Raw genomic sequence first — 54918 nt, forward strand, 5'->3', positions numbered from 1 at the left:
CGCCCAGCGCCAGGCCTTGCAGCAGACGCAGGGTAATCAGGATGACCGGGGCGGCGACACCGATGGTCGCGTAGCCGGGCAGCAGACCAACGATCGCCGTCGACACGCCCATGATCACGATGGTGATCAGAAACGTATGTTTGCGTCCGATCATGTCACCCAAGCGTCCGAAGACGATGGCGCCGAACGGCCGCACCGCAAACCCGGCGGCGAAGGCCAGCAGGGCAAAGATGAAGGCGGTGGTTTCGTTGACGCCGGCGAAGAAGTGTTTGGCGATGATTGCCGCCAGTGAGCCGTAGAGGTAAAAGTCGTACCACTCGAAAACCGTGCCCAGCGAAGAAGCGAAGATGACCTTGCGCTCCTCCCTGGTGATGCCGCCGCTGCGGGGCGGTGTGCCGGTGGATGCTGTGTCGATTGTGGCCATGGGTGTTCTCCGTCGTGCTTATTGTTGTAGGCCGGAGTCCCCCGTTACTGCCTGTCGCACTCTGGCCCGTTGGCATCTTCCGCCGTTGCGCTAGCGTGAAGCTTGCACAGTCTGACCGCCTCGCAGGGCTGCAAGGTTTCCTGAAGCATAATCAGCTTTTGCCAGATATCCACTCGGCCTACGCTTTGACCCAGCGCTGCCGGCTCCAGGCACTCAACCAGTCGACCAGAAACACCAGCAGCAGCATCGCCAGAATCACCGTGCTGGCCTGCGCTTCCTGGAACAGGCTCAAACTGACATAGAGCATCTGGCCCAGACCGCCAGCGCCGACAAAACCCAGCACGCTGGCCATGCGGATATTGTTCTCCCAGCGATACAGGCAGTAGGCGAGCAATTGCGGCGCGAGGTTCGGCAGGGTGCCGTAGCAGAACGCGACAATCGGATTGCCGCCCTGCAGGCGGATTGCCTCGGCCGGTTGCGGCGGCGTGTTTTCCAGCGCTTCGGCGAACAACCGACCGAGCACGCCAGTGGTGTGCAGGGCGAGGGCGAGGGTACCTGCGTTCGGTCCAAGGCCGGCGGCAAGCACCATCAGCGCCGCCCAGACCAGCTCCGGAATCGCGCGCAAGCCATTGAGCAGCAGGCGCGCTGCACTTTGCAGCGGCCAGCCGAAACGCCCGGCGGCGGGCAGCGCCAGCACAATGCCGAACACCGCCGCGAGCAGGGTGCCCAGGGCCGACATGGCCAGGGTTTCCAGCGAGCCGTGAACGATGGCTTTCAGGTAACCGGCGCTCAAGTCAGGGCTGAGAAAGCGCTGCACATAACTGCCCATCTGCTTGAGGCTGTTGGCACTGCCCAGTTCGGCCAGATCCAGTTCCAGATAAGCGAAGGAGGCGACTACCGAGAGCGCGATGGCGGCGGTCAACAGCAAATTGATCAGGCGTCTCATGTCAGCCTCCAGCGCAGCAGGCGGCTGAGTTGGTCGGCGCACAGCACCAGCAGCAGGAACGTCAGCAACATGCTGGCGACTTCACCGCCGGCGAACATGCGGATCGACAGGTCGATCTGTTGCCCCAGGCCACCGGCGCCGACAAAACCCATCACCACCGACGCGCGGATCGCGCACTCCCAGCGATACACCGTGTAGGAGAGCAATTCGGCGGCAACATTTGGCAACGTGCCGTAAGCAAACGCCGCCAGCCGACCGCTGCCGGCCTGCAACAACGCGTGCGCCGGGCGCTGGTCGGTGGATTCGAAGATCTCCGCGTAGACCTTGCCGAGCATGCCGCTGTAGGTAATGGCGATGGCCAGCACACCCGCCGCCGGGCCGAGGCCAACGGCACGCACAAACAACAGCGCCCAGACGATCTCCGGCACGCTGCGCAAAAAGATCAGCAAGCCGCGTATCGGCCAGCGCAGCAAACGCCCGGGCAAGCTCGGCACGCCGCCGCGCGAAGCGGCAGAAAGTGACAGTGCGCGGCTGGCGATCAGGCTTGCCGGCACCGCCAGCAGCAGGGCCAGCGCCATGCCCGCCGTGGCGATCGCCAAAGTTTGCAGGGTGGCTTTGAACAGTAATTGCAGAAACGCTTGATCGTGCGCCGGTGGCCAGAATGCCGAAACGAAACGGCCCATTTCGTTCTGGCTATCGGCCTGGAATAACACGCCCAGATCCAGCTCGCTGAGCTCAATGCCCGGCCACAACAGGGCCAGCGCCAGCAGCGTCAGCAACAATCGCGGCCACGCCGCCGGGTCCCGTGAATCGGCCTTCAGCATCGTGGAATCTGCACGATCAAAGGTGCCACCGCTGGCGCCGACGATTGCAATTGTTCATTGGCGTACAGCGCATCGAGCTTGTCGCGGCTGACTTCAGCAGAAGGGCAGTCGAAAAGAACCTGCCCGTCGCGCAAGCCGATGATCCGTGGAAAGTGCGCCAACGCCAGATCCACCGCATGCAGGCTCGCCACCAGCGTGACGTTGTGTTCGCGAGCATGGCGCGACAGGATCGCCAGCGTGTGGCCGGCGAGGACCGGGTCCATCGCTGAAACCGGCTCGTCGGCGAGCAATATTTCCGGCGCCTGATACAGCACTCGCGCAATGCCGACGCGCTGCAGTTGCCCGCCGGACAATTGCTGGCAATGGGCGAACAGTTTGTCGCCCAGATCCAGCCGCGCCAACGCCGCGCGCGCCCCCGCCACGTCCAGCGGATGCAGCAGGTTCAACAGACTTTTACCCAGACTCCACTGGCCGAGCTTGCCGGCCAGCACTGCGGTGATGACGCGCTGGCGCGGCGGGATGGGTGGCGCCTGATGCACCAGACCGATGCGCGCGCGCAGGCGCTGGCGCTGACGGGCCGACACGTGCCAGGCGCGCTCGCCGAGCACTTCGATGTCGCCACTGCTGGGCTTGAGCGCAGTTGCGAGCAGATGGAGCAGGCTCGATTTGCCAGCGCCGGACGGGCCGATGATCGCGACTTGTTCGCCGGCAGCAATCTGCACGTCGATATGGCGAAGGGCATCGACGCCATTGGCATGGCGCAGGCTGCCCTGGGTGAGGCGTAGGGTCATTTCAGCAGTTCGGCGGCGCGGGCGGCTTCCTCGATGCCCTTGTAGTTTTCGGGCTTGGTGTCGATGAAACGACTGGCGGCCTGCAGATCAAGAATCTTCTTCTGCTCGGGATTGGCCGGGTCGAGGTCGAGGAACGCTTTCTTGATTTTTGCCGCCAGCTTCGGATCAAGGGTGCCGCGCACGGTCCAGTTGTAATCGAAGTAGGTCGGGGTGGTGGCGAAGACCTTGACCTTGTTGGTGTCGACCTTGCCGGCGTCGACCAGTTTCTGCCAGACGCTGGCGTTCAACACACCGGCATCGACCTTGCCGGCCTGCACCCAGGCAACGGTGGCGTCATGCGCGCCGGAGTAGGCGACGCGGCTGAAGAAGCCCTCAGGCTTGATGCCGTCGTTCTTCAGCATGAAGTAACGCGGCATCAGGCTGCCCGAGGTGGACGACACCGAACCAAAGGCGAAGGTCTTGCCCTTGAGGTCGGCGAGGCTTTTCACATTGGGGTCGGCGGTGATGAATTTGCTGGTGAACTGCGCGTCCTGCTCGCGCTGCACCAGCGGGATCACTGGGGTGGTGGCGTCGGTCTTCAAACGTGCCTGCACAAAGGTGAAACCGCCGAGCCAGGCCATGTCGAGGCGATCGGTGGCAAGGGCTTCAACCACTGCGGGGTAATCGGCGACGGGAACGAATTGCACCTTCATGCCCAGTTGCTGCTCAAGGTAGGCACCCAGCGGTTCGAACTTGCGCAGCAACTCGGTCGGGGCTTCGTCGGGAATCGCGCTGACGCGCAGGACATCAGCGGCTTGCGTCATCAGGGCAGAAAAGGACAGGGCCAGGCCGGCGGTGAAGGCGAGGGTACGCTTGAACATAGAATTCTCCGTTTCATAAGCGTCAACATTTGAAGGGCTGCCGCTACAGAGCGGCGCGCCACGTCAGGGTAGACGAAACGGCGAGGTTATACGCATTCGCGGGAGAATTGGCCAGCCTCCGTGCCGGCGCGTTGCGTCAGTTTGTGCAGGACCGGTCAAGCGGCTTCGGGCAGTTTCGCAATCACCTTGATCTCGAAATCGAAACCCGCCAGCCAGGTCACGCCGACAGCGGTGACGGTCGGAAACGGCGCTTCACCCCAGAACTCCGGCACGACTGTCCAGATCGTTTCGAATGTCGAGTGCGGATCGACCATGAACACGGTGACATCCACCGCATCACCGAAGCTGCAACCGGCCGCAGCGAGGATGGCGTTGAGGTTGTTGAAGGCGGTGCGTACCTGATCACGCAAATCCGCTTCGGGTGAACCGTCCTCACGGCTGCCGACTTGTCCGGAGACAAACAGGAAACCGTTGGAGCGAATCGCCGGCGAATAACGGTGACGCTCATACAGGGCATGGCGGGCAGGTGGAAAAACAACATCGCGCTTGGACATGGGGCTGACTCCATCAGTGGTTGATGGGCTGACTTTAGGTATTTGCACCTGCCGGATAAACGCGCAAGCTTGGCGTTCACTGTTTGTGAATTTCAAACAATCGAGGGGTGTGGATGGACCGGTTCGATGCGATGCAAGCTTTTGCCCGGGTGGTCGAGGCGGGCAGTTTCACCAAGGCTGCCGAAACCTTGCACATGAGCAAGACCACGGTGACGCAACGGGTGCAGCAACTGGAAGCGCGATTGCGGGTCAAGCTGCTCAACCGCACCACGCGCAAAGTCAACGTTACCGCCGATGGTGCGGCCTATTACGAACGGGTAATCAAGCTGCTCGCCGACATGGACGACGCCGAAACCAGCCTGCGCGGCGCCGCTGCACGACCGCGCGGTCGCTTGCGCATCGACGTGCCAAGCCCGTTTGCGCGGCTGATTCTGGTACCGGCTTTGCCCGAATTTCACGCGCGCTACCCGGATATCCAGATCGACATGGGCGTCAGCGACCGCATCGTCGACATCATTGATGAAAATGTCGATTGCGTGGTACGCGGCGGCGAATTGCTTGATCAATCGCTGATGGCGCGCAAGCTCGCCGACCTGCCATTGGGTGTTTTCGCCGCGCCGGCTTATCTGGCTCGTGAAGGAACGCCTGTACACCCGCTGGAGCTGCAAGACTCCCATCACCGCGTCGTCGCTTTCCTCTGGGCGCGCACCGGCAAACCTCTTCCGTACACAGTGCACAACGGCAGCGAGCGCCTGCAGATCAAGGGTCGCCACGTGCTAGCGGTCGACGACGGCAATGCCTATCTCGCGGCAGGGCTGGCCGGCATGGGTGTGCTGTGGCTGCCAACGTATATGTCTGATGCCCATGTGGCGCAGGGTGAGTTGGTGCCGTTGTTCGGTGACTGGCAGCTTGAATCAATGCCGCTTTATCTGGCCTATCCACCGAATCGACATGTCAGCCTCAAGCTGCGGGTGTTTATTGACTGGATGGTTGAGTTGATGGCGGCGCCGGCGCCAATCGTGACGCGTCGGTAACGGCCATGATTGACTCTTGCGTGGAACCGGCCAACTATCGCCGCATAACAATGACCGATGGACCCGACCTTGATTGAACGACGTCAATTCAGCGGTGGCATGAAGGGCAAGAACCTTCGCTATCTGAATGAACAAAACTGCGATAACACCGGCGTCACCCGCACCGGTTTCCTGTTGCTCGAACACTTTTCGCTTCCGGCCTTCACCCAGGCGCTGGACACCGTGGTCACCACCAATCTGTTGCGCCCGGGACTATTCTCGTCGCGTACTTTCGGCCTGTGTGATGGCGAGGTGGTCAGCGATCTCGGGCTTGTCATCCGCCCCGACACGCGTCTGGATTCTGCCGCGCTTCACGATCTCGATTTGCTGGTGGTGTGCGGCGGCTATCGCACCGAGCTGCGCGCCAGTGATGAGTTCATCAGCCTGCTCAAGGCAGCGGCGGAGCGGGGCGTGAGCCTGGCCGGATTGTGGAACGGTTCTTGGTTTCTTGGCCGCGCCGGGCTGCTCGATGGCTATCGCTGTTCAATTCACCCGGAACATCGCCCGGCCCTGACCGAAATCGCCAAGAGCACCCATGTCAGCAGCGAACCTTATGTGATCGATCGCGACCGGCTAACCGCATCCAGCCCGTCCGGGGCATTCCACATGGCGCTGGACTGGATCAAGGGGTTGCACGGCAAGGCATTGGTCGAGGGCATCGAAGACATTCTTGCCTTCGAAGAGTCGCGTTATCGGCGGATCAAGCCGGATGAAAACATCTGCGTCAGCGCGCCGCTGCGTGAAGTGATCAAACTGATGGACGCCAACCTCGAAGAGCCGCTGGAACTTGAGCAACTGGCGGTCTATGCCGGCCGCTCACGGCGCCAGCTCGAGCGCTTGTTCAAAGAACAACTGGGCACCACGCCACAGCGCTACTATCTCGAACTGCGCATCACCGAAGCGCGGCGCCTGCTGCAACACACCGAGCTGTCGCAGGTGGAAGTGCTGGTGGCGTGTGGTTTCGTCTCACCGAGCCATTTCAGTAAATGCTACAGCTCCTACTTCGGTTATCGGCCTTCGAAGGAAAAACGGCTGGTCAAATAGCACCAGCCGTTTAGTGACCTCGAGGGGGTTCTTCACAGGTGGTCGGCATCCACTACTGCCTGGGCGAACGCTTTCGGAGCCTCTTGAGGCAAGTTATGTCCGATCCCACCTTCAATCAGCCGGAACTGATACTTACCGGTAAACCGCTTGGCGTAGTCTTCGGGTGCCGGATGCGGCGCGCCATTGGCATCACCTTCCAGCGTAATCGTCGGCACGCTGATCGACGGCGCAGTCGAAAGCTTCTCTTCCAGTGCGGCATACTTCGCTTCGCCCTGCACCAGGCCCAGACGCCAGCGGTAGTTGAACACGGTTATCTCGACGTGATCGGGGTTCTGCAACGCTTCGGCGCTACGGTCGAAAGTGGCGTCATCGAACTTCCACTGCGGCGACGCGAGTTGCCAGATCAACTTGGCGAAGTCGTGGGTGTTCTTCTCATAGCCGACGCGACCACGCTCGGTAGCGAAGTAGAACTGGTACCACCACTGCAATTCGGCTTTCGGCGGCAGCGGGTTTTGCCCGGCGGCCTGATTGCCGATCAGATAGCCACTGACCGCCACCAGCGCTTTGACGCGCTCTGGCCACAGCGCTGCGACGATATCCGCCGAACGCGCGCCCCAGTCGTAGCCGCCCAGCACCGCTTGTTTGATGTTCAGTGCGTCCATGAAGTCGATCACGTCGCTGGCCAGCGCCGCCGGCTGGCCGTTGCGCAGGGTGTCTCTGGAGATGAACTGCGTATCGCCATAACCGCGTGCATACGGCATCAACACGCGATAGCCGTTGGCCGCGAGCAATGGCGCGACTTCGTCATAGCTGTGAATGTCGTAGGGCCAGCCATGCAGCAGGATCACCACCGGGCCATCAGCCGGGCCGGTTTCGGCGTAGGCCACGTCGAGTACGCCAGCCTTGACGCGCTTCAGCGCGCCGAATGGGGAGGGCGCGGAATAGCTGGCGGCAGTCGGCTCAGTCGTTTGCGCCTGAACACTGCCAACTGCGCCGAGCAATGACAGCGCCAGGACCGACAAGCCGAGCGCGTGGCTGATTTTTGAAGTGTGCAGAAGCTGTTTCATGCTGACGTCTCCTTTGCAAACCTGTGGCCAAGGGCTGGATGAACCCTTGTAACCTTGGGTGCATTGAAGCGTGGCGAGGTATCTGCTCCGTGTCGCCGGAGGGGGTTTTTGCAAACGCGTGTATGGCAGCGGGGCGCGTACACAGTGTGATACACGCAGGCCAGACCCAACGTTTTCGCACGAAAATAATAAGTGGCTGTTTTAAAACAAAAAATATTTTATCTGGGGCTTCCCAAACGAAACGAATGTTGATAAATTGCGCCCCGTTCTCACAGCGAACCCAACGGGCCGCTGGAAAGAGCAGTAGGGGCGTCGCCAAGCGGTAAGGCAGCAGGTTTTGATCCTGCCATGCGTTGGTTCGAATCCAGCCGCCCCTGCCATCTTCGAAAAAAACGCCAACTTCGCAAGAAGTTGGCGTTTTTTTATGCCTGCGGTTTGGCCTGGCATAGAGAAGTCGATGTGCGCGACGCCGAAGCACCGCGCACATCAATCAGTCAGTGCGGTGCGCGTGGGATGGTTTTCATCAGGTCTTCAGGACTGATGTGCCCGACCACGCTGCCCGGCTGCGGCAGGTTGAGGATGTGGCCTTTCATCTTGCCGATGATGTGCATCTCGCACGGCTTGCAATCGAACTTCAGCGTCAGCACGTCATCGCCGTGAATCAATTGCATCGGCGCGACCTTGGTGCGCACGCCCGTGACGCCTTTGGCCTGTTTCGGGCACAGGTTGAAGGAGAAGCGCAGGCAATGCTTGGTGATCATCACCGGTACTTCACCCGGCTCCTCGTGCGCTTCATACGCCGCGTCGATCAGTTTGACGCCGTGACGGTGGTAGAAGTCGCGCGCCTTTTGGTTATAGACGTTGGCGAGGAAGGTCAGGTGCGAATCCGGGTACACCGGCGGCGGTGTGGTTTCGGCCTTGCGGCTGCCGCGCGGATGCGCCGCGACACGCGCCGCCGTCAGCGCTTCAATGACTTCACGACGCAGGGATTTGAGCTGCGAGTTCGGGATGAAGAACGCTTGCGGCGCATCCAGTTTGACGTCGGTGGCGTGGTACTGCGTCGTACCGAGCTGACCCAGCAGATCGCGCAGTTGCTCCAGCGCCTGTTCCGGCTTGTTGGCAACGCCGAACGGCCCGTTCAGGGTGACGCTGGCGCTGATGCCTTCTTCGCTGGTGGCGGTCACTTCCAGCTGCTCTTCGCGCAGACGGGCGAACCAGCTCAGGGCTACGCGACGTTCCGAAGACGTTTTCTGCAACGCCTGTTGCCAGTTGTGATCGAGGTTGCGGTTCAGCGGGTGGTTCGGGCGCAGCTTGAACAGGCCTTCGGGCATTTCGTTCGGCTCGACGCGATAGCGGTAGCGCTTCTCGCCATCTTCCTCGAACTCGCCTTTGGCCTCGGCGATGTTGGCGCGGAAACCGACCACTTCGCGTTTGACCAGCACGTTCAGGCCATCGCCGTTGGACAGTGGCTCGTGAGTGATGACTTGCATGTCACGTTTGCCGACTTTTTCCACCGTGCCGACCGGCAGGCCGGTGAAGGTCGGCGAATCGAAGGCGCCGATGTCGATCTTGCGATCAGTGACGAAATAGTCGGTGCTGCCACGGTGGAAGGTTTTTTCCGGGTCGGGCAGGAAGAAATGCACGGTGCGGCCGCTTGAGGCGCGGGCCAGGTCCGGCCGATCTTCGAGTACGTCGTCGAGGCGCTGGCGGTAATAGGCAGTGATGTTCTTCACATAGCCCATGTCCTTGTAGCGACCTTCGATCTTGAACGAACGCACGCCGGCCTCGACCAACGCGCGAATGTTGGCGCTCTGATTGTTGTCTTTCATCGACAGCAGATGTTTTTCGTAGGCGATCACGCCGCCCTTTTCATCTTTAAGGGTATACGGCAAGCGGCACGCCTGTGAGCAGTCGCCACGGTTGGCGCTGCGGCCGGTTTGCGCGTGAGAGATGTTGCACTGGCCGGAGAACGCCACGCACAGCGCGCCGTGGATGAAGAACTCGATGGCGGCATCGGTTTCATCGGCGATAGCGCGGATTTCCTGCAGGTTCAGCTCGCGGGCCAGCACCAACTGCGAGAAACCGGCCTGATCAAGGAACTTCGCCCGCTCAAGTGTGCGGATGTCGGTCTGGGTCGAGGCGTGCAGCTCGATCGGCGGGATGTCCAGTTCCATCACGCCCAGATCCTGGACGATCAACGCATCGACACCGGCGTCATACAACTGATGGATCAGCTTGCGCGCTGGCTCCAGTTCGTTGTCGTGCAGGATGGTGTTGATGGTGGTGAAGATGCGCGCGTGGTATCGGCGGGCGAATTCGACCAGTTCGGCGATTTCGCTGACTTCGTTGCAGGCGTTGTGGCGCGCGCCGAAGCTCGGGCCGCCGATATACACGGCGTCAGCGCCATGCAGGATGGCCTCGCGGGCAATGGCGACATCGCGGGCAGGGCTGAGCAATTCCAGGTGATGCTTGGGCAAGGACATAGTTTTTTTAGTCAGGCGGTCACGGTCAAGGCGCGCATTCTACCCGTGAAACGCGCGGCGGGCACGTGTGTGCTGCCCGATGGTGGTTGGCGATCGGGTCCGTTCGGCAGGCTGTTGTGTCGAATGTTCCGGCCCTTTCGCGGGCAAGCCCGCTCCCACGAGGTTTTCGCTGTGCTCATGAGTTTGCTCATAACCAAATACATGTGAGAGTGAGTTTGCCCGCGAAGACTTTGTCTGATTCAGAGGGTGCTCGGCAGACCCCCTGCGATATTGGTCAGCCCTTGGCCGCCATCGCGGTCACTTCCACGCGCATTCCTTCAACCGCCAGTGAGGCAACGCCCACTGCTGCGCGCACAGGCCACGGCTTGGCGAAGTAGCGTTTATAGACTTCGTTGAACGCTGCGCGATCACCCATATCGGTGAGGTAGATAGTCAGATGCAGAACCCGATCCATCGAACTGCCGGCACGCTCCAGTGCGACTTTAAGCGCCTGCAATGTACATTCGCTTTGCTCGGTGATGCCGCCAAGTTCCAGGCTGCCATCGGCGCGGGTCGGGATCTGGGTAGAAACCATGATCCCGCCGAAAGTGGCGACATCGGAAGAGATCGAGTCGGTGTCCGGATCGGGCGTGAAGGTGATGTCTTGGTTGGCCATGGGTATCTCTTGTTGGAGTGAATGATGATCGCGCCAGTTTACAGATTCCCTCCAGCCATGGCCCGTAAGGTTGCCAGAGGCACGTTTGTATAAGCGTGTATCCACCCTCAACGGATACACATGACAACACCAAACCGGGCGTTCGAGACACATCCGCCTTACATGCCGAGACCAAAGTAGCTCTCACACCCACACAGCGTTCAAGAGGGCATCACCATGTACCGTCCACTGTTTCTGGCTTCTGCCGTTGTCTTCGCTTCCCTGACCGGTTTCGCTCATGCGCAAGATGCGCCGGCCATGAGCTGGCAGAAAGGTCTGAGCCGTACCGATCTGGTTCGCCAGGATCTGGGCGCCGACAATCGCGAAGTGATTCAGGCGCGCATCGACTTCGACGCCGGCGTCAGCGCGCCTCGACATGCGCACCCCGGCGTTGAAGTCGCCTATGTGCTCAGCGGCACGTTTGAGTATCAGCTCGAAGGGCAAGCGCCGGTAACACTCAAGGCCGGCGATTCGTTGTATATCCCGGCGGGTGTCGCGCATGTGGCCAAAAACGTGGGCGACGAGAAAGCCGTGGAACTTGCCACTTACGTGGTGCCAAAGGGCGAGCCGCTGCTGACTCTCAAGCCGTGATGCGTCGGGCCGCTATTTCGAGCGCGGCTTGCTCATTGCACGCTTGATGCGCATCCAGTCCTGAAAGGCCGCCGTTCGTTTCGCGTCGGCCAGAGCCTTGGCTTCGGTAAAGCGAGCCCAGGCTTCAGGATTGTCCGTCTCGGCTTCAATGAATGTATAAGCCGCCTCTTCCAGAAGATCCGCCTCGCGGAACATGGCGGCATTTTCAGCCATCTCGTCATCCCACGATCGGCCGAACCCAAATCTCAATGTGCGCTCAGTCATTTTGCGTGATCCTCCTCCCAGACCAGAGGCACCGATTCTCGCCATTGCACCTCGGTCACGCCAAAGCGTTCCGCCATCGGTTTTGAAAAGCGTTTCAACGGAGGCCGGCCGGGGCGGGGAATGGGTGTGATGCCCGCATCACAACTTGCCCATTGCCAGGCTTCGGCATTGTTCATGTTTTTTGTGCGAATGACGAACGATCTGGCCTTTCCGTGAAGCAGGTAATCGATCACGTACAAATCCGCTCCGCTCATACAATTCCTCCGGCTGCTTATAAAGAGGGATATCTGGCGAAATGAATAATTCAGAGAAATTTCCTGTGACCGGGATGACCGGCTGCCCCTGCTTACATAGCGTTGTACGGCCGGTTGATACGTGCACAAGTTGAGCCCGAATGCGGTGGATATCCGTACTGTTCCGGGGCTTGGGGTGTCGATCTGAAAGGATTGAAACGCGCCCGCAACGACGCGTTATTGAGTAGAAGCATCAGGAATAAATGCACGAGCAGACGAAGTCGGCATGAACCTCGGTGTTTTCCACGGCCGTGATCAGGCCTGAATGCAAAGCTTCTTCAGGATTGATGATGCGCGGGGCCGCTGTGAGATATTTCTCTGTTTCCAGCGCATTTTTACCCTGACTCGTACGCTCGGCGACGATTTGCGCGTAGAGGTGCAAGTCATAATCCAGGCTCATGGCGTACTCCGACATCCGCGAGTGATCAACTGAACCTTGCAGGTGCCAATGGAAGGGATGAAACAGAAACTTGCTGTGAGTACAGGCGGTGCGGCGCTGGCCGGCGAGGAAGACAATATTGCCCATTGATTCAACGGTGCCCAGATTATGGGTATGCACCGGAATGGGCAGGGCAAGGAGAAAGTTGTACATCGTGAAGCCGTAACTGCATTCACCGCCCATCGTGGCGATATTGACGATGAGTCGCGGCGCATCTTCCTTTACGGCGAGCGAGGCTTTATCGATCAATTGACCACAGGTCGACGCATTGATCGGGCCGGTGAAGTTGATGACATGAACAGGCATGGCGATTCCCTCGGCTGGTCAGGACTCCTAAGCAATAGCTGTGATCTTGCTGAAATGAAAGTGGGCAGGGGAGACAAGCTCCCCCGCACCCGGCGCATCAACTGTTGCGCCCGCCACCATGGCTGTTTTGACCACCCTTGCGTCCGGCTTCAGAGGCTTTTTCTCGATCATTGGCAAAGTTGCCGCCGCTGTTCTGGCCACCTTTGCTTCCGGCTTCTGCTGCGCGTTCAGGGTCGTTCTTGAAATTCCCTCCGCTGTTCTGACCGCCCTTGCTCCCGGCTTCAGCGGCGCGTTCCGGATCGTTTTTGAAGTTACCGCCGCTGTTCTGGCCGCCCTTGCTACCGATTTCCTGATAGAACTCTTTGTCGTGCGAAGCTGAAGTGGCTTCCCCACCTTTTTTGCCCGCTTCGTTTACCGACATGCCGCCTTGTTTATCTTGTGTCATTTCAAACTTCCTCAATTTTCTATATGGCGCCTTGTGAATAAAAGATGCACAAACTACCTGCCGTCGTCATTCGCAAAGTGCCCGCTAGTTGGCTGATTGGTTTGCTTTATTGGTCTTGCTTGTCTTTTAGCTACAAGTTTGACCGGTCTGCTAAGAACAGCGCTCATAAATTGGCATTGTATCCGGGGTGCGGGAGTTTTCAGAGTTAACTGTCAGTTCCCGGCGCTCATAGCATTCCTGCTGAACGCTCTCTCTGTGTCTTGGACTGACTTGCTGTCTTTCAACACAAGGTGACACCGACGGGCTGTCCGACCTTGTCACGTGCGAACTGCGCGCTGCTTCGGGATACACTTCCGCTCCCTTGTTTCGTTGCACTTCGCCTCGTGCAAAAGCCGTTACCGTTTTCATGATTACGCTCCATCAGCTGATTTCAAAGGGCAGCAGGGCTGCCCTTGTGCCGCTCACTCAGGACTTGCGACCACCGCCGTGGCTGTTTTGACCGCCTTTGCGACCAGCCTCGGATGCTTTTTCACGGTCATTGGCGAAGTTGCCGCCCGATGCCTGGCCGCCTTTTTTGCCAGCTTCAGACGCCTTCTCACGATCGTTCGCGAAGTTACCTGGATTTTTATTTCCTGTAGTCATGATAGCTCTCCGATATCAATTAACGTTTCGCTAGTTATGTCCATTGTTGCACCGGACATCTACTCCGATTACGAGCCGGCGAAAAATGTTTTGAAAATTTTTGTTTAGCCCGATGAACGGTAAGTGCGTGATGAAACTTATACAGAGTGCAGTTTTGCATGCCGCTTCGTATAACTTTTCTATGCGTGGGGTATGGCAAGGGAAGAGTCGGTTTTTGTTACCGTTTCGCTGCGTTTGATAAACCATTTGTCGGCGCGAAGTTGAACTGGAGTTCGCTCGTCTAGAGTCTGTGAAGTATCTCTACAACTGTGCCGAGGACAGAACCATGACCAATCATCACAAAGATCAACCGTTCGCGGAGGATCCGCAAAAAATCAAGGAAGCCGGCAAGAAGGGCGGAACTTCAGTCAATGTGAAAGTCGATCGGGCGGAGAAAGCGCGCGTCGGTGGGCAGCACAGCCATGGCGGTACGCGCACGGGCAAGGGGGACTGAGGCCGATGATCGCGGTCCTCTCTGCGCCAATGCAGAGAGGACTCCTTCACAGAGCTCATCTGAAGCGGGGCAGTGGCCGATCCTGCGGCTTGAGCGTTGAAAGTGTGTCGCGAATCAGCGGCGCGTCCTTTTCAATGTCGTGCAGCCGATCGCGAATGCGCAGCGCCGTCGGATGTCCGCCCTGATGATCGACCCAGTCGGCGATCTCTTTGCACGCGGCTGCAAGGCGCGCCTGGCGGGCGTCGAGCAGGGTGAGGAGGGTAGTGATGGACTCTTTCTCGGACATGGAACACCTCCGTTCAATGAAACCGCTGAACTGCAACAAAAAGCCCGCCTGTCGCGAGCGTTTTGCCGGTGGGGGCTGCTCCATCAGCTGGTTTCAGTATAGACCCGCTGCCGCCGGGCATCAGCCTGAGTGCTGGCGGGCCGGTAATTGAGAACTGGCTGCGTTGAGGCGCTGACATTCGCGGTGAGCATCCGCTTGCTCATCAAAGCCATCGCCAAAAAAGCCGCCAGTGCGTGTGTCGCAGATGCGAAACCACGCCGATGCTTCGGCGGGTTCCTGCTGGCTGTCTGCGGCGCGGCGCCCATGAATGACGATTTTGTTGCAGCGTTTCACGACGAATATGTCTTCCATGGCGCCACCGCAGTTGATTCGTGTCAGATCAACTATAGAAGCCCTGCGCGATCGTGCAAAAAATACCCAGCTCAGCTCGTCGGCGGAATACATGTGAGAGCTGACTTGATCGCGAAGGCAGTGTGTCAGACACAGACGATTCGCCTGCCCCGACGCTTTCGTGAGCAAGCCCACTCCCACAGGTTTCGCGGCGGAACCCAAATTAGGCACCCCGCAAACCTCATGTGGGAGCGGGCTTGCGAAGGCGTCGGGGCAAGCTCAGATCAGTTGCCTGACGCACGATGAGCCTCTGATATCGGCGATCAAGAAGCCTCAGTCACCTCGCACATGCGCTCGAGAAACATCGCCAGTGCCACTTCCTCGGCGCGCAGGCCCATGCGCACTCGCGGGCGGGGCAGTTCGGCGAGGGCGCCGAGCATGAAATGTTCAACTACGGCGGGGTGGATGTAGCACTTGCGGCACACCGCCGGCGTGTTGCCCAACTGTTTGGCGACGTTCTTCACGGCTTCGACCACGTGGCGCTTGGCTTCGGTTTCCGACTCATGCTGCAACTCGCGCAGCACCGACAGTGCCAGGGCGCTGCCTGCCCAGGTGCGGTAATCCTTGGCGGTGAACGCCGCGCCCGTGAGTTTTTGCAGATAGGCGTTGACGTCGGAAGAAGTGACGGTATGCCGTTCGCCGTTTTCGTCGAGATACTGAAACAGGTTCTGCCCGGGGATTTCCAGACAGCGCTTGATGATTCGCGCCAGGCGTCGATCCTTGACGGTGATCTGGTGCTCGATGCCACTTTTTCCACGGAACTGGAACAGGATCGCACTGCCGTTGACCTCGACGTGACGGCTGCGCAACGTCGTCAGGCCATAGGAGCGATTGTCCCGCGCGTATTGGGTATTGCCGACGCGGATCAGGGTGGCATCGAGCAAGGTGATAACCGTAGCCATGACCTTGTCGCGGCTGAAACCCGGCGCATCAAGCAGCGCCTCAAGCTGGCGTCGCAGCTTAGGCAGGGCCAGGCCGAATTCGCGCAGGCGCGAATATTTGTCGGCATCGCGCACTTCGCGCCAGCGTGCGTGATAACGATATTGCTTGCGCCCGCGTGCATCGCGCCCTGTGGCCTGCAGATGTCCGCAGGGATCGGCGCAGATCCACACATCGCTATACGCCGGCGGCACCGCAAGAGCATTGATGCGTTTGATTTCGTCCGGGTCGGTAATGCGCTGCCCGGACGGTTCGAAATAGACGAACTTGCCGCGCAGTTTTTTCCGGGTGATACCAGGCTGAGTGTCATCGACGTAATGCAGATCGGCGGGCAGAGCATCTGTCAGCACGGTATCGGGCATGGCGGCTTCCTTCGGTCATACGGCAGTCTGTAACTGCATTGACCGCAGGCGCTGGCCGTCGTGCCGAATGATTTACGCGAGCACCGCTACCGCCTTGATCTGCGCCCATAGCCGCTGGCCCGGATGCACGTCCAATTGATCGCGAGAAAAGCGCGTGATCCGCGCCAACAGCGACGTGCCATCGGCGTCCAGGCGGATCAGCACGTGCGCACTGTTGTCAGCCGCCTGTTCGCTGATGACCGTCACCGGCAGTCGATTGAGGATACTGCTGGCCGCATCGTTGTTCAGCGCCAGGCTGATGTCTCGCGCGTGTACCTTGCAGCGCAGGGCCTGACCCACGGCCATCGGCGCATGGGTGACGCGAATGTTCATTTCAGTGGCCGGCAACTGCAGGCTGAGCAATTGATAGGTGGCGTCGTAGGCGCTGACCTGGCCTGCGATGATCACCCCGGCGTCATCCCCCAGCGCCAAAGGCAGATCCAGACGCGCGAGGGTCTCGCCGATCGGGCCGCTGGCGAGCGCCTTGCCCTCGCTGAGCAACACCAGATGATCGGCCAGGCGCGCGACTTCGTCCTGGGCGTGGCTGACGTACAGCAGCGGAATATCCAGCTCGTCGTGCAGGCGTTGCAGGTACGGGAGGATTTCGCTTTTGCGGCGGCTGTCGAGCGCCGCCAGTGGTTCGTCCATCAGCAACAGTTTCGGACTGGTCAGCAGGGCGCGGGCGATGCCGACGCGCTGCCGCTCGCCACCGGACAGGTGCTGCGGATAACGCTCAAGCAGATGCCCGATGCCGAGCAATTCGGTGGCCTGGTTCATGTCGACCCGGCGTTGCGACCTGGCGATGCGTTTGAGGCCAAACTCCAGATTGGCCAGCACCGACAGATGCGGGAACAGGCTGGCTTCCTGAAACACGTAGCCAAGCGCACGTTTATGCGGCGGGACGAAGATGCCCTTGGCGCTGTCCTGCCAGACGTCGTCGTTGATCTGCACAAAACCATGCTCTGCGCGCTCCAGCCCGGCGATGCAGCGCAGGCAGGTGGTCTTGCCCGAGCCGGAATCGCCAAACAGCGCAGTGACACCGCGGCCCGGCACTTGCAGATCGACATCCAGTTCGAACCCCGGATAAGCGCGTTTCAGACGTACATCGATCATCGATCAGCTCCAGCCTGCGCGGGTCTTGCGGCTGGAATACAGCGCCAGCAGCACAACAAACGAAAACACCAGCATCGCCGCGGAAAGCCAGTGCGCCTGGGCATATTCCAGTGCTTCGACGTGGTCGTAGATTTGCACCGAGACCACGCGCGTCTTGTCGGGAATGTTGCCGCCGATCATCAGCACCACGCCGAATTCACCCACGGTGTGGGCGAAGCCCAGAATCGCTGCGGTGATGAACCCGGGGCGCGCCAGCGGCAGGATCACGCTGAAGAACGTGTCCCAGGGATTGGCGCGCAAGGTTGCCGCGACTTCGAGCGGGCGGGTGCCAATTGCCGAGAAAGCGTTTTGCAGGGGTTGCACCACGAACGGCATGGAGTAGATCACCGAACCGATGACCAGCCCGGTAAAACTGAACGTCAACGTGCCCAGCCCCAGCCATTGAGTGAACTGACCGAGAAAACCGTGCGGCCCCAGCGCCAGCAGCAGATAAAAACCGATCACCGTCGGCGGCAACACCAGCGGCAGGGCGACGATGGCGCCAATCGGGCCACGCAACCAGGACGAAGTGCGCGCCAGCCATAACGCGATCGGGGTGCCGATCACCAACAGGATCACTGTGGTCAGTGACGCCAGTTTCAGGGTCAGCCAGATCGCGGCGAAATCGGCATTGGTCAGCGACATTTACAATTGGTACCCGAAGGACTTGATCACCGCAGCGGCTTTCGGGCCTTTGAGGTAATCGAGCAGGGCCTTGGCAACGGCGCTGTCCTTGCCTTTGTTCAAGAGCACCGCGTCCTGTTTGATCGGATCATGCAGGGCGGCCGGGACAATCCATGCCGAACCGCTGCTGACTTTGCCGTCCTTGTAGATTTGCGAAAGAGCAACGAAGCCCAGTTCGGCGTTGCCGGTGGAAACGAACTGGTAAGCCTGGGTGATGTTCTGACCTTCGACGATTTTTGCTTTGGTCGCGGCGATCAGGTTGAGTTTTCCCAGCACCTGAGTGGCGGCGAGGCCGTACGGCGCGGTTTTCGGGTTTGCGATCGAGAGGTGTTGGTATTGGTTGGTTTTCAACACCTCGCCTTGCGCATCCACATAGCCATCTTTCGCTGACCACAGCGCCAGCGTGCCGATGGCGTAGGTGAAACGAGATCCCTTGACGGTCTCGCCTTCTTTTTCGAGTTTCTCTGGTGTTGTGTCGTCAGCAGCGAGGAAGACTTCGAAAGGCGCGCCGTTCTTGATCTGGGTGTAGAACTGGCCGGTTGCGCCGTAAGCGGCGACCAGTTTGTGGCCGGTGTCTTTTTCGAAATCGGCAGCGATGGCCTGGATGGGCGCAGTGAAATTGGCGGCGACGGCCACTTGCACGTCGTCCGCCTGAGCGGCGCCGATGCTGAAACATGCGAATAATGAAGCGAAGCAGGCAGGAGCGAAGCGTGGGGCAGCCAGGGTCATGTAAAAACTCCGTGATCGGCGATGAGTGCTCTGTTGTGATAACGCCGATACACAGGCGCGGTCGCTATATAAAGAAATATATAGCGAGACGCCGCTGAGTGGCGAGGGATTAAATTCGCTCGCCGCATAAATTCAACGTGGGATGAGTCTTGCCAATGCGCCCTCGGCGAGTTGCCGGGTCAGTTCGGCGCTGCCGATATCCTTGCCCAACGTCAACGCCTGACCGGCCCAGAGATTGGCAAAATCCGCGTCATCAATGACGCGCAGAGGCATCAGCGCACCTCCGGCCAGCGGGAAGGCTGGCGCCTGCGCGGACATCGGGCCGAGTTCACGCATCGCCCGATTGACAATGCCCCGCGCCGGACGGCCGGTGAAGATGTTGGTGATAGCCGTCTCGCTTTCCTTCGCGGTACGCAGGGCTTTGTGGTGTGAAGCGCTGACTTTGGCTTGCGGCGTGAACAGGTACGCGGTGCCAACTTGAACTGCCGAGGCACCGAGCATGAACGCCGCTGCAACGCCACGGGCATCGCTGATCGCACCCGCTGCAATCACCGGCACTCGCACCGCGTCGACCACTTGTGGTACCAGAGCGAAGGTGCCGACCTGCGTGCTCAGATCATCGCTGAGAAACATTCCGCGGTGGCCGCCGGCTTCATATCCCATGGCAATGATCGCATCGCAGCCATGCTGCTCCAGCCAGATCGCTTCCTCGACCGTGGTGGCAGACGAAAGAATTTTCGCCCCGGTCGCCCTGACCCGGTCGAGCAGGGATTTTTCCGGAAGCCCGAAATGGAAACTCACCACCTCCGGCCGGAATTCTTCGAGCACAGCGCACGCGGCTTCATCGAACGGCGCTCGGTTGGATACCGGCGTCGGTGCGGCAAAATCGGCACCCAGCTCGCGGTAATAGGGTTCGAGCAGATTCTTCCAGTCTCGAGCGCGCTGTTCATCAGCCGCCGGTGGCTTGTGGCAGAAGAAATTGACGTTGAACGGTTTGGCGGTGTGCTGGCGTATGGTTTTCAATTCTTCGCGCAGTTGCCCGATGCTCAGCATCGCGGCCGGCATCGAACCGAGGCCGCCAGCGTTGCACACCTCGATCACCATGGAAGAATGGGTCGCACCGGCCATCGGGCCCTGAATGATCGGCAGTTCGATTCTGAGGAGATCAAGGATGCGGGTGTCAGGCCACTGGCTCATAAAGCAACTCTCCGAACGATAAAACGGGCAGGGACGGCCACCGGTTTTAGCAGCAAAACCAACTGCGCGGCCAGTCTGAAATTCTGAACATGACGTGCAGTTTTTCAGCGTCGGTGCAATCCGCCGCCACCGCTAAACGATCGGTTCATCATTTGTGAAGAATGATTGAAGTTGTGCGTGCGCTGATTACCGAGATTACGTGCGGCGGATTCGCGGTTGAGATTCTGCAACTGCGCATTGGTGTTCGCGGGTCTGGTCCGGTTGGCACCGCTGCCGGCCATGGGCTGCCAGCCGTTGTCGGTTCTCTTGTAAACGTTGCCGTCGCGCCCGGCATAAACGTTGTCGCCGACGCGCGCGGCGCCGCCGTTGTGGCCATGGATACCTCCGTATTGCGTGGTGTTGCCGGTATTGGGGTTGTAGACAGTACCGCGGTTGGCACTGACATGAGTCCCGCTGCGGACGTTGCCGGCAGTAACCCGTTCTCCGGCGACGGCACCACCGTTCTGGCCGACAGCCACACCACTGCGCCCGGCAGCGAAGTTGCCGGTGTAGGCGTTGTGCACCGCGCCACGTTGCCCGGCGGCGGCAATGCCGGTACGCGAGTTGTACGAGGCGCCGACCTGACCGGCCCAGCGATTGCCGGTCCAGGCGTTGTAGCCGGCGCCATGACGGCTGACCGTCGCGCGATCACCCCACTGATGATAAAGGTTGCCGGTCGTTCCGGCCCAGCCACCCGGACCCCAGGCCACGGCGCCGCCGCGATAACCATAGGCTGCGCCACCCCAGGCCAGCGGCGCCGGGTACAGACGCGGGCCCCACGCGTAGCCCCAGCCGTAATTTCCCCACCACGGATAGGCTCCCCAACCCCAGCCCATGGCGACAGTGCTGCTGCCCCAGCTCCAGCCGAATCCAAAGCCAAAGGACCAGCCAGTCCACGGCGTGTAACGAATCGCGACGCCGAAACCGTAGGTCACCGGCGGCCCGTACCAGACACTGCCCACCCACGGCGTATACGGATAACCGGTGCCGTACACCACAACGCCAGTCGCCGGGTCCAGCGTCGAGCCTTGATAGCCTGGCGTATAGCCGACCACCACGGTATCGCCGCTGGATTCGTAAACCTTCACGTACGTGAGGTAGTGCATCGGCGAGCTGGGCGGAATCGAATAAATCACCGCTGGCACTGAAGTGGCCACACTCCACGGCCCGTTCAGCGAGGTGGCGCTGAACCAGATGCCGTTCTCCACGGCCCACCAACTGTCGTTGTCGACGCGAATGATCGGTGTGGCGCTGTTGATCACGTATTGCAACGGCGTATTGCTGATCGCGTTGAGCTGCGGCTCACCGTCAAATTGCGGCGCCGTCATCTTCACCGCGCTTTTCCTGATCGCCGACGTCTGCGGGATGGTCGCCGCAATGGCCGCCTCCTGCGCCTGTGGCGTGCCGGCTACCGAGGCCTTGACGTTCTCTTTGGCGCTGTCGTCAGGAATCTTGGCAAAGTCGGCCGGCAGTTTGTCTGCCGGGACAAAGGTCCATGGCCCGCTCATGTCGCTGGCGCGAAACCAGCGCCCGGAGATCAGCACGTAACTGTTCTGGTCGCCGATTTCCTTGAAGATGTGCCCGGTGGTGTTGCTCACGTACAACAGGCTGGTGCCCTGAATCGGTTGCCATTGCGCGGCGCCGTCGGTAACCAACAGTTCGGTTGGCGCGGTGGCGATGAAGATTTTCGGCTGCGGCGGCTTGGCCAGGCTGGGAATCTTGTCCTTCGGATCGCTTTGTCCGGTAAGCAGGTCCACCTGGCGACTCTTGATCGCCGCCTGTTTGGCTTTTTCCAGACTGGCCGGCGGCGCAGCAAGGCGCGTGTAATCGCCGGCCAATTGATCGGCGACCATCCAGCCGTCAAATACATGCAGGTAGTGTTTGCCTTCGGCGTCTTTGAGCAGCAGTGGGCGCGTGTTGATCACCCGTTGCAGCTCCGTTCCTTCCACCGGCCGATAAGCCGCCTCACCGTCGATGTACACGAGGATTGCCGGGCTGTCGGAACTGATTATGATCGGCGGGGTGTTTTCCAGCGGTGCGCTGTCGGCTTTCTGTTCAGCGTTGAGCACGCCGACCGCCGCTTCCAGTTGATCGAGGGAGATGGTTTTCTTGCGGCTCTCGGCATCTTTTTCCAGGATGGCGAGCCATGTGTTGGCCTGTTTGGCGTCGGCGGGGAAATCGGCCTCGATGATCTTGTACTGATCGAGCGCGACCCAGCGGGTGGTCTTGTCGACGAGAGTGTGCGCGCTGAACTGGACGATGCCGTAGGTGGATTTGCCATCGGCGGCGGTGGCTTCGACGGCCGCGCGGGCATTGAGCGTATAGCCATCCCAGCTGTCGAGCTGCGGCTGATACACCGTCAGCTTGCTCTTGCCGCTGCTGATCACCTGCGGCCAAGTCGGCTCGCTTGGCGCCGCGTTCTGCTTTGCCGCTGGTGCGGCTGCCCAGGCATTGCCAAGCGTCAGCAGACATAACATCAGCAACGAGGGTAAAGCGCTCAGCAAAGGCATCGTCAGCTCCATCGACACACCGGTTTGCAAGGCGCAACCGGGAAAACACAACCGTCGAAAAAGCATAGCCGCCCGCCGTGGATTTACCCGGCTGATCGAGCAGTTAGCGCAAAGTCGAGTGTGGCAATGTGTTGCGATGTGCTATTTCAAGGCATGCTTTTTCCAAATCTTCTTCGAGGGGCCGTCATGTTCAATGCCATTCTGATCGACAAAGACGACAACGGTTATCGCGCCTATTTGCAGCAAATCGATGAGCAGCAACTGCCCGAAGGCAACGTCAGCGTGAACGTCGCGTACAGCACCCTGAATTTCAAAGACGGCCTGGCGATCACCGGCAGCAGCCCGGTGGTGCGCAAGTTTCCCATGGTGCCGGGGATCGATCTGGCGGGGACTGTCGAGTCCAGTTCGCATGCGGATTTCAAGGCAGGCGATCAGGTGCTGCTCAACGGTTGGGGCGTCGGTGAAAGCCACTGGGGCGGGCTGGCGCAAAAGGCCCGGCTCAACGGTGACTGGCTGATTCCACTGCCGCAAGCTTTCACCCCCGCGCAAGCCATGGCCATCGGCACGGCAGGTTATACCGCGATGCTGTGCATCCTGGCGCTGGAGCGCCATGGCGTGACGCCGGATCACGGCGAAGTGCTGGTCACTGGCGCCAATGGCGGGGTCGGCAGCTTTGCCATCGCCTTGCTCAGCAAGTTGGGGTATCGCGTGGTGGCGTCCACGGGGCGGGTGTCCGAGCATGAATACCTGCAGCAATTGGGCGCTGCCGAAATCATCGATCGAGCCACTTTGTCCGAGCCGGGCAAGCCATTGGCGAAGGAACGTTGGGCGGCGGTGGTCGATTCGGTCGGCAGCCATACTTTGGCGAATGCTTGCGCCAGCACGCGCTCCGAAGGCGTGGTTGCGGCATGTGGGCTGGCGCAGGGCATGGATTTTCCGGCGTCGGTTGCGCCGTTCATTCTGCGCGGCGTCACTTTGGCCGGGATCAACAGCGTGACTCAACCGAAAGCACGCCGTGTCGAGGCATGGGATCGACTGGCCAGGGATCTGGATTTCTCCTTGCTCAACCTGATAAGCCAGGAAATCAGTTTGAGCGAAGCCCTTGAGGCCGCGCCCAAACTGCTCGCCGGTCAACTACGGGGCAGGGTGGTGGTCGACGTCAATCGCTGAGTTCGCGCTCTAACAGTTGACGTTTGCGCTCGACGCCCCAGCGGTAGCCGGAAAGATTGCCATCGCTGCGCACCACGCGGTGGCAAGGAATCGCTACCGCCAGGCGGTTGGCGCCGCAAGCCTGGGCGACGGCGCGCATCGAGGTCGGCGCGCCAATGCGCTGCGCGATCTGGGCGTAACTGGCGGTGCTGCCCGGCGGGATCTCGCGGAGTGCCTGCCAGACTCGCTCCTGAAACGCTGTGCCGCGTATATCCAGCGGCAAGTTCAGGCCGGTCGCAGGTGCTTCGACAAAGCCGACGACGTTGGCGATCAACCGTTCAAACTCGCGGTCGGCGCCGATCAGATTGGCGTTGCGAAACTGATCCTGCAGGTCGCACACCAATAGATGCGGATCGTCGCCGAGCAGAATCGCGCAAATCCCCCGTTCGCTTTGCGCGACCAGAATCGCCCCGAGCGAACATTGGCCTACGGCAAAGCGGATGTCATTGTTCTGCCCGGCGGCGCGGTAGTCGGTGGGCTTCATGCCGAGCAATTGGTCAGCGGCTTCGTAAAAACGGCTGTTGGAATTGAAGCCGGCGTCATACAGCGCATCGGTCACCGAGCCGCCGTTCGCGAGTCGCGCACGCAGCTTGCGTGAACGATGCGCCGTGGCGTACGCCTTCGGTGTCAGGCCGGTCGCAGTTTTGAATACCCGGTGGAAATGAAAAGGGCTAAGGCCGGCGGTGGCCGCCAGGCTGTTGAGCGCCGGCAGCCTCTCACAGGCCTCGATCTGCCGACACGCTGCCGCAATGATCGCTGCATGCTGCGTATCATTCTGATCCTTACTGGCGCGTTTGCTCGGCCGATATCCGGCAGCTTCGGCCAGTTCGGCTGTATCGAAAAATACGACGTTCTGCGGTTTCGGCAACCGCGCAAGGCTGCTCGGTCGGCAATAAACACCGGTGGTTTTTACCGCGTAGACAAATGTCCTGTCGGCACTTGAGTCGCGAGCCACCACGGCGGCCCAGCGTGGATCGTCTTCAATACTGGTGTTCGAAAGCGTGTCCATGAGAGGGAATCCGTTGACCTGTTTGACTCAGGTTAACCAGCATCGGAGCTGACGACACTCCGCGCCTTGCGGTCAAACTTTTACTGATCGCCAGCGACGCGGAAGGTGATGTTGACGCGCCGCTCGCCCAAGAGCGGGTGATGGCCGGGTTTGATTGGCAGTACGCCGTGATAGCGCAGGCGATCCACCCCACCCCAGATCACCATGTCGCAGTGCAAGAGCGGGATGCGCTGGCTCTTGTCGCTGCGTTCGAAACCGCCGAACAGAAACATCGCCGGCAAACCCAGTGACAACGAAACGATGGGCGCGGCATAACCCTTTTCGTCCTTGTCCTGATGCAACGACATCTTGGCACCGGGGACGTATTGGTTGATCAGGCAAGAGTCGGGATGGAAATCCTTGTAGCCGGCTTGCTCTGCCGCCTCGCTCGCGAGTATGGCAAACACCGCCGGCATCGACGGCCAGGGCAAACCGCTGAGTGGGTCAACGTTGGAATAGCGGTAACCGCTGCGATCGGTGACCCAGCCCAACTGCCCGCAACTGCTGGTGCCGACCGACATGCTGAAACCGCCGGGTGTCACCATGTGGCGCAGCGGGGCGGCAGCGAGAATGGCTTCAAGCGCTGTCAGCAGTTGCTCCACCCGAGGCAGGGCGAATCCGCGCTGTACCCACGATTGCTCACCGATCTGCTCGGCCCGGGGGTACTGCACGGGTTCGTTGTCGGCGAACAGGTCAAACGTGGTCGGTTGCATGGTGTTGTTACAGCGCTTTGCTGACCTTGATGTCACTGAGCTCTTCGTCAGCGTGCATTTTTTTCAGCGCCGCTTTCGCTTCCTCGTCAGTGCCCGTTTCCAGCTCGGCGAACTCGAAACGCTGTTCACCGTCCAGTTTGTACTTGATCACGTATTTGGTTTTTTGCGCCACGGTGGTGGTTTCCTTTCAGAATTGGCTGCGCGTCTCAGCTCAGTTTAGTGCTGGAACGACGGATGATCTTGATCGAATGGGTCAGCGTCGGCTTGCGCGTCACGCTGATTGCGCGGCGGTTGACGGTGTCGATGGTGATGTTCCAGAAGCCGGTGCTTGGCGCCGTGATGCGCGCTGGGAAGGTGTCGAACGCGCCGCCGTGATAGGTGTGACGGCCGCCGTTTTTGAAGCTGCGAAAGTTGGCATCGTTCATCAAACGGATGTTGCACATTTGCGAGCATTGAATGACGACGATGTCGTCTTCGTTGAGGTGCTCGCGCTGGTGAATGAATTTCATGGGCGCCTCCAGAAGGGCTTTTTCTACAAAATCAAAACGATAGCTTGTCGATGGGCGCAGTTTATCAGCCCGCACGGGTTATTATCTGGCCGTCGGGCGTTGCTTTGACAAATTTTGAACAGAACTTCGCCACGGCAGGCGGGTTAAATGCAAAAGGCCCCGGAGAAAAGCGGCGTTTGTGCTGTCGGACGGTCTTTAACGGAGGATTTGTATGAAGTGGGGTGTGGTGTGTGTGCCGTTGATTCTGGCGATGGCCGGTTGTGCAAATGTTTCAGAAATCAATGAAACGCTGCCAACCATGAGCGTGATCTCCGGCAAAAAGCCCCAGGAGTACGCGCAGTGCCTGACCGACAAGCTCGCTGATAGCCGCGGTGCGTTGCAGGTTCAGCCGCAAAAGGACGGTGTTCGAGTAATCGTCCCGGGCAAACTCTCTTCAGGCCCGGCAGCAGTATTTGATATCGAAGATCGCGCTGGCGGCAGCAGCATCAAGCTGCATGAGCGCATGTCCAATGTGCCGGTTCGCCCTCGCGATGTGCAGAAAGCCGCGAACGCCTGTATTTCCGGCTGATAGACTACCCAATCTCGGCACCCGATGCCGTCACAGTCCTGCTGTGGCGGCATTGTCATTTTTGGAGTTGCGATGAAGCGAGAGCACGTGCGCGAACGCCATGCAGAGGGCCTTATCTCTGCCACCCATGTGATCCAGAACCCGGCCAATCCTGGCGAATGGATCGTATTTTTCAAGAAGAGTGCAGGGCGCAGCTACTTCCTGGTGGATGACAATGATGAAGTCGAGTCTTTCAGTCGGCTCGATGATCTGATCGAGGTCGTCCGTGGCCTCGGAATCAAGTTCGCCGAAATTCACATGTAAGGCTTACTTGCAGACGACCACGACGTTGCGGGTTTTGTAATTGCCAACGTCGACGCCCAGGGTCTTGTCGTCTTCCTCAGGGGCCGGTGTGCCGTCAGTGCCGACGATGCGATAACCGGTTCCCGCGCAGGACGCATCGGCCTTTTCATAGCACATCGCCCAAGAGTTGGCTTCGCCGGAGCAATCGATGCTCAACCCTTGTTCGCCGTTCTTCAGATAGGTCGGCTGCGAGGTGGCACAGCCGCTTAGTACCAATGCCGCGATAAGCGGCTGCAGTTTGTTCAGGTTCATGATTGCGTGGTCTTCACGTGGGGGACTGGATGCTCTGACAGCGGCGCGATGAAAAGGTTATAGCGATTGGCCACTTGTTTGCCAACAAGGCACAAAAAAGCCCTGCGTGGTGGCAGGGCTTGGGGCGTGTGGCGACTGGGATCAGTCCTCTTTGCCGCGACGCTTGGCTGATGCAGGCGTATCGGTGAACACCGAGGCTACGTCTGTCGCCATCTGCTCGCTGTCGAACGGCCCGGCAATGTGCTCGCCGTTAGTGGTGGTCAGCGTCCACTTGCCGTCTTTCTTGTCGATCACATACCCGTTGATGATTTTTACCGCAGCCATCTAGTCTGTCCCGTTCGCTGGTTCAAAGGCGCAATGATAGCGGCAAATGCTCGCATCGGGGGCGGATAAGCGTATGGTGATCCAGTTTCGACAGATCTTGAGCTACGCTGACTTTGCTGCTGAAAAACCCGGATGGAACTATCCGCGCGAATATTTCTCTATGTTGGCATCGGTTAGCCAGCGCGGGGCATTGTAAGGCGCGCGCCGCCTGATTAGACTGCCTCGAAACTCGTACACACAGCCTTTTCAAGGACTTATATGATCAAGAAATGCTTGTTTCCAGCAGCCGGTTACGGCACTCGCTTCCTCCCAGCGACCAAAGCCATGCCTAAAGAAATGCTGCCGGTGGTAAACAAGCCACTGATCCAGTACGGCGTTGAAGAAGCACTGGACGCGGGCCTGACTGAAATCTCCATTGTTACCGGCCGTGGCAAGCGTGCTCTGGAAGACCACTTCGACATCAGCTACGAGCTGGAAAACCAGATCAAGGGCACCGACAAGGAAAAATATCTGGTCGGTATTCGCAAGCTGTTGGACGAGTGCTCGTTCTCCTACACCCGTCAGACCGAGATGAAAGGCCTGGGCCACGCGATCCTGACCGGTCGCCCGCTGATCGGCGACGAACCGTTCGCTGTGGTGCTGGCGGACGACCTGTGCGTCAACATCGATGGCGACGGCGTGCTGACCCAGATGGTCAAGCTGTACAAGCAATTCCGCTGCTCGATCGTCGCCATCCAGGAAGTCGATCCGCAGGAAACCAACAAATACGGCGTAATCGCCGGCGAAATGATCCGCGACGACATCTACCGCGTACACAGCATGGTCGAAAAGCCAAAGCCTGAAGACGCGCCGTCGAACCTGGCGATCATCGGTCGTTACATCCTGACCCCGGACATCTTCGACCTGATCGAACAGACCGAGCCAGGCAAAGGCGGTGAAATCCAGATCACCGACGCCCTGATGAAGCAGGCCCAGAACGGCTGCGTGATGGCCTACAAATTCAAGGGCAAGCGTTTTGACTGCGGTGGCGCTGAAGGCTACATCGACGCGACCAACTTCTGCTTCGAGAACTTCTACAAGACTGGCAAGGCTTACTGATAGCCTTCGCCTCGTCTGCAAAAGAAAGCCACCTTCGGGTGGCTTTTTCATTTTCTGCCCTTATGTGGATGGCAGTGCTTGCCCAATGGGTGACTGCAGGTATGCTGATCCCCTGCCGAGGAGATAGAAATGGCCTACGATTTTGACCTTTATGTGATTGGCGCCGGTTCTGGCGGTGTGCGTGCTGCGCGGTTTGCCGCAGGCTTCGGGGCGAAAGTGGCGGTGGCCGAGAGCCGTTATCTGGGCGGCACCTGCGTCAACGTCGGCTGCGTGCCGAAAAAACTGTTGGTGTACGGCGCGCACTTTGCCGAAGACTTCGAGCAAGCGTCCGGTTTCGGCTGGAATCTGGGCGAAGCCAACTTTGATTGGGCCACGCTGATCGCCAACAAGGATCGCGAAATCAATCGCCTCAACGGCATTTATCGCAATCTGCTGGTCAACAGTGGCGTGACTCTGCACGAGGCGCACGCGAAAATCGTCGGGCCGCACGAGGTTGAGGTCAATGGCGAGCGCTACACGGCGAAAAACATTCTGATCGCCACCGGCGGCTGGCCGCAGATCCCTGAAATTCCAGGGCACGAACACGCGATCGGTTCGAACGAAGCGTTCTTCCTGAAAGAATTGCCCAAGCGTGTGCTGGTGGTTGGCGGCGGTTACATTGCGGTCGAGTTCGCTGGAATTTTCCATGGCCTCGGCGCCAACACCACGCTGTTATATCGCGGCGATCTGTTCCTGCGTGGGTTTGACGGTTCGGTGCGCAAGCATTTGCAGGAAGAATTGACCAAGCGCGGTCTCGACCTGCAATTCAACGCCGACATCGCGCGCATCGACAGGCAGGACGACGGCAGCCTGAAGGCGACGCTCAAGGATGGTCGCGTACTCGAAGCTGATTGCGTGTTCTACGCCACCGGCCGGCGTCCGATGCTGGACAATCTGGGCCTGGAAAATACCGATGTGCAGCTGGACGACAGAGGCTTCATCAAGGTCGACGACGAGTATCAAACCACCGAACCGTCGATTCTGGCGCTTGGCGACGTCATCGGTCGCGTGCAGCTGACACCTGTCGCATTGGCTGAGGGGATGGCCGTCGCGCGACGGCTGTTCAAGCCGGAGCAATACCGTCCGGTGGATTACAAGATGATTCCGACCGCTGTGTTCAGCCTGCCGAACATCGGCACCGTTGGATTAAGCGAAGAAGAGGCACGTGAATGTGGCCACGAGGTGGTGATTTTCGAGAGTCGCTTCCGGCCAATGAAGCTGACCTTGACTGAGTGTCAGGAGAAAACCCTGATGAAGCTGGTGGTCGACGCCAAGACTGACAAGGTGCTTGGCTGCCACATGGTCGGCCCGGACGCTGGCGAGATTGTGCAAGGTCTGGCGATCGCCTTGAAGGCTGGTGCGACCAAGCGTGACTTCGACGACACGATCGGGGTGCACCCGACGGCCGCCGAAGAGTTCGTCACCATGCGCACGCCGGTCAGCGCTTAAGCGTCCTTCGCGTTGGCCGAGTCTGGCGCTGCCGCAGTGGCAGCGGCCAGGCGCTGGCTGTCCTCAAGGCTCGCCTGAGCCTTGAGCAATTCCTTTTCCAGTGACTGATTGAGCTGTGTCTGCTCCTCGACGCTCTGCTTGAGTGCCTGGCTTTCCAGTGTCGCCACGCGTAGACGTTCCTGGAGGAGGGTACGCTCGCTGTCCATTCGTGTGGCCTGTTCGAGTAACTGATCCTGACGCTGATTGCTCTGCTTGAGCTGATCCTGCAACAGGTTCAACTCGCGTTGGGTGCCACGGTTCTCGGTGAGCAGTCGTTCGTTATCGCGGTGCAGTTGGGTGATTTCGTCTTGGCGCACCAACGCGCTTTGCTGTGCTTGACGCAGTTCGGCCTGAATCTGCTGGATTTGCCCTTCGTGGCGGGCCTGTTCCTGCTCCCGCTGTTCCTTGGTCGCGTTGCGGTAATGCTCCAGCGCATCGCGCGCGTGCAGGTGTTTTTCTTCAAGCGAGCGGATCTGTTCGTCCTTGTCCTGCAAGCGCAATTCGAAATCTGCCAAGGCCTGGTTCAGCCCGGCATTGCGCGTCTGTTCGGTTTGCAGCATCGAGCGCGTGCTGTTCAGCGCTTCGGATTCGCGCTGCAGCGCAGCGCTTTGGATGTCGTGGTCGTGCTCGAGTTTTTCCAGCGCCTGGCGCGTCTCTTTCAGCTCGGTTTCCAGGGCTTCACGCTGCTCCTCGAACTGTTCGCGGGCTTGCTCGATGGGCTCCTGAGCCTGCTCTTTCAGGCGCTGGGCGAGGCGAGAGACGAGGGCGCTCAGCTCATCATCGATCGGTTCTGCTGACGCCTCTGTTGGTTGGGCACCGTCATCGAGTTCTTTCAGATAGCGATGGATCGTGGTTTTCGAACCGGTGTTGCCCATTTCAATGCGTACTGCATCGATGCTCGGGTGTTCGCCGCGAGCGAGAATCGCTGTGCGCGCGATTTGCACCAGTGCTTTGGTAATGCCGCCACGGGCCATGTTAACTCCTACGGTTACGTACTGTGGTACATGCCACTAAAGTACGCAGTGTACCATGCTTAAAATATAGGTAAATCCTTGAAATAAAACAGGCGGGATATACTGGTATTACCCAATGTCAGCCGGCAAAATGCGCATCTGCATGCCTGAACCCGTACGCCAGCGAGAAAACTGCACATGAGTGACATCGATCGATATCTGCAAGCCGCCACTCGCGACAACACCCGTCGCAGCTATCGCATGGCTATCGAACATTTCGAAGTGACGTGGGGCGGGTTCCTGCCCGCCACCGCCGACAGCGTTGCGCGGTATCTGGTGGAGCACGCTGGAGTGCTGTCGATCAATACGCTGAAGCTGCGCCTGTCGGCGCTGGCCCAATGGCATAACAGCCAGGGTTTTGCCGACCCGACCAAGGCGCCGGCAGTGCGCAAGGTATTCAAAGGGATTCGCGCGCTGCACCCAGCGCAGGAAAAACAGGCCGAACCTTTGCAACTGCAGGATTTGCAGCGAGTAATCGATTGGCTGGAGCTGGAGGCGCAGACGGCCCGGCGGGAACAGGACCGCCCGACCTTGCTCAAGGCTTATCGCGATCGTGCATTGATTCTGTTGGGCTTTTGGCGCGGCTTTCGCAGCGATGAGTTGTGCCGCTTGCAGATCGAACACGTGCAAGCCAGTGCTGGCAAGGGCATCACTGTGTATCTGCCGCGCAGCAAGGGCGATCGAGAAAATCTCGGCCAGACGTACCAGGCCCCGGCGCTGTTGAAGTTGTGCCCGGTGCAGGCCTATATCGACTGGATCACGGAAGCCGCGCTGGTACGCGGCGCAGTTTTCCGCAGCATTGACCGCTGGGGCAACCTGAGCGAGGACGGCTTGCACGCCAACAGCATCATCCCTCTTCTGCGCCAAGCCTTGCATCGCGCCGGGATCGCCGCCGCCAATTACACCAGTCATTCATTGCGGCGGGGTTTTGCGACTTGGGCGCATCAAAGCGGTTGGGATCTGAAATCGCTGATGAGTTACGTTGGCTGGAAGGACATGAAATCGGCTATGCGCTATGTTGAGATCAGCCCATTCCAAGGGATGGCTCGGATTATGGATAAACCGGAGCAACCGTAGAGATCGTTTTCTTCTATTAATACAGTCAGCTAATAGCGAAAACAAATCAGCAGTATCAGGTTTGCCAATGAGCCTTCCGTCGAGTGAGTGGGTAGGATTCACCCATCAACTTCATAACCCCTGACGGAGAGTCATCGATGCCTATCATCAACAGCCAAGTAAAACCGTTCAACGCTACCGCGTTCAAAAACGGCGACTTCGTTCAAGTCTCGGATGCTGACTTGAAAGGCAAGTGGTCCGTTGTGTTCTTCTACCCAGCCGACTTCACCTTCGTGTGCCCAACCGAGCTGGAAGACCTGGCAGACAACTACGCTGAGTTCAAGAAACTGGGCGTGGAAATCTACAGCGTTTCGACCGACACCCACTTTGCTCACGCTGCCTGGCACAACACCTCGCCAGCCATCGGCAAAATCGAATACACCATGATCGGCGACCCGACCCACGTGATCTCGCGCAACTTCGACGTGCTGATCGAAGAAGCCGGTCTGGCTGACCGCGGCACCTTCGTGATCAACCCTGAAGGCCAGATCAAAATCGTTGAGCTGAACGATGGCGGCGTTGGCCGTGACGCTTCCGAGCTGCTGCGCAAGATCAAGGCTGCTCAGTACGTCGCTGCACACCCAGGCGAAGTTTGCCCAGCCAAGTGGAAAGAAGGCGAGGCCACTCTGGCTCCGTCGCTGGACCTGGTCGGCAAGATCTAAGTCTGTGACATGCAACGCAGGGCGGCACGCCGCACCTTCTTAAGTTAGCTGCACCGCCCAATAAAAATGCCCGGGCGAGATTCGCTCGGGCTTTTTTTTGCCTCAAATAAAGGAAATCGCCCGTATGTTGGACGCCAATCTTAAAGCCCAGTTGAAATCGTACCTGGAACGGGTCACCCAACCGATCGAGATCGTTGCATCGCTCGACGACGGTGCGAAATCCCGTGAAATGCTGGACCTGCTGAAAGACGTTGCGAGTCTTTCGAGCCAAATTACCCTGATCGACAGCGGTGACGATGCCCGCAAGCCATCGTTCTCGATCAACCGCCCCGGAGCCGACATCAGCCTGCGCTTCGCCGGTATCCCGATGGGCCATGAATTCACCTCACTGGTGCTGGCCTTGCTGCAAGTCGGCGGCCACCCGTCGAAAGCCAGCGTTGAAGTCATCGAGCAGATCCGCTCGCTCACAGGCGAGTTCAGCTTCGAGACCTACTTCTCGCTGTCCTGCCAGAACTGCCCGGACGTCGTTCAGGCGCTGAACCTGATGGCCGTGCTCAACCCGAACATCCGCCACGTCGCCATCGATGGCGCGCTGTTTCAGGATGAAGTCAACGACCGCAAGATCATGGCCGTGCCGAGCGTCTACCTCAACGGTCAAAACTTCGGCCAGGGCCGTATGGGCCTGGAAGAGATTCTCGCCAAACTCGACACCGGCGCCATCGTGCGTCAGGCCGAGAAAATCAGCGCCAAGCAAGCCTTTGACGTGCTGGTTGTCGGCGGTGGCCCGGCCGGTGCTTCGGCCGCTATCTATGCTGCACGTAAAGGCATCCGCACCGGTGTTGCCGCCGAGCGTTTTGGCGGTCAGGTGCTGGACACCATGGCCATCGAGAACTTCATTTCCGTACAGGAAACCGAAGGGCCGAAACTGGCCACGGCTCTGGAAGAACACGTCAAGCAGTACGACGTCGACATCATGAACCTGCAACGTGCCGACAAGTTGATCCCGGGCAAGAATGGCGAGTTGCACGAAGTCCACTTCGCCAGTGGTGCGACTCTGAAAGCCAAGAGCGTGATCCTGGCGACTGGTGCGCGGTGGCGTGAAATGAACGTGCCGGGCGAGCAGGAATACCGTAACAAAGGCGTGGCGTACTGCCCGCACTGCGACGGCCCGCTGTTCAAGGGCAAGCGCGTAGCGGTGATCGGCGGCGGTAACTCCGGCGTTGAGGCGGCCATCGATTTGGCCGGAATCGTCTCGCATGTAACGCTGCTGGAATTTGACGTGCAACTGCGGGCTGACGCCGTGCTGCAACGCAAGCTGCACAGCCTGCCGAACGTCACCGTGATCACCAGTGCGCAAACCACTGAAGTCACCGGTAACGGCGAGAAGGTCAACGGTCTGCGTTACAAGGATCGTACGACTGATGAGTTGCGCACGGTCGAGCTGGAAGGCATTTTTGTGCAAATCGGCCTGCTGCCCAACACCGATTGGCTCAAAGGCACCATCGAGCTGTCGCCGCGTGGCGAGATCATTGTCGACAACCGTGGCGAGACGTCGATTCCAGGGATCTTTGCAGCGGGTGACGTGACGACTGTGCCGTACAAGCAGATCGTGATTGCCGTCGGCGAGGGCGCCAAGGCTTCGCTGAGTGCGTTCGATCACCTGATCCGGACTTCGGCACCGGCGTAATTGACTGGTCGGAAATGAAAAAACCCATGAGCGATCATGGGTTTTTTTATGCGTGAGACACGGCAAATTTGCGAGCGAGCTTGCTCGCGTGGGCAACATCATCGTCATGACGCACCGCAGTCGCGAGCAGGCTCGCTCCCGCATAGATTCAGGCAGCTCCTTAGAGCGGCGCCGGCTGAATGATTTCGACCCAGTAGCCATCCGGATCCTTGATGAACGCCAGGCTTTTCATGCGGCCATCGGTCAGGCGCTTCTGGAAGTCGCAGCCCAGCTCTTCGAAACGTGCACACGCTGCGACGATATCCGGCACCGAAATACAGATGTGGCCGAAACCGCGCGGGTCGGTGTTGCCATTGTGATAGGCGAAGTCAGCATCGTTTTCGGTGCCGTGGTTATGGGTCAGTTCGAGAATGCCCGGGATCGATTTCATCCATTCGGTACGCGCGGCGGCGTCGGTCGGGATCTGCGCTTTGTCGACGAGTGCGAGGAAGTACAGGCTGAACTCGGCTTCCGGGAAGTCACGCTTTTCGACCAGCGAAAAACCCAATATGCGGGTGTAGAAGTCCAACGACTTGGTGATGTCCTTCACGCGCAGCATGGTGTGGTTGAACACGAAGTTGCGGGTTGCGCTGTCTGGCGTGGCAGTCACGCCGGGGAAAGTGTTCAGTTCGTTGAGGCTCATGGGCCCTCCAATAACAATGGGCGAGTGAATGGGCGCAATGATACGCATGCCGGGCGGCATCGCCAAATGCAAGGCGGGCTTGCTCTGTGCGAGGGTGGGGGGCAGACTTTGCCTCCTACCTTCGAGTGCGTCCGGCAATGATCCGACTGTTGAAATCCGTGTTTGTTTTTTTGGCTTTGTCGTTGGCCGTGGTTTTTTCTGCCTCGGCCGAACCGAGCATCACTTGGCCGCCAGGCTGGGAGGTCGAAGTATTGCCAGACAGCGCGGCGCCAGTTTCGCGACAGAGGGCAGTGAAGCTCGACGCCGATGGTAACCGGGTCATGGTGATGGAGTTGACCATGACTCAAGTGGAGGCGGGGCATCAGGTCAATCTGCAAGGCGTGCTGCTGGAAATGCGCAAATCCATCCAGAAAGATTTTTTCCGTAGTGGCTATCAGAGTGTCTGCAACCGGATCCATCCGGCAGCCTTCGGTCCCTTGACCGGTTTGGAGACGACCTGCACGGTCACCGAAAACGGTCGACACGTGTTATCACAAACCTTGGTAGCCGCCGTGGAAACGGACAAGGCTTATGTACTTTCGTATGCCGGTCAGGTCGAGGCTTATAAGGCGAGCGCAGACGATATAGAGTCGGCACGCAATAGCCTGAAATTATAAACGTCCGTACCAACTAGCGACGGTCTAATACCGGAAAGGATTAAGCACAAAGTTTGATTCAGCTCATCGCAGCAACATCACGCAGCAAAATGTTTAGCCTGATGATTCATTATCGTTACACACATTTACAACTTGTTCGATGAAAATCATTTCATCTGTTAGATATTGTCAATAAAAAGCCCTGCATGGAGCAGGGCTTCTTGTAGGCGTCAAATCAACTGCGCAACCAGGAATCCACCGTGGCTGCACCGTACTGTTCTTTCCAGGATTTGAGGCCGCGGTGGTTGCCACCCTTGGTTTCAATCAGTTCGCCAGTGTGCGGGTTCTGATAAACCTTGACCACCCGGGCGCGTCGAGTCTTAGGCGCTGCGGGCGACTGCAAGCCCGACTTTGCCGGGTTCGGATCAAGTATGGCGATGATGTCTTTGAGGCCTTTGCCATAGCTTTTCATCAGCCCCTGGAGCTTTTCTTCGAATTCGATTTCTTTCTTGAGCCCGGCATCGTTCTTCAGCGATTCCAGCTGTTTGAGCTGTTCCTGAAGGGCCTTTTCAGCTGCGCGGAATTCGGCGAGTCTGGACAATATCTTTACTCCAATAATGTATTTGGCTGATACCAACCGCAAACAAAGCTATAAGCCAAGAGCCTTGAAGCGACTCGGTGATAACTGGCTCACCTGCCAGTCTGGCTGAGGTTGAAAAAATTGTAGTAGTTAATGCGACAAGAGTAAATCCTGATGTTGTCGTCATGTAACAACAATGACTTTTTGTATCAATTTGGTGCGCCGGTCGGCCGAATCATGATAATGGGTTAACGATCATTTAATGCTCTGATGAAATCAGCGGCCGGCATTGGTTTGCCGAATAAATACCCTTGCAGGAAACTCACCTTATGCGCAGTCAAATAGTCGACCTGGGCCTGAGTTTCGACACCTTCGGCAACAATCTCAAGATCCAGCTTGGCCGAGAGCTCGATGATGGAATCGAGAATATGCCGTGATAGCGCATCGATGCCGATCATGGCGATAAAACTCTGGTCGATCTTGAGAAAATCGACCTTGAAAGTTCGCAAATAGCCGAGGCTTGAATGGCCGGTACCGAAATCATCTATCGCGATTTTTACTCCAAGAGCACGCAATTGCTCGAACAGCTCAAGAGTGATGTCGTTTGGCTCGATCAGCTCGCGCTCCGTCAATTCCAGCACCAGCTCTACGCTGCCCGGTTCAAACGCAGCGAGGAAATCTCGACAGTCCTTAACCAGCTCAAGGTCGTGGCAATGGCTGGCAGCGATGTTGATACCTACATGGAACGGTTTGTTGAAGGTTGCAGATTGTGGGCCCAGCAGCACCGCTGTCTGTTGCATCAGGGAGCGGGTCATCGGCACGATCAAGCCCGAGTGCTCGGCAAATGGAATGAACAGGTCCGGGCGTACCAGGCCCTCTTTTGGATGATTCCAGCGCATCAGCACTTCGGCACCCGACCATCGCTTGCTGTCGCCGTAAACCACGGGCTGAAAGTAAGGAATGAACTCCCCAGCCTCAAGTGCACGAAGCATTTCATGACTAGGCGAAGTCGAGCGTTGCTGAATGAAATGTCCGATCGCGCCGGAGACCACGCCGAAAAAGAGCAGCAGGCTGAACAGTGGCGGATACTCTGCCGCCATGTAACGCCAGATTTCGCCTTTGGGGAAACCCGCCGACACTTTGAAACCGTAACGCTCGGATTCCAGCACGCTCTGCGCAACCGGCAGGACGGGCAGGGATGCCTTATGCACGTTACCGTCTGCGGACAGCCAGTTCTCGCCCACCTGCAACATCAGTAATGTCTGGCGGCCGATCAGGCGCAGAATGTTGCTCAGGTGATAACCATCCAGTGTGGTCAGCGCGCCGCCACGACCGTTGCTGAGGCGATAAATCAACAATGCCGTATCAGGCGTTACCGGATTGCCGTTCATCAGCCACAGTCTGCCGTCGTGGTAATTCCCGGCATTGACGACTTCCTTGAACTGGCCGAACAGCGAGCTGCAATAGAGATTGTTGTCCCAGACCAGATTGGTCGAGCGCACGAAGGGGCGGCGGGTTACTTGTTCGCGCAAGGCCAGTTTTACCTCTTCGCAATTTTTCCCGGCAAGTGGCAACAGAATCCGCGCGGCTTCTGCGGTGTTATCGAGCATCAAGTCGAACTGTCGCAACGCTTGCTCGGCAGTTTCCCCGGCACTTTGCTGTAACGTGCGTTCTGCCTGCATATAGAGGATGACACTCCCGAGCACGACTGGCAGCAGGCCGCTGAGCAAAGTCACAACGATGCGGGTGCTGCGTTTGCGGCGGGGTCTGCGGGTCAACGGCATGGGCGCATCCTGTGAATGTTGGTATTGGTCGGCGCTGCTGCGCGCGCCAAGGTCAAGCGGGCCAAGGGGAGAATAGATGGCAGGTAGCGCTTGTGCTGGCCATGACTCAAGAGTTTCGCCGGGATCATCCTGACCAGACTTATTGGTGCAACAAACCTCTTGCGCCTTGGGAGAAAAAGCGGATTTTATAGAGAGGGCAGACAGGTCCGGTTACGCTGTGTAGAATCGGTTTACGCATACAATAATAATCGTCTTCTGGCAGCAGAAGCCTCGCCCGCAAGAGCCTTGGGTCGACAATGAAGATATTCGGGTTTCAACTGATCTACGGAGACTTCCTCGCCCGCAGCGTGCGTGGCATCTCCTGTGCGCCTCCCTCTTCATCAATTTCCTGACAGGTAATTCTGGTTAATTGATAAGAAATGATGAGGCGTCACCATGGCAGATTTATACGAAAACCCAATGGGCCTGATGGGCTTTGAATTCATCGAGTTCGCATCTCCGACTCCAGGTACGCTGGAGCCGATCTTCGAGATCATGGGCTTCACCAAAGTCGCGACCCACCGTTCCAAGAACGTGCACCTGTATCGTCAGGGCGCGATCAACCTGATCCTCAACAACGAACCCAACAGCGTCGCTTCGTACTTTGCCGCCGAGCACGGTCCGTCCGTTTGCGGCATGGCATTTCGCGTGAAGGATTCGCAGAAAGCCTATAGCCGCGCGCTCGAACTCGGCGCTCAGCCGATCCATATCGAAACCGGTCCGATGGAACTGAACCTGCCGGCAATCAAAGGCATCGGCGGCGCGCCGCTGTACCTGATCGACCGTTTCGGCGAGGGCAGTTCGATCTACGATATCGACTTCGTGTTTATCGAAGGCGTTGATCGCAACCCGGTCGGCGCCGGTCTGAAGATCATCGACCACCTGACTCACAACGTTTATCGCGGTCGCATGGCCTACTGGGCGAACTTCTACGAGAAGCTGTTCAACTTCCGTGAGATTCGTTACTTCGACATCAAGGGCGAATATACCGGCCTGACCTCGAAAGCCATGACCGCACCGGATGGCATGATCCGCATCCCGCTCAATGAAGAATCGTCCAAGGGCGCCGGTCAGATCGAAGAGTTCCTGATGCAATTCAACGGGGAGGGCATCCAGCATGTTGCGTTCCTCACCGATGACTTGATCAAGACCTGGGATCAGTTGAAGAAAATCGGCATGCGCTTCATGACGGCGCCACCAGACACTTACTACGAAATGCTCGAAGGTCGCCTGCCAAATCACGGCGAGCCGGTCGATCAACTGCAATCGCGCGGCATCCTGCTCGATGGCGCGTCGGAGCAGGGTGACAAGCGCCTGCTGCTGCAGATCTTCTCGGAAACCCTGATGGGCCCAGTGTTCTTCGAGTTCATTCAGCGCAAGGGCGACGATGGTTTCGGCGAAGGCAACTTCAAGGCTCTGTTCGAATCGATCGAGCGTGACCAGGTGCGTCGTGGTGTGCTGACCACCGAGTAATCTGCACTGAAATAAAAATCCCGTCCTGCAGCGATGCAGGGCGGGATTTTTTTGCTTCACAGAAAAACTGTGGGAGCGGGTTTTGTAAAGCTCAGGCTCGGCGTTGCCGCATCAGGTGTTTAAAGCCTTCGAAAACCAGCACCACCACCGCCAGCCAGATCGGTATGTAGGTCAGCCATTCACCCGACTTGATGCTTTCTCCGAGCAATAATGCCACGGCAAGCAACAACACCGGTTCCACATAACTCAACAAACCAAACAGACTGAACGGCAGTAAACGGCTGGCAATGATGTACACCACCAGCGCGGACGCACTGATCACGCCAAGCAGCGGAATCAACCACATCAACCCTGGGTATTGATCAAACACACCCAGTCCCTGTTCGCCATTCTGCACAAACCAGTAGGCCACTGGCAGCATCAGGGTCATGTCGACCCATAGCCCTCCCAGGTTGTCGGTTTTCAGGTATTTGCGCAGCACGAAGTACAGCGGATAGCCGACCACGACGACCAGCGTCGCCCAGGAAAATCCGCCAACCTGATACAACTCATTCAACACGCCAAGGCTTGCGAAGAATACGGCGATTTTTTGCAGCCGAGACAAGCTCTCGCCGTAGGCAATCCGCCCGGTCAGCACCATCGCCAGTGGCAACAGGAAATAGCCCAGCGACACATCCAGGCTGTAGCCATTGAGCGGCGCCCACATGAACAGCCACAGCTGCACACCGAGCAGGGCGGAAGAAACCAACAGTCCAGCGATCAGTTCTGGCCTGGCCGCCATCAATCGGATCAGCTCCAGCACCCGTCGCCATTCCCCGGAAACCAGCATGAACACGGTCATGCACGGCACGGTCAGGAGCATGCGCCAGCCGAAGATCTCCACGCCGCTCAGAGGCGTCAGCAGCGATGTGTAGTAATACATGACGGCAAATAGCATCGAGGCTGAAACCGATAGAGCGATACCTTTAGACAAACTGTCCTCGCGGTTTGATGGTTAAACGGGGCGGGCAGGATACGTGGTTTTTGTGCTGAATATTGAGCGGGTGCTCATTATTTCCTACACGCTTGTGCTGGGTTGGCTATCCCTGGCAAGCCAGCTCCCACAGGATGTACGTTGAACCATAGCTTGCGTTTCAACACAGAGCATTATGGGAGCTGGCTTGCCAGCGATGCTTTCAGGATTGCAGCGGTTTGCGGCCCGGCACAAAATGGCTCACATCATTGAACCCCGGTGTCGAGGCATGCCCCGGTGTCACCAGAGAATCAATGAAAGCCTCGTCTTCGGCCGTGATGGTCAACGCCTGCGCCAGCGTATAGGCGTCCCATTGCTGTTCGGTGCGCGGCCCGACAATCGCCGAGGTCACCGCGCTGTTGTTCAGCACCCAGGCAATCGCGAACTCGACCATGCCGACGCCGCGCTGCTCGGTGTATTGCTGAATCTGCTGGGCAATGCGCAGCGACTCCACCCGCCATTCGGTTTCCAGAATGCGTTTGTCCTGACGCCCGGCGCGGCTGTTGGCGTCCGGCGTGACATTCGGGGCGTACTTGCCACTGAGTACGCCTCGGGCCAAGGGGCTGTAAGGCACCACCCCAAGGCCATAGGTCTGCGCGGCGGTGATCTGCTCGCTCTCGGCCTGACGATTGACGATGTTGTACAGCGGCTGGCTGATCACCGGGCGATCGACACCGAGCTTGTCGGCGATGCGAATCACCTCGGCGATCCGCCAGCCGCGATAGTTCGACAGACCCCAGTAGCGAATCTTGCCCTGGCGGATGAGATCGCCAATCGCCGATACGCTGACTTCCAGCGGGGTGTGGTGGTCTTCGCGGTGCAGGTAATAGATGTCGACGTAATCAGTGCCGAGCCGCGCGAGGCTGGCCTCGAGTCCGTTGAAGATGTGTTTGCGGCTCAAACCGCTGCGGTTCGGCACGCCGTCAACCGGGCCGAAGCCGACTTTGGTCGCGAGCACCCATTCGTGGCGATGACGGGAGATCGCTTCACCGACGATTTCTTCGGAGCGGCCATTGGTGTAGACGTCGGCGGTGTCGATGAAATTGATGCCCTGATCCCAAGCCTTGTCGATGATGCGCAGCGAGTCTTCGGCGCTGGTCTGCTCGCCGAACATCATCGTGCCGAGGGTGAGCGTGGAGATCTGCAAGCCTGAATGGCCCAGTGTGCGGTAGCTCATGCCGAAATCCTTTTGTCGGTGGGGGGAAGTCAATCAGATACCAGAAGCATCGAAGGTCGCAAAGTGAATTGTTGCGCCGGATAAACGCAAAAAGATCGCAGCCTTCGGCAGCTCCTACAGGGAACGCATTCCAAAGTAGGAGCTGACGAAGGCTGCGATCTTTTGATCTGCGCCTCTGATTAAGCCCGCAACGTCCGCGTCATCCGCAACGCCAGCAAACTTCCGCCGACAATCACCGCTGCCAGCACATACAGTGCCGCATCCGTCGAACCGGTGCTGTCTTTGACCCAACCCACCAGGTACGGGCTGAGGAACCCGGCCATCTGCCCCATCGAGTTGATCAACGCCAGGCCGCCAGCCGCCGCACCCGCGCTCAACATGGCGGTCGGCACCGGCCAGAACATCGGCAGGCCGGTCAGGGCGCCCATGGTTGCGATGGTCAAACCGAGGATTGCAATGGCCGGGTTGGCGGCGAAGTTGACTGCGATCACCAGACCAATCGCGCCCATCAGCATCGGCACCACCAAATGCCAGCGGCGCTCCTTGCGCAAATCTGCGGAGCGGCCGACCACCAGCATGAATACCGCCGCGAGCAGGTACGGAATCGCACTCAGCCAGCCGATCACCAGGTTATCGCTGAAGCCGAGGTTCTTGATGATCGACGGCAGCCAGAAGTTGATCGCGTACACGCCGCTCTGGATGCAGAAGTAGATTAGACCAAAGGCCCAGATCGCTGGGTTCTTGAACACCGCAAGCAGTGAGTCGGTCGCGGTTTTCGGTTTGTTGGCGAGGTCTTCGGCGTGGTCGGCTTCGAGCACCGCGCGTTCGTGGGCGGTCAGCCATTTGGCATTGGCAAAGCTGTCGCTCAACAGGAAATACGCCAGCGCACCGAGGATCACCGTCGGAATGCCTTGCAGCAGAAACATCCACTGCCAGCCTGCCAGGCCACCCTGGCCGGCGGCGAAGTGGTTGAGGATCCAGCCGGAAAACGGGCTGCCGAGCAAACCGGAGACCGGAATCGCCGACATGAACAGGGCCATGATTCGCCCTCGGCGGAAGGTCGGGAACCACTGCGAGAGATACAGCACTACGCCCGGGAAGAAACCGGCTTCAGCCGCACCGGTGAAAAAGCGCAGGGTGTAGAACTCGGTCGGGGTAGTGACGAACAACAGGCAGGTCGACAGCGTGCCCCAGGTGATCATCATCAAGGCAATCCAGCGCCGAGGACCGAAGCGGGTCAGCGCCAGGTTGCTCGGCACGCCGCACAGCACGTAACCGATGAAGAAGATGCCGGCGCCGAGCCCGTACACGGTTTCGCTGAATTTCAGTGCGTCGAGCATCTGCAACTTGGCGAAGCCAACATTGACCCGGTCGAGGTAGTTGAACAGGTAGCAGATGAAAATGAAGGGAATCAAACGCAGGGTGATGCGTTTGTAGACGGCGTTTTTACCGTCGTCGATGGTCTGGGTAGCTGCGGCGCTCTGCGACATAGCGGCTCTCTCTTTATTATGATTTTTTGCGATGCAAAGGGTAACGTTGATCGCCCTGAGAGTCTCGGCCACCTTTGGCCGGATTGTCTTTGTGCCTGAGCACAGGGTTTGCCGCCAGACCCTGTGCGGCTGAACAACCGTTCGTGCCTGAAATGAAGGATTGCCGCCGCTATGTTCGAACTCGATCACGACCTTGCCCAGGATATCGTCGACCGGGCCATGGCCATTTTGCCGTACAACGTCAACGTCATGGACAGTCAGGGTCTGATCCTCGGCAGCGGCGAACCGGAACGCATCAACACCCGGCATGAAGGTGCGCAACTGGTGCTGGCCAACGGGCGCGTGGTGGAAATCGATGCGCAGACGGCGGTGCATCTCAAAGGCGTGCAACCGGGCATCAACCTGCCGCTGCTGCTCGACCAGCGCTTGATTGGCGTGCTCGGCATCACCGGCGAGCCGGAGCAATTGCGCACCTACGCCGAACTGGTGCGCATGACCGCCGAAATGCTCGTCGGCCAGCGCAATCAGCAGGCCGAGCAACAGTGGCGGCGCCAGCGTTGCGATGATCTGCTGGCGTTGCTGTTGAGCGAGGCGGGGGATTCGCCGCGTCTGGTCGACGAGGCGCAACAGCTTGGGCTCAAGCCGCAACTGACGCGGGTGCCCTATCTGTTCGAGCTGGGTCTGGAGCACGCCCCAGGACAAACCGTGGAAGCACTGAGCGCTTGGCTGACGTCGCGCTATCCCGACAGCTGGTGCGTGAGTTCGGCGAAATCGTCGCTGCTGTGGTGCCGCCCGGCGAGCCAGAACGTCGAGCACGATCGCCTGCTGGAAAAACTCGATGGCCTCGGCTGGAAGATCCTGCGCATCGCCGTCGGCGGGCAGGCGGATGGCCTGGCCGGGTTGCGCCGCTGTTATCGACGGGTCGGCGATTTGCTGGCGTATGGTCGTGACGTCTTGCCGAATTCGAGACTGCTGACGCTCAATCGTTATCGCTTGCCGGTGATGCTGTGGCGTCATCGCAACGATGATGCGTTGGACGAACTGCTTAAACCGCTGCGCAAGGTCATCGCCAAGGACAGTAACGGCCAGCTACTGGCGACTCTGCGCAGCTGGTGCGAGCACGACGGGCAGAGTCAGGCCTGCGCCGAGGCGTTGGGCATTCATCGCAACAGCCTGCGCTATCGCATGGAGCGGATTGCCGAATTGAGTGGGGTTGATCCGTTGAAACTGGACGGGATGCTGGCGTTGTATCTGGGGGTGCAGCTGTTGCCGCAGACTGATCCGAATTGATCGGTGTATTCCATAACCTTTTCGCGAGCATCCGCCGCCAGACTTTTGTGGAAATGAACAATAAACGCCGACGGCACTTGTGCAGCCGACCGGCGTCAACGCGCGGGCCGACTGGCAGCATGAACGCCATTGCAACCGGAGAATTCCCATGAAGATCGTCATCGCCCCCGATTCGTTCAAGGACAGCCTGAGTGCTCAGGGCGTTGCCGACGCCATTGCCCTCGGGCTGGCTCAGGTATGGCCGCAGGCGACGCTGGTCAAATGCCCGATGGCCGATGGCGGCGAAGGGACGGTCGAGTCGATTCTCGCAGCGTGTGAAGGCGATTTACGCCGCGCCCGTGTGCGCGGCCCTTTGGGCGCGCCGGTCGAAGCTGCATGGGGCTGGCTGCCGCACAGCCACACCGCGATCATCGAAATGGCCGAAGCCAGCGGCCTGCAATTGGTCCCACCGGTGCAGCGCGATGCCTGCATCAGCAGCACGTTTGGTACCGGTGAATTGATTCGTGCAGCGCTGGATGCCGGTGCGCAACGGGTGATCCTGGCGATTGGCGGCAGCGCGACCAATGACGGCGGTGCCGGGGCGATGCAGGCGTTGGGCGTGAAGTTGCTTGATGGGCAAAGTCAGCCGTTGGCGCCGGGTGGGCTGGCATTGGCGCAACTGGCGCGGCTTGATCTGAGTGAACTTGACCCACGTCTGGCCGAGGTACGTTTCGACATCGCCGCTGATGTGAACAATCCGCTGTGCGGCCCGCATGGCGCCTCGGCGATTTTCGGCCCGCAGAAGGGCGCGTCGCCTGCGCAGGTTGAACAACTCGATCAGGCGCTGGGGCACTTCGCCGAGCTTTGCGCGCAGGCGCTGGGCAAGGACGTGCGCGACGAGCCGGGCAGCGGCGCGGCCGGTGGACTTGGATTCGCGGCAAAGGCGTTTCTCGGCGCGCAGTTTCAGGCGGGCGTCGAGGTGGTGGCGGAACTGGTCGGCCTTGCTGATGCGGTCAAAGGTGCGAATCTGGTGATAACCGGTGAAGGCCGCTTCGATGCGCAGACCCTGCGCGGCAAGACGCCGTTCGGTGTCGCGCGGCTTGCCAGACAGCACGCCGTACCGGTGATCGTCATTGCCGGAACCTTGGGCGACGGCTATCAGCAACTCTATCAACACGGCATTGATGCCGCGTTCGCCGTGACCAGCGGGCCGATGACCCTGGAACAAGCCTGCGCCGACGCACCCCGACTGCTGCAAGAACGCGCTACCGACATCGCTCGGGTCTGGCAACTGGGCACCAACCGCTGATCGGCTTGCCTATGTAGGAGCTGTCGAGTGCAACGAGGCTGCGATCTTTTGATCCTGCTTTTAACAGTCAAAAGATCGTAGCCTCGTTGCACTCGATAGTTCCTACCAAAGGCAGCGGGGCTGGGCAGATTCTTGTAACGTACCGAAAAATATTTATCGCAGACCCGAAACCTTCCTCAAGCCTGGCCGATACAACGATCAGGCGCACACAAATCCACAACTCAGTGACGCCGGACTGTCGCCCGCTATGGGCCAGTGCTCACGGCATGGATGCTCGTAGTTTCTTTCTTTCGAGAGTCCGACCATGTCCCTGCGTAACCTGAATATCGCGCCCCGTGCTTTCCTCGGTTTTGCCTTCATCGCCTTGCTGGTGATTGTCCTCGGCGTGTTCGCCGTCAGCCGCATGACGGTCATTCGTCAGGCGTCGATCGACATGGACACCAACCAGTTGCCCAGCGTGACCCACCTCAGCGTGGTCACGGAAAACGTCCTGCGCATGCGTATCCTCTCGTTCCGCGTGCTGGTCAACCGCGAACCGGCCAGCCTGCAAGAGGCAGAAACCCGCATCGCGGTGCTGGTCGACAAAGTGCGCAAAGCTCAGGCCAGCTACGCTGCGTTGCCGGCAGGCCCTGAAGAGCGCGCGGTCTTCCAGACGTTTTCGACCACGCTCGATAACTACCTGCAAGCGCAGAACCAGATGCTTGAACTGTCGCGCCAGGGCGATCTGGAAGCGCTGCGTGCGTTGATCAACACGCGCATCAAGGAAGGTACCGATCAGATGGGCGAGCAGCTCAACAAATTGATCGGCCTGAATACGGCCGGGGCCAGAGCGGCGGCCACTAAAGCCGGTGAAAACTATGACAGCGCTATCACCGGGATCATCATCGTCGCGGTGATCGCCGCGTTGGCCACCGTGTTGCTGGCCTGGTTGCTGACCCGCAGCATCGTCACGCCGCTCAACCGCGCCGTGCTCGCCGCGCAAACCATCGCCGGCGGCGACCTGAGCAAAGCCATCGAAATCGACGGCAAAGACGAACCGGCACGCCTGCTCGAAGCCTTGGCCGCGATGCAGACCAACCTGCGCAAAACCATCGAACAGATCGCCGGCTCCGCCACCCAACTGGGCGCCGCAGCCGAGGAGCTCAGCGCCGTTACCGAAGAGGCGTCCCGTGGCTTGCAGCAGCAAAACAATGAAATCGAACAGGCCGCCACTGCCGTCAATGAGATGACCGCTGCGGTCGAGGAAGTGGCGCGCAATGCCGTGTCGACTTCAGAGGCCTCTAATCAATCGACCCATGCCGCTCGCGAAGGTCGCGATCAAGTGGTGAAAACCGTCGATGCAATCCAGACCATGACCCACGACGTGCAGAACACCGCGCAGATGATCGAAGGCCTCGCTACGCAAGGTCGCGACATCGGCAAAGTGCTGGACGTCATTCGTGCCATTGCCGAGCAGACCAACCTGCTGGCGCTCAACGCCGCGATTGAAGCCGCGCGTGCTGGCGAGGCCGGGCGTGGTTTTGCCGTGGTCGCGGATGAAGTACGCGCGTTGGCCCATCGCACGGCGCAATCGACTCAGGAAATCGAAAAAATGGTCGCCGGCATCCAGAACGGCACCGGTGAAGCGGTTTCGTCGATGCAGCAAAGTAATCAGCGCACTCAGTCCACGCTGGAAATGGCCCGCGCGGCCGGTGTGGCGCTGGAGCAGATCACTCAATCGATTCACCAGATCAACGAGCGCAACCTGGTCATTGCCAGCGCTTCGGAAGAGCAGGCGCAAGTCTCACGAGAAGTCGATCGCAACCTGGTCAACATCCGCGACCTCGCCACGCAATCGGCCGCCGGCGCCAACCAGACCAGCGCCGCGACCCACGAACTGTCGCGACTGGCAGTGGATTTGAACGCCATGGTGGCGCGTTTCGTGATTTGAGATACGGTGAAGGCTGGAAACCGCGCTAACAGGAGACGTACATGCGCTATTCAGCCTTGACCCAACGAATCGCCGGGGAGGGTGCCGCTGCCTGGCAGATTCACGACCGAGCGCTGGAACTGCGCGCCGAGGGCGTCGATGTTTTGTTATTGAGCGTCGGCGATCCGGACTTCGATACGCCGTTGCCGATCGTGCATGGCGCTATCGACAGTCTGCTGGCCGGCGATACCCATTACGCCGACGTGCGCGGTCGGCTCGAGTTGCGCTGGCTGATTGCCGAGCGTCATCGCCAGCGCAGTGGTCAGCAGGTTGATCCTGATCAGGTGATTGTCCTGCCCGGCGCGCAATGCGCGGTGTATTCGGTGGCGCAATGTCTGCTCGATCCTGGCGACGAAGTGATCGTCGCCGAGCCGATGTACGTCACCTACGAAGGTGTGTTTGGCGCCTGCGGTGCCAAGGTTATTGCGGTGCCAGTGCGCCCGGAAAACGGCTTTCGCGTCGACCCGGCCGATGTCGCTGCACGCATCACTCCGCGAACTCGCGCCATGCTGCTCAACAGCCCGAATAATCCCAGCGGTGCCAGTTTGTCCTTGCTGATCTGGCAGGAACTGGCGGCGCTGTGCATTCGTCATGATTTGTGGCTGATCAGCGATGAGGTGTACAGCGAGCTTTTATACGAGGGTGAACACATCAGCCCGGCGAGCCTGCCGGGCATGGCCGAGCGCACCGCGACCATCAACAGCCTGTCCAAATCCCATGCCATGACCGGTTGGCGTATCGGCTGGATGATCGGTCCGAAACCTTTGGCTGAGCATCTGGTGAACCTGTCGCTGAGCATGCTGTTCGGTTTGCCGGATTTTGTACAGAAGGCCGCGCAAGTGGCGCTGCAAAGCGATTGGCCGGAAGTCACGCAGATGCGAGAAGAATACCGATTGCGTCGGGATCTGGTGTGCGAGCGATTGCACGGCTGCCCCGGCTTGCAGCCGATTTGCCCCGACGGCGGCATGTTTGTGATGGTCGATGTACGCCAGACCGGGCTCGGCGCCCAGGCGTTTTCCGAGCGGTTACTGGAAGGGTATGGCGTGTCAGTCTTGGCTGGCGAAGCGTTCGGACCCAGCGCGGCGGGGCATATTCGCATCGGGCTGGTGGTGGATCGGGTCAAACTGGCGGATGCCTGCGCGAGGATTGCGTTGTGTGCGATGCAGCTGCTTCAAGCGCGCAGGGCCTGAGACGCTGTAGCGTCTTCGCTGGCCCCTTCGCGAGCAAGCTCGCTCCCACATTTGAAATGGCGTTCCCCCTGGAGGCAGGTTTGCTTCCATTTTTGAAATGCATTCTCCTGTGGAAGCAGGTTTGCTCCCACTTGAAATGCATTCTCCTGTGGAAGCAGCTTTGCTCCCACTTTGAAATGCATTCTCCTGTGGAAGCAGGTTTGCTCCCACTTTTGAAATGCATTCCGTGTGGGAGCGGGCTTGCTCGCGAAGGCGGATTGGCAGGCGCCAGGGATCTCAGCTTTGCCATGCAGAGGCATTCACCAGATTCGCCGGCCGCTGCCCGTTCAAAGCCGCCAGCAGATTCTCCACCGCACAGCGCGCCATCGCCTCACGCGTTTCATGGGTCGCCGAGCCCATGTGCGGTGTCGCCACCACATTGCTCAGTTGCAATAACGGCGATTCATGATTCAAAGGTTCGCGCTCAAACACGTCCAGCCCGGCCGCGCGAATGCGCTTGTTGCGCAACGCCTCGATCATCGCCGCCTCATCAACGACCTTGCCGCGCGAGATATTGATGAAGATGCTCTCTGGCCGCATCAGCGCAAACTGTTCGGCGCCGATCAAACGTTCCGTCTGCGCTGTCAGCGGCAAGGTGAGGCAGATGAAGTCGGCCTGCTGGAGCAGATCTTCGAGGCTGCGGTATTGCGCGTCGAAACGCTGCTCGACCGCCGGTTTGCGCGACTGACTGTGGTAGATCACCGGCATGCCGAAACCGAAATGCCCGCGCTGGGCCAAGGCTTCGCCGATGCGGCCCATGCCGATGATGCCCAGCGTCTTGCCGTGCACATCGGTACCGAAATGCGACGGCCCGATGTTGCGGCTCCACTGCCCGCCACGCACCATGTTCGCCAATTCGACCACCCGCCGGGCAGCAGCGAGGATCAGGGCGAAACCGGTGTCGGCGGTGGTTTCGGTGAGCACGTCCGGCGTGTTGGTCAGCAGGATCTTGCGCTGGCTCAGGTAATCGATGTCGTAGTTGTCGACGCCCACCGAGACGCTGGCGATCGCTGCCAACTGCGGCGCCAGGTCCAGCAGCGCCGCATCGAGTTTCAGACTGGCGCCGAGCAACCCGTGGGCGCGGGGCAGGGCATCGCGCAACTGCATGAGGCCATCGGCATCAAGGCTTTCGATTAACGTCACGTCGAATTGCTCTTGCAACCGCGCCATCAGCGCGGGCGAAAGTTTCTTGTACAGCACGACCTGTTTTTTCATGGCAAAAGTCCTTTCAGGAATGCGCCGGCACACGTGGCGTGGCGACGGCTTTGGCGACGACGCGATCACTGGCGCCGGGCTTGAGGAAAATCGTCAGCACCACCGACAGCAGCAATGCGCCGCTCATCAAAAGGTATGAGGCGCCGGGCGAACCGGTGGAGCTGTTCAGATAACCGACCAGATATGAGCCGCCGAAAGAGCCGAGCGCGCCCATGCTGTTGATCAGCGCCATGGCGCCGCCAGCGACGTTGGCCGGCAGAATCTCCGGAACAATGGCGAAAAACGGACCGTACGGCGCGTACATGCAGGCGCCGGCAATCACCAGCAGCGTGTACGACCACCAGAAATGTTCGGCGCCCAAGGCATACGAGCCATAAAACGCGATCGAAGCGATCAGCAGTGGCGGCCAGACGAAGCGTTTGCGTTTCTGCAACTTGTCCGAGCCCCACGACACCGCGAGCATGCCCAGCACGGCCGCCAGATACGGCAGCGCCGACAGCCAGCCAGCCTCGATCATGTCCATCTGCGCGCCTGCCTTGAGGATCGACGGCAGCCACAGTACAAAACCGTAAACGCCGATGCTCCAGCAGAAAAACTGCAGCGCGAGAATGATCACCTTCGGCGAACGGAATGCCTCGGCGTAGTTCTTCACCGCTTTGATGCCGACCTGCTCAGCGGCGAGCGCGCTTTCCAGATCGTGCTTTTCCTGTTCGTTGAGCCACTTGGCCTGAGCCGGACGATCATCGGCCAGACGCCACCAGATAAACGCCCACAGCACCGCCGGCAGACCTTCGATGATGAACATCCAGCGCCAGCTGAAATGCTGCACCAGATAACCGGAGACTACCGACATCCACAGCATCGTCACCGGGTTGCCGAGGATCAGAAAGGTGTTGGCCCGCGAGCGTTCGGCACGGGTGAACCAGTGGCAGAGATAGACCAGCATCGCCGGCATCACCGCTGCCTCGACCACGCCGAGCATGAAGCGTATGACGATCAGCCAGTAGGCGTTTGACACCACGCCAGTCAGCGTCGCCAGGCCGCCCCAGAGAATCAGGCTGACGAATATCAGCTTCTTCACGCTATGCTTTTGCGCGTAGATCGCGCCGGGTACCTGAAAGAAAAAGTAGCCGAGAAAGAACAGCGCACCGAGCAGCGAGGACAGGCCCGGCGTGATCATCAAGTCTTCGGCCATGCCCGATGCAGCAGCGAAACCGTAGTTGGCGCGGTCGAGATAGGCCAGGCTGTAAGTGATGAACACGATCGGCATGATGTACCACCAGCGGCGGGTGGCGAGGGTTGCGGTTTTCATCGGAGTGACTCCTGAGCTTGTTGTTTTTGTCGCAGCAGGTTCGATTATTTGCGGTGACTAGGCTGGCCTCTTCGCGAGCAAGCTCGCTCCCACAGTGTCCGATGTGTACACAAAACCTGTGGGAGCGGGCTTGCTCGCGAAAGCGACCTCGAATTCAGCGGCTAACTCCAGGCGAGTGGGCAACCCTTCCATATCGCCACGACTCTGCACCGCGCGACTGCCAATCCAGTTCGCCCGCTGCACGGCCTCGGCAAAGCTCTGATGCTCGAGCAGGGCGCTGATCATCCCCACCGCAAAACCATCGCCTGCGCCTACCGTATCGACCACATTCGTCACCGGCACGCCAGCCACAAAGCCCTGATCCAGCTGCGTGCGGTAATAAGCCCCTTCAGGCCCGAGCTTGATCGCTACCGCTTCGGCGCCTTGATCCAGGTAAAACGCCGCGATGTCCGCCGGGTCGTCGAAACCGGTGAGCAAACGACCTTCGCTCAACCCCGGCAGCACCCAGTGGGCGAGAGCGGCGAGGCGGTTGACTTCGCGGATCATCTCGCCCTCGCTGGCCCACAGGCTTGGGCGTAGATTCGGGTCGAACGACACGCTACGCCCGGCGTTGCGCATCCGAGTCATCAGTTCCAAGGACATTTCCCGCGCCGAAGCGGACAGCGCCGGTGGAATGCCCGTGGCGTGCAGATGGCGGGCGCTGAGCAGGCTGTCGGTGATGGAGTGCGGCGACAGATGACTGGCCGCCGAGCCGCGCCGAAAATACTCGACCTGCGGGTCGCTACCATCGTCGTTGCGCGATTTGAACTGGAACCCGGTGGGACGGTTTTCATCGACTTCGACGTGGCTGCAATCCAGACCTTCTTTGATCAGCGTTTCGACCACATAGCGCCCGAGCGAATCATTCCCGACCCGGCTCAGCCACGCGACGTTGAAACCCAGACGCGACAAGCCGATCGCGACATTGCTATCGGCTCCGGCAATGCGTTTGTGAAAGTGCTCGACCTGCGCCAGATCGCCGGTCTGCTCGGCGACCAGCATCGCCATGGTTTCCCCAAAGGAAAGAATATCGATCTCAGACATGAGCTGGCTCCAGGCGCGATTGACCAAGGCGGGCGAGAGCGGCGACGTGCTCGCGGGTCAGCTGCACCAGGTCATCGCCTTGCAGCGGATATTCGGCGGCGCGCATAACGCCTTGGTCCATGTGCCGCAGCAGTTGTTCCCACAGATGCAGGTCGCTGATGGCCGGTGGCACGGCGACCAGTTTGCCGTCGGCGCGGCGGGCCACGGCTTTGCAATGCACATAACCGACGTGCCGGCCGAGCGCGCGTGCGGCGCTGGCGGCGGACTGGTCCTGCCAGTGCCAGTTGCCAATGTCGAAGGTCATTTTGATCGGCAGGTTGTGTTGCTCGACGGCGGCGAAGAAACGCTGAAACGGCTCAATGCGTCCGCCGTGCAAAGTCTGGTCGTTCTCCACCAGCAGATGCACCGGGCTCTGCTGGAGTCGCTCGGCCAGCGCTTGCAAGTCAGAGTTGTCAGTGAAGTAGCCGAGCGAGACTTTCAGCCATTTCGACCCGAACGTCTGGGCTCGTTGAAGTGCGGTCATCAATTCGGGATTCGGTTGCGCTTGCCCTGCCAGCCACAGTTCTGTGGGCGAGGAATAGATACTTTGCAAGCCTTGCGCCCGAGTGGCCTGAGCCAGTTGCGCCGGGTCTTCGCGGGTCAGCAACTCTTCGCGCCACTCGATGCGATTGGCGCCGGCGGCCGCGAGAATGTCGACAAAAGCATCCTGCCCACGCTGGCGCACGACCTCGGCACCGTAGCTGGACAGACTGATGGAAACGGCTGGTTTATTCATTGTTATCGACCTCTGAAACCGGTTTCATTTTTGTTCAAAAAAATATCAGGTGTTTCTGTGTTGTCCCTGCGCATTCGCGAGCAGTTCAGACATCAACTCCTCGGGTCGAGCCCCGCTCGATCAGCAACGGTGCGAAATCCACCACCCGTGCCGCCGCATCATCCCCACGCAAACGCTTGAGCAGACACTCAAACGCTCGCGCGCCAATTTCCTGTGTAGGCTGCGCCAGCGCAGTAATCCCGCTACTCACCAACGGGTACCAGTCGAGATCATCCAGGGCGATGAGCCCGACATCCTCGAACAACCGGCAACCCATTTGGTGCAACGCCGTCGTCGCGGCTAACGCTGCCACACCATTGGCGCAAAACAGCGCTTTCGGCCCGGCATTGGTGTTGTTCATGAACGTCTGAAGTTGGCTCGCCAGATCATCATCAGTTTCAACAACTGCCCCGGTTAACCCTGAACGCTGAGCGATCTGCGCCTGAAAACTGCTGACCCGCTCGACCCGCGAACTGGTGCCGTCAAATGGTTCGGTGACCAGCAGAAGATCCCGATAGCCACGCTGTTCAAGGTGTGCGAGTGCCATCTCAACCGCTTGCGGGTTGTTCAACCCGACCATGTCGCTGTCGATGCCTTTGACCTTGCGATCCACCAGCACCAGCGGCATCTCGCGGCGCAGCTCGTGCAATTCGTCACGATGGTGGCCCAGCGTGTTCACGATCAGCCCCTCGATGTTGTACGAGCGCAGGAGCGCCAGATGCTGGCGCTCCTGCTCGTCATCGCGATCGGTGTTGCACACCACCAGACTGTAGCCGTGCGCACGGCAGGCGGTTTCCACCCCGTGCATCACGGCAATCGAATAAGGGTTACGGATATCGGCGACCAGCATGCCGATCAGGCGCGTACGCCCGCGCTTCAAGCCACGGGCCATTTGGTTGGGGCTGTAGCCGAGTTCGTTTATGGCCTGCTCGATGCGCAAGGCGATTGCATCGGAGAGCAGCGCGCGGTCATCGCCGATAAAGCGCGAGACACTGGCCTTTGACACGCCAGCGCGTTCGGCAACATCAAGCATGGTCACGCGGCTGCGCTGGGCGGCGGAAAAGTCGTTCACAGGCTGAAACCTTGTTATTGGATTTATAGGTTTGGGAGCAATGGCCACTCTGAAACCGGTTTCAGGAAACACCAGAAACAAATCTGTCGTCAAGTAAATGATCACCCGGGCGGCATCTGATACCGACGGACGGGTGATTCGCTAAC

Annotated in this window: 59 protein-coding genes and 1 tRNA gene (2 of these 60 cut by a window edge); 19 read left to right on the forward strand and 41 right to left on the reverse strand. The window is 59.3% G+C overall.

The window, feature by feature from the left end:
• From ACP7D9_RS02330 to ACP7D9_RS02355, 6 genes are all read right to left on the reverse strand, one after another.
• A protein-coding gene (locus ACP7D9_RS02330; RefSeq protein ID WP_426155439.1) for an MFS transporter crosses the window boundary here: on the reverse strand, window positions 1-424 show its 5' portion. 1256 nt of this gene lie to the left of the window's left edge; the window shows 424 of its 1680 coding nt (coding positions 1-424); the start codon lies at window positions 422-424; its stop codon lies beyond the left edge, outside the window.
• A 178-nt stretch (window positions 425-602) separates the two neighbouring features.
• Entirely contained in the window at window positions 603-1370 is a 768-nt protein-coding gene (phnE, locus tag ACP7D9_RS02335) for a phosphonate ABC transporter, permease protein PhnE (RefSeq protein WP_426155441.1), read from the reverse strand.
• Window positions 1367-2194 carry a PhnE/PtxC family ABC transporter permease gene (locus ACP7D9_RS02340; protein WP_313001743.1) on the reverse strand — a complete coding sequence of 276 codons (828 nt, stop codon included), beginning with the start codon at window positions 2192-2194 and terminating at the stop codon, window positions 1367-1369. The genes phnE and ACP7D9_RS02340 overlap by 4 nt, the downstream gene beginning before the upstream one ends.
• Window positions 2188-2985 (reverse strand): phosphonate ABC transporter ATP-binding protein, encoded by a 798-nt coding sequence (locus ACP7D9_RS02345; RefSeq protein WP_426155443.1) that lies wholly within the window; start codon window positions 2983-2985, stop codon window positions 2188-2190. Before ACP7D9_RS02345 ends, ACP7D9_RS02340 begins: the two co-directional genes overlap by 7 nt.
• Window positions 2982-3845 (reverse strand): putative selenate ABC transporter substrate-binding protein, encoded by an 864-nt coding sequence (locus ACP7D9_RS02350; protein WP_426155445.1) that lies wholly within the window; start codon window positions 3843-3845, stop codon window positions 2982-2984. The genes ACP7D9_RS02345 and ACP7D9_RS02350 overlap by 4 nt, the downstream gene beginning before the upstream one ends.
• A 155-nt stretch (window positions 3846-4000) precedes the next feature.
• Window positions 4001-4399 (reverse strand): RidA family protein, encoded by a 399-nt coding sequence (locus ACP7D9_RS02355; RefSeq protein WP_426155447.1) that lies wholly within the window; start codon window positions 4397-4399, stop codon window positions 4001-4003.
• A 113-nt stretch (window positions 4400-4512) separates the two neighbouring features.
• Here ACP7D9_RS02355 and ACP7D9_RS02360 point away from each other — a divergent pair, with 113 nt between their 5' ends.
• Together ACP7D9_RS02360 and ACP7D9_RS02365 are read left to right on the forward strand one after the other, a co-directional pair.
• Window positions 4513-5433 carry a LysR substrate-binding domain-containing protein gene (locus tag ACP7D9_RS02360; protein ID WP_426155449.1) on the forward strand — a complete coding sequence of 307 codons (921 nt, stop codon included), beginning with the start codon at window positions 4513-4515 and terminating at the stop codon, window positions 5431-5433.
• Between the two features lie 57 nt (window positions 5434-5490).
• On the forward strand, window positions 5491-6516 hold the full coding sequence (locus ACP7D9_RS02365) for a GlxA family transcriptional regulator (RefSeq protein ID WP_397478477.1): 1026 nt from the start codon (window positions 5491-5493) through the stop codon (window positions 6514-6516).
• 32 nt (window positions 6517-6548) lie between these two features.
• Here the strand turns inward: ACP7D9_RS02365 and ACP7D9_RS02370 are convergent, their stop codons facing one another.
• Entirely contained in the window at window positions 6549-7583 is a 1035-nt protein-coding gene (locus ACP7D9_RS02370; RefSeq protein ID WP_426155451.1) for an alpha/beta fold hydrolase, read from the reverse strand.
• 305 nt (window positions 7584-7888) lie between these two features.
• Between ACP7D9_RS02370 and ACP7D9_RS02375 the strand changes: the two genes are divergently transcribed.
• Window positions 7889-7963: transfer RNA gene (locus tag ACP7D9_RS02375), tRNA-Gln, on the forward strand.
• Between the two features lie 114 nt (window positions 7964-8077).
• Here the strand turns inward: ACP7D9_RS02375 and ACP7D9_RS02380 are convergent.
• Together ACP7D9_RS02380 and ACP7D9_RS02385 are read right to left on the reverse strand one after the other, a co-directional pair.
• A complete protein-coding gene (locus tag ACP7D9_RS02380) occupies window positions 8078-10066 on the reverse strand; it encodes a peptidase U32 family protein (protein ID WP_426155452.1) in 1989 nt (662 codons plus the stop codon).
• A gap of 274 nt (window positions 10067-10340) precedes the next feature.
• Complete coding sequence (locus tag ACP7D9_RS02385; RefSeq protein ID WP_101157158.1) at window positions 10341-10721, reverse strand: RidA family protein; 381 nt, start codon at window positions 10719-10721, stop codon at window positions 10341-10343.
• A gap of 216 nt (window positions 10722-10937) precedes the next feature.
• On the opposite strand from ACP7D9_RS02385, the gene ACP7D9_RS02390 reads away from it, so the two are divergent.
• Entirely contained in the window at window positions 10938-11351 is a 414-nt protein-coding gene (locus ACP7D9_RS02390; RefSeq protein ID WP_426155455.1) for a cupin domain-containing protein, read from the forward strand.
• A 12-nt stretch (window positions 11352-11363) separates the two neighbouring features.
• Here ACP7D9_RS02390 and ACP7D9_RS02395 read toward each other — a convergent pair whose 3' ends face one another.
• The 5 genes from ACP7D9_RS02395 to ACP7D9_RS02415 form a co-directional block, all read right to left on the reverse strand.
• Complete coding sequence (locus ACP7D9_RS02395) at window positions 11364-11615, reverse strand: hypothetical protein (RefSeq protein ID WP_426155456.1); 252 nt, start codon at window positions 11613-11615, stop codon at window positions 11364-11366.
• Window positions 11612-11869, reverse strand: coding sequence for a DUF6555 family protein (locus ACP7D9_RS02400; protein ID WP_101157164.1), 258 nt, complete (start codon window positions 11867-11869; stop codon window positions 11612-11614). Before ACP7D9_RS02400 ends, ACP7D9_RS02395 begins: the two co-directional genes overlap by 4 nt.
• A 232-nt stretch (window positions 11870-12101) precedes the next feature.
• Window positions 12102-12653, reverse strand: coding sequence for an ATP-dependent Clp protease proteolytic subunit (locus tag ACP7D9_RS02405; protein ID WP_101157166.1), 552 nt, complete (start codon window positions 12651-12653; stop codon window positions 12102-12104).
• A 97-nt stretch (window positions 12654-12750) separates the two neighbouring features.
• Window positions 12751-13098 carry a general stress protein gene (locus tag ACP7D9_RS02410; protein ID WP_101157168.1) on the reverse strand — a complete coding sequence of 116 codons (348 nt, stop codon included), beginning with the start codon at window positions 13096-13098 and terminating at the stop codon, window positions 12751-12753.
• Window positions 13099-13563: 465 nt separating this feature from the next.
• Window positions 13564-13740 carry a general stress protein gene (locus ACP7D9_RS02415; protein WP_039764047.1) on the reverse strand — a complete coding sequence of 59 codons (177 nt, stop codon included), beginning with the start codon at window positions 13738-13740 and terminating at the stop codon, window positions 13564-13566.
• 325 nt (window positions 13741-14065) lie between these two features.
• Between ACP7D9_RS02415 and ACP7D9_RS02420 the strand changes: the two genes are divergently transcribed.
• Window positions 14066-14233 carry a general stress protein gene (locus tag ACP7D9_RS02420; protein ID WP_101157169.1) on the forward strand — a complete coding sequence of 56 codons (168 nt, stop codon included), beginning with the start codon at window positions 14066-14068 and terminating at the stop codon, window positions 14231-14233.
• Between the two features lie 55 nt (window positions 14234-14288).
• Here the strand turns inward: ACP7D9_RS02420 and ACP7D9_RS02425 are convergent, their stop codons facing one another.
• The 8 genes from ACP7D9_RS02425 to ACP7D9_RS02460 all read right to left on the reverse strand — a co-directional run bounded on the left by ACP7D9_RS02425 (window position 14289) and on the right by ACP7D9_RS02460 (window position 22560).
• Window positions 14289-14519, reverse strand: coding sequence for a hypothetical protein (locus tag ACP7D9_RS02425; protein ID WP_101157171.1), 231 nt, complete (start codon window positions 14517-14519; stop codon window positions 14289-14291).
• A gap of 120 nt (window positions 14520-14639) precedes the next feature.
• Window positions 14640-14870 carry a hypothetical protein gene (locus ACP7D9_RS02430; RefSeq protein ID WP_101157173.1) on the reverse strand — a complete coding sequence of 77 codons (231 nt, stop codon included), beginning with the start codon at window positions 14868-14870 and terminating at the stop codon, window positions 14640-14642.
• Window positions 14871-15172: 302 nt separating this feature from the next.
• Entirely contained in the window at window positions 15173-16210 is a 1038-nt protein-coding gene (locus tag ACP7D9_RS02435; protein WP_426155460.1) for a DNA topoisomerase IB, read from the reverse strand.
• A gap of 72 nt (window positions 16211-16282) precedes the next feature.
• Window positions 16283-17362 (reverse strand): molybdenum ABC transporter ATP-binding protein, encoded by a 1080-nt coding sequence (gene modC, locus ACP7D9_RS02440; RefSeq protein WP_426155462.1) that lies wholly within the window; start codon window positions 17360-17362, stop codon window positions 16283-16285.
• A 3-nt stretch (window positions 17363-17365) separates the two neighbouring features.
• Window positions 17366-18046, reverse strand: coding sequence for a molybdate ABC transporter permease subunit (gene modB / locus ACP7D9_RS02445; protein WP_426155464.1), 681 nt, complete (start codon window positions 18044-18046; stop codon window positions 17366-17368).
• Entirely contained in the window at window positions 18047-18814 is a 768-nt protein-coding gene (gene modA, locus ACP7D9_RS02450; RefSeq protein WP_426155466.1) for a molybdate ABC transporter substrate-binding protein, read from the reverse strand.
• A 132-nt stretch (window positions 18815-18946) separates the two neighbouring features.
• On the reverse strand, window positions 18947-20011 hold the full coding sequence (locus ACP7D9_RS02455) for an NAD(P)H-dependent flavin oxidoreductase (protein WP_426155468.1): 1065 nt from the start codon (window positions 20009-20011) through the stop codon (window positions 18947-18949).
• Between the two features lie 104 nt (window positions 20012-20115).
• Complete coding sequence (locus ACP7D9_RS02460) at window positions 20116-22560, reverse strand: autotransporter (RefSeq protein WP_426155470.1); 2445 nt, start codon at window positions 22558-22560, stop codon at window positions 20116-20118.
• 186 nt (window positions 22561-22746) lie between these two features.
• On the opposite strand from ACP7D9_RS02460, the gene ACP7D9_RS02465 reads away from it, so the two are divergent.
• Window positions 22747-23730 (forward strand): MDR family oxidoreductase, encoded by a 984-nt coding sequence (locus ACP7D9_RS02465; RefSeq protein WP_426155472.1) that lies wholly within the window; start codon window positions 22747-22749, stop codon window positions 23728-23730.
• Here ACP7D9_RS02465 and ada read toward each other — a convergent pair.
• The 4 genes from ada to ACP7D9_RS02485 all read right to left on the reverse strand — a co-directional run bounded on the left by ada (window position 23720) and on the right by ACP7D9_RS02485 (window position 26039).
• Window positions 23720-24778 (reverse strand): bifunctional DNA-binding transcriptional regulator/O6-methylguanine-DNA methyltransferase Ada, encoded by a 1059-nt coding sequence (ada, locus tag ACP7D9_RS02470; protein WP_426155474.1) that lies wholly within the window; start codon window positions 24776-24778, stop codon window positions 23720-23722. The two genes, ACP7D9_RS02465 and ada, sit on opposite strands and share 11 nt — an antisense overlap.
• A gap of 80 nt (window positions 24779-24858) precedes the next feature.
• Entirely contained in the window at window positions 24859-25530 is a 672-nt protein-coding gene (gene alkB / locus ACP7D9_RS02475) for a DNA oxidative demethylase AlkB (protein WP_426155476.1), read from the reverse strand.
• 7 nt (window positions 25531-25537) lie between these two features.
• Complete coding sequence (locus ACP7D9_RS02480) at window positions 25538-25702, reverse strand: hypothetical protein (RefSeq protein WP_165368422.1); 165 nt, start codon at window positions 25700-25702, stop codon at window positions 25538-25540.
• Between the two features lie 34 nt (window positions 25703-25736).
• Window positions 25737-26039, reverse strand: coding sequence for a DUF1883 domain-containing protein (locus ACP7D9_RS02485; RefSeq protein ID WP_007912251.1), 303 nt, complete (start codon window positions 26037-26039; stop codon window positions 25737-25739).
• A gap of 211 nt (window positions 26040-26250) precedes the next feature.
• Between ACP7D9_RS02485 and ACP7D9_RS02490 the strand changes: the two genes are divergently transcribed.
• Both ACP7D9_RS02490 and ACP7D9_RS02495 read left to right on the forward strand, forming a co-directional pair.
• Complete coding sequence (locus ACP7D9_RS02490; RefSeq protein WP_016774925.1) at window positions 26251-26607, forward strand: hypothetical protein; 357 nt, start codon at window positions 26251-26253, stop codon at window positions 26605-26607.
• 72 nt (window positions 26608-26679) lie between these two features.
• Window positions 26680-26910, forward strand: a complete 231-nt coding sequence (locus ACP7D9_RS02495; protein ID WP_039762740.1) for a hypothetical protein — start codon at window positions 26680-26682, stop codon at window positions 26908-26910.
• Window positions 26911-26913: 3 nt separating this feature from the next.
• On the opposite strand, the gene ACP7D9_RS02500 is transcribed toward ACP7D9_RS02495, so the two are convergent.
• Both ACP7D9_RS02500 and ACP7D9_RS02505 read right to left on the reverse strand, forming a co-directional pair.
• Entirely contained in the window at window positions 26914-27201 is a 288-nt protein-coding gene (locus ACP7D9_RS02500; RefSeq protein WP_101157193.1) for a hypothetical protein, read from the reverse strand.
• A gap of 141 nt (window positions 27202-27342) precedes the next feature.
• Window positions 27343-27525, reverse strand: coding sequence for a hypothetical protein (locus tag ACP7D9_RS02505; protein ID WP_101157195.1), 183 nt, complete (start codon window positions 27523-27525; stop codon window positions 27343-27345).
• A gap of 258 nt (window positions 27526-27783) precedes the next feature.
• Here ACP7D9_RS02505 and galU point away from each other — a divergent pair, with 258 nt between their 5' ends.
• Entirely contained in the window at window positions 27784-28623 is an 840-nt protein-coding gene (gene galU / locus ACP7D9_RS02510; RefSeq protein WP_024013124.1) for a UTP--glucose-1-phosphate uridylyltransferase GalU, read from the forward strand.
• Between the two features lie 129 nt (window positions 28624-28752).
• Window positions 28753-30111 carry a glutathione-disulfide reductase gene (gorA, locus tag ACP7D9_RS02515; RefSeq protein WP_426155480.1) on the forward strand — a complete coding sequence of 453 codons (1359 nt, stop codon included), beginning with the start codon at window positions 28753-28755 and terminating at the stop codon, window positions 30109-30111.
• On the opposite strand, the gene ACP7D9_RS02520 is transcribed toward gorA, so the two are convergent.
• The gene (locus ACP7D9_RS02520; protein WP_313001625.1) at window positions 30108-31124 is read right to left on the reverse strand and encodes a DNA-binding protein; all 1017 of its coding nucleotides are present in this window, start codon (window positions 31122-31124) and stop codon (window positions 30108-30110) included. The genes gorA and ACP7D9_RS02520 overlap by 4 nt on opposite strands.
• A 177-nt stretch (window positions 31125-31301) precedes the next feature.
• Between ACP7D9_RS02520 and ACP7D9_RS02525 the strand changes: the two genes are divergently transcribed.
• The 3 genes from ACP7D9_RS02525 (at window position 31302) to ahpF (ending at window position 34628) form a co-directional block, all read left to right on the forward strand.
• A complete protein-coding gene (locus ACP7D9_RS02525) occupies window positions 31302-32240 on the forward strand; it encodes a site-specific integrase (protein ID WP_426155482.1) in 939 nt (312 codons plus the stop codon).
• A gap of 137 nt (window positions 32241-32377) precedes the next feature.
• Window positions 32378-32941, forward strand: coding sequence for an alkyl hydroperoxide reductase subunit C (gene ahpC, locus ACP7D9_RS02530; RefSeq protein WP_101157203.1), 564 nt, complete (start codon window positions 32378-32380; stop codon window positions 32939-32941).
• Window positions 32942-33065: 124 nt separating this feature from the next.
• Complete coding sequence (gene ahpF / locus ACP7D9_RS02535; protein WP_426155485.1) at window positions 33066-34628, forward strand: alkyl hydroperoxide reductase subunit F; 1563 nt, start codon at window positions 33066-33068, stop codon at window positions 34626-34628.
• A 160-nt stretch (window positions 34629-34788) separates the two neighbouring features.
• Here the strand turns inward: ahpF and gloA are convergent, their stop codons facing one another.
• A complete protein-coding gene (gene gloA / locus ACP7D9_RS02540) occupies window positions 34789-35310 on the reverse strand; it encodes a lactoylglutathione lyase (protein WP_426155487.1) in 522 nt (173 codons plus the stop codon).
• Window positions 35311-35447: 137 nt separating this feature from the next.
• Between gloA and ACP7D9_RS02545 the strand changes: the two genes are divergently transcribed.
• Window positions 35448-35966 (forward strand): DUF4946 domain-containing protein, encoded by a 519-nt coding sequence (locus tag ACP7D9_RS02545; RefSeq protein WP_426155489.1) that lies wholly within the window; start codon window positions 35448-35450, stop codon window positions 35964-35966.
• A gap of 214 nt (window positions 35967-36180) precedes the next feature.
• Here the strand turns inward: ACP7D9_RS02545 and ACP7D9_RS02550 are convergent, their stop codons facing one another.
• Both ACP7D9_RS02550 and ACP7D9_RS02555 read right to left on the reverse strand, forming a co-directional pair.
• Complete coding sequence (locus ACP7D9_RS02550) at window positions 36181-36546, reverse strand: histone-like nucleoid-structuring protein, MvaT/MvaU family (RefSeq protein WP_101157211.1); 366 nt, start codon at window positions 36544-36546, stop codon at window positions 36181-36183.
• Between the two features lie 227 nt (window positions 36547-36773).
• The gene (locus ACP7D9_RS02555; protein ID WP_426155491.1) at window positions 36774-38309 is read right to left on the reverse strand and encodes an EAL domain-containing protein; all 1536 of its coding nucleotides are present in this window, start codon (window positions 38307-38309) and stop codon (window positions 36774-36776) included.
• Window positions 38310-38744: 435 nt separating this feature from the next.
• On the opposite strand from ACP7D9_RS02555, the gene hppD reads away from it, so the two are divergent.
• Complete coding sequence (gene hppD / locus ACP7D9_RS02560; protein WP_101157216.1) at window positions 38745-39821, forward strand: 4-hydroxyphenylpyruvate dioxygenase; 1077 nt, start codon at window positions 38745-38747, stop codon at window positions 39819-39821.
• 91 nt (window positions 39822-39912) lie between these two features.
• Here hppD and rarD read toward each other — a convergent pair whose 3' ends face one another.
• The 3 genes from rarD to ACP7D9_RS02575 all read right to left on the reverse strand — a co-directional run bounded on the left by rarD (window position 39913) and on the right by ACP7D9_RS02575 (window position 43500).
• A complete protein-coding gene (rarD, locus tag ACP7D9_RS02565; RefSeq protein ID WP_101157218.1) occupies window positions 39913-40794 on the reverse strand; it encodes an EamA family transporter RarD in 882 nt (293 codons plus the stop codon).
• 202 nt (window positions 40795-40996) lie between these two features.
• On the reverse strand, window positions 40997-42010 hold the full coding sequence (locus ACP7D9_RS02570; protein ID WP_426155494.1) for an aldo/keto reductase: 1014 nt from the start codon (window positions 42008-42010) through the stop codon (window positions 40997-40999).
• Between the two features lie 179 nt (window positions 42011-42189).
• Window positions 42190-43500 carry an MFS transporter gene (locus tag ACP7D9_RS02575; RefSeq protein WP_101157222.1) on the reverse strand — a complete coding sequence of 437 codons (1311 nt, stop codon included), beginning with the start codon at window positions 43498-43500 and terminating at the stop codon, window positions 42190-42192.
• Window positions 43501-43671: 171 nt separating this feature from the next.
• Here ACP7D9_RS02575 and ACP7D9_RS02580 point away from each other — a divergent pair, with 171 nt between their 5' ends.
• From ACP7D9_RS02580 to ACP7D9_RS02595, 4 genes are all read left to right on the forward strand, one after another.
• On the forward strand, window positions 43672-44790 hold the full coding sequence (locus ACP7D9_RS02580) for a sugar diacid recognition domain-containing protein (RefSeq protein WP_426155497.1): 1119 nt from the start codon (window positions 43672-43674) through the stop codon (window positions 44788-44790).
• A 148-nt stretch (window positions 44791-44938) separates the two neighbouring features.
• Entirely contained in the window at window positions 44939-46078 is a 1140-nt protein-coding gene (locus tag ACP7D9_RS02585) for a glycerate kinase (RefSeq protein WP_313001578.1), read from the forward strand.
• Window positions 46079-46382: 304 nt separating this feature from the next.
• A complete protein-coding gene (locus ACP7D9_RS02590) occupies window positions 46383-48008 on the forward strand; it encodes a methyl-accepting chemotaxis protein (RefSeq protein WP_426155499.1) in 1626 nt (541 codons plus the stop codon).
• Between the two features lie 41 nt (window positions 48009-48049).
• A complete protein-coding gene (locus tag ACP7D9_RS02595; protein ID WP_426155501.1) occupies window positions 48050-49237 on the forward strand; it encodes a pyridoxal phosphate-dependent aminotransferase in 1188 nt (395 codons plus the stop codon).
• 276 nt (window positions 49238-49513) lie between these two features.
• Here ACP7D9_RS02595 and ACP7D9_RS02600 read toward each other — a convergent pair whose 3' ends face one another.
• From ACP7D9_RS02600 to ACP7D9_RS02625, 6 genes are all read right to left on the reverse strand, one after another.
• The gene (locus tag ACP7D9_RS02600) at window positions 49514-50491 is read right to left on the reverse strand and encodes a 2-hydroxyacid dehydrogenase (protein WP_101157232.1); all 978 of its coding nucleotides are present in this window, start codon (window positions 50489-50491) and stop codon (window positions 49514-49516) included.
• 13 nt (window positions 50492-50504) lie between these two features.
• On the reverse strand, window positions 50505-51803 hold the full coding sequence (locus tag ACP7D9_RS02605) for an MFS transporter (RefSeq protein WP_076562678.1): 1299 nt from the start codon (window positions 51801-51803) through the stop codon (window positions 50505-50507).
• A gap of 57 nt (window positions 51804-51860) precedes the next feature.
• Window positions 51861-52886 (reverse strand): sugar kinase, encoded by a 1026-nt coding sequence (locus ACP7D9_RS02610; RefSeq protein WP_397478463.1) that lies wholly within the window; start codon window positions 52884-52886, stop codon window positions 51861-51863.
• Window positions 52879-53661: a sugar phosphate isomerase/epimerase family protein gene (locus ACP7D9_RS02615; RefSeq protein WP_426155504.1), complete on the reverse strand. Its 783-nt coding sequence runs from the start codon at window positions 53659-53661 to the stop codon at window positions 52879-52881. Before ACP7D9_RS02615 ends, ACP7D9_RS02610 begins: the two co-directional genes overlap by 8 nt.
• Before the next feature lie 85 nt (window positions 53662-53746).
• Window positions 53747-54772 carry a LacI family DNA-binding transcriptional regulator gene (locus ACP7D9_RS02620; protein ID WP_101157240.1) on the reverse strand — a complete coding sequence of 342 codons (1026 nt, stop codon included), beginning with the start codon at window positions 54770-54772 and terminating at the stop codon, window positions 53747-53749.
• A gap of 141 nt (window positions 54773-54913) precedes the next feature.
• Window positions 54914-54918, reverse strand: the end of a protein-coding gene (locus ACP7D9_RS02625) for a DUF1345 domain-containing protein (RefSeq protein WP_101157242.1). Its footprint extends 637 nt past the window's final position; only the last 5 of its 642 coding nucleotides appear in the window; its start codon lies beyond the right edge, outside the window — the gene reads right to left on this strand; it ends in the stop codon at window positions 54914-54916.

This window comes from Pseudomonas sp. TSRC2-2, from assembly GCF_049897785.1.
GTDB lineage: Bacteria > Pseudomonadota > Gammaproteobacteria > Pseudomonadales > Pseudomonadaceae > Aquipseudomonas.

Bases quoted from the DNA above. Each gene is read 5' to 3' on its own strand.
- phnE (WP_426155441.1), bottom strand. From the start codon at position 1,370: ATGAGACGCCTGATCAATTTGCTGTTGACCGCCGCCATCGCGCTCTCG.
- ACP7D9_RS02340 (WP_313001743.1), bottom strand. From the start codon at position 2,194: ATGCTGAAGGCCGATTCACGGGACCCGGCGGCGTGGCCGCGATTGTTG.
- ACP7D9_RS02345 (WP_426155443.1), bottom strand. From the start codon at position 2,985: ATGACCCTACGCCTCACCCAGGGCAGCCTGCGCCATGCCAATGGCGTC.
- ACP7D9_RS02350 (WP_426155445.1), bottom strand. From the start codon at position 3,845: ATGTTCAAGCGTACCCTCGCCTTCACCGCCGGCCTGGCCCTGTCCTTT.
- ACP7D9_RS02355 (WP_426155447.1), bottom strand. From the start codon at position 4,399: ATGTCCAAGCGCGATGTTGTTTTTCCACCTGCCCGCCATGCCCTGTAT.
- ACP7D9_RS02360 (WP_426155449.1), top strand. From the start codon at position 4,513: ATGGACCGGTTCGATGCGATGCAAGCTTTTGCCCGGGTGGTCGAGGCG.
- ACP7D9_RS02365 (WP_397478477.1), top strand. From the start codon at position 5,491: ATGGACCCGACCTTGATTGAACGACGTCAATTCAGCGGTGGCATGAAG.
- ACP7D9_RS02370 (WP_426155451.1), bottom strand. From the start codon at position 7,583: ATGAAACAGCTTCTGCACACTTCAAAAATCAGCCACGCGCTCGGCTTG.
- ACP7D9_RS02380 (WP_426155452.1), bottom strand. From the start codon at position 10,066: ATGTCCTTGCCCAAGCATCACCTGGAATTGCTCAGCCCTGCCCGCGAT.
- ACP7D9_RS02385 (WP_101157158.1), bottom strand. From the start codon at position 10,721: ATGGCCAACCAAGACATCACCTTCACGCCCGATCCGGACACCGACTCG.
- ACP7D9_RS02390 (WP_426155455.1), top strand. From the start codon at position 10,938: ATGTACCGTCCACTGTTTCTGGCTTCTGCCGTTGTCTTCGCTTCCCTG.
- ACP7D9_RS02395 (WP_426155456.1), bottom strand. From the start codon at position 11,615: ATGACTGAGCGCACATTGAGATTTGGGTTCGGCCGATCGTGGGATGAC.
- ACP7D9_RS02400 (WP_101157164.1), bottom strand. From the start codon at position 11,869: ATGAGCGGAGCGGATTTGTACGTGATCGATTACCTGCTTCACGGAAAG.
- ACP7D9_RS02405 (WP_101157166.1), bottom strand. From the start codon at position 12,653: ATGCCTGTTCATGTCATCAACTTCACCGGCCCGATCAATGCGTCGACC.
- ACP7D9_RS02410 (WP_101157168.1), bottom strand. From the start codon at position 13,098: ATGACACAAGATAAACAAGGCGGCATGTCGGTAAACGAAGCGGGCAAA.
- ACP7D9_RS02415 (WP_039764047.1), bottom strand. From the start codon at position 13,740: ATGACTACAGGAAATAAAAATCCAGGTAACTTCGCGAACGATCGTGAG.
- ACP7D9_RS02420 (WP_101157169.1), top strand. From the start codon at position 14,066: ATGACCAATCATCACAAAGATCAACCGTTCGCGGAGGATCCGCAAAAA.
- ACP7D9_RS02425 (WP_101157171.1), bottom strand. From the start codon at position 14,519: ATGTCCGAGAAAGAGTCCATCACTACCCTCCTCACCCTGCTCGACGCC.
- ACP7D9_RS02430 (WP_101157173.1), bottom strand. From the start codon at position 14,870: ATGGAAGACATATTCGTCGTGAAACGCTGCAACAAAATCGTCATTCAT.
- ACP7D9_RS02435 (WP_426155460.1), bottom strand. From the start codon at position 16,210: ATGCCCGATACCGTGCTGACAGATGCTCTGCCCGCCGATCTGCATTAC.
- modC (WP_426155462.1), bottom strand. From the start codon at position 17,362: ATGATCGATGTACGTCTGAAACGCGCTTATCCGGGGTTCGAACTGGAT.
- modB (WP_426155464.1), bottom strand. From the start codon at position 18,046: ATGTCGCTGACCAATGCCGATTTCGCCGCGATCTGGCTGACCCTGAAA.
- modA (WP_426155466.1), bottom strand. From the start codon at position 18,814: ATGACCCTGGCTGCCCCACGCTTCGCTCCTGCCTGCTTCGCTTCATTA.
- ACP7D9_RS02455 (WP_426155468.1), bottom strand. From the start codon at position 20,011: ATGAGCCAGTGGCCTGACACCCGCATCCTTGATCTCCTCAGAATCGAA.
- ACP7D9_RS02460 (WP_426155470.1), bottom strand. From the start codon at position 22,560: ATGCCTTTGCTGAGCGCTTTACCCTCGTTGCTGATGTTATGTCTGCTG.
- ACP7D9_RS02465 (WP_426155472.1), top strand. From the start codon at position 22,747: ATGTTCAATGCCATTCTGATCGACAAAGACGACAACGGTTATCGCGCC.
- ada (WP_426155474.1), bottom strand. From the start codon at position 24,778: ATGGACACGCTTTCGAACACCAGTATTGAAGACGATCCACGCTGGGCC.
- alkB (WP_426155476.1), bottom strand. From the start codon at position 25,530: ATGCAACCGACCACGTTTGACCTGTTCGCCGACAACGAACCCGTGCAG.
- ACP7D9_RS02485 (WP_007912251.1), bottom strand. From the start codon at position 26,039: ATGAAATTCATTCACCAGCGCGAGCACCTCAACGAAGACGACATCGTC.
- ACP7D9_RS02490 (WP_016774925.1), top strand. From the start codon at position 26,251: ATGAAGTGGGGTGTGGTGTGTGTGCCGTTGATTCTGGCGATGGCCGGT.
- ACP7D9_RS02495 (WP_039762740.1), top strand. From the start codon at position 26,680: ATGAAGCGAGAGCACGTGCGCGAACGCCATGCAGAGGGCCTTATCTCT.
- ACP7D9_RS02500 (WP_101157193.1), bottom strand. From the start codon at position 27,201: ATGAACCTGAACAAACTGCAGCCGCTTATCGCGGCATTGGTACTAAGC.
- ACP7D9_RS02505 (WP_101157195.1), bottom strand. From the start codon at position 27,525: ATGGCTGCGGTAAAAATCATCAACGGGTATGTGATCGACAAGAAAGAC.
- galU (WP_024013124.1), top strand. From the start codon at position 27,784: ATGATCAAGAAATGCTTGTTTCCAGCAGCCGGTTACGGCACTCGCTTC.
- gorA (WP_426155480.1), top strand. From the start codon at position 28,753: ATGGCCTACGATTTTGACCTTTATGTGATTGGCGCCGGTTCTGGCGGT.
- ACP7D9_RS02520 (WP_313001625.1), bottom strand. From the start codon at position 31,124: ATGGCCCGTGGCGGCATTACCAAAGCACTGGTGCAAATCGCGCGCACA.
- ACP7D9_RS02525 (WP_426155482.1), top strand. From the start codon at position 31,302: ATGAGTGACATCGATCGATATCTGCAAGCCGCCACTCGCGACAACACC.
- ahpC (WP_101157203.1), top strand. From the start codon at position 32,378: ATGCCTATCATCAACAGCCAAGTAAAACCGTTCAACGCTACCGCGTTC.
- ahpF (WP_426155485.1), top strand. From the start codon at position 33,066: ATGTTGGACGCCAATCTTAAAGCCCAGTTGAAATCGTACCTGGAACGG.
- gloA (WP_426155487.1), bottom strand. From the start codon at position 35,310: ATGAGCCTCAACGAACTGAACACTTTCCCCGGCGTGACTGCCACGCCA.
- ACP7D9_RS02545 (WP_426155489.1), top strand. From the start codon at position 35,448: ATGATCCGACTGTTGAAATCCGTGTTTGTTTTTTTGGCTTTGTCGTTG.
- ACP7D9_RS02555 (WP_426155491.1), bottom strand. From the start codon at position 38,309: ATGCCGTTGACCCGCAGACCCCGCCGCAAACGCAGCACCCGCATCGTT.
- hppD (WP_101157216.1), top strand. From the start codon at position 38,745: ATGGCAGATTTATACGAAAACCCAATGGGCCTGATGGGCTTTGAATTC.
- ACP7D9_RS02570 (WP_426155494.1), bottom strand. From the start codon at position 42,010: ATGAGCTACCGCACACTGGGCCATTCAGGCTTGCAGATCTCCACGCTC.
- ACP7D9_RS02575 (WP_101157222.1), bottom strand. From the start codon at position 43,500: ATGTCGCAGAGCGCCGCAGCTACCCAGACCATCGACGACGGTAAAAAC.
- ACP7D9_RS02580 (WP_426155497.1), top strand. From the start codon at position 43,672: ATGTTCGAACTCGATCACGACCTTGCCCAGGATATCGTCGACCGGGCC.
- ACP7D9_RS02585 (WP_313001578.1), top strand. From the start codon at position 44,939: ATGAAGATCGTCATCGCCCCCGATTCGTTCAAGGACAGCCTGAGTGCT.
- ACP7D9_RS02590 (WP_426155499.1), top strand. From the start codon at position 46,383: ATGTCCCTGCGTAACCTGAATATCGCGCCCCGTGCTTTCCTCGGTTTT.
- ACP7D9_RS02595 (WP_426155501.1), top strand. From the start codon at position 48,050: ATGCGCTATTCAGCCTTGACCCAACGAATCGCCGGGGAGGGTGCCGCT.
- ACP7D9_RS02600 (WP_101157232.1), bottom strand. From the start codon at position 50,491: ATGAAAAAACAGGTCGTGCTGTACAAGAAACTTTCGCCCGCGCTGATG.
- ACP7D9_RS02605 (WP_076562678.1), bottom strand. From the start codon at position 51,803: ATGAAAACCGCAACCCTCGCCACCCGCCGCTGGTGGTACATCATGCCG.
- ACP7D9_RS02610 (WP_397478463.1), bottom strand. From the start codon at position 52,886: ATGTCTGAGATCGATATTCTTTCCTTTGGGGAAACCATGGCGATGCTG.
- ACP7D9_RS02615 (WP_426155504.1), bottom strand. From the start codon at position 53,661: ATGAATAAACCAGCCGTTTCCATCAGTCTGTCCAGCTACGGTGCCGAG.